This window comes from Streptomyces sp. NPDC002734 (assembly GCF_040295685.1).
Lineage (GTDB): Bacteria > Actinomycetota > Actinomycetes > Streptomycetales > Streptomycetaceae > Streptomyces.
The window spans coordinates 57,152-102,727 of record NZ_JBEOVU010000029.1 but is presented as its reverse complement, the minus strand read 5'-3'; the positions used below and the strand labels follow the sequence as shown (position 1 = coordinate 102,727).

At 75.6% G+C, this 45,576-nt stretch carries 42 protein-coding genes and 1 pseudogene (1 of these 43 running past the window's edge); 15 read left to right on the top strand and 28 right to left on the bottom strand.

The annotated features are described in order from the left end of the window. Nucleotides 1–236 precede the first annotated feature (236 nt). Nucleotides 237–434 (top strand): annotated as a pseudogene (locus tag ABT026_RS23995) (helix-turn-helix domain-containing protein); the annotation flags it as partial. Between the two features lie 72 nt (nt 435–506). Here the strand turns inward: ABT026_RS23995 and ABT026_RS23990 are convergent. Continuing rightward, nucleotides 507–1,097, bottom strand: a complete 591-nt coding sequence (locus tag ABT026_RS23990) for a TetR/AcrR family transcriptional regulator (RefSeq protein ID WP_351117196.1) — start codon at nt 1,095–1,097, stop codon at nt 507–509. Between the two features lie 99 nt (nt 1,098–1,196). On the opposite strand from ABT026_RS23990, the gene ABT026_RS23985 reads away from it, so the two are divergent. Then, nucleotides 1,197–1,643: an anthrone oxygenase family protein gene (locus ABT026_RS23985; RefSeq protein WP_351117195.1), complete on the top strand. Its 447-nt coding sequence runs from the start codon at nt 1,197–1,199 to the stop codon at nt 1,641–1,643. Between the two features lie 174 nt (nt 1,644–1,817). On the opposite strand, the gene ABT026_RS23980 is transcribed toward ABT026_RS23985, so the two are convergent. Then, nucleotides 1,818–2,873 carry a DUF2382 domain-containing protein gene (locus ABT026_RS23980; protein ID WP_351117194.1) on the bottom strand — a complete coding sequence of 352 codons (1,056 nt, stop codon included), beginning with the start codon at nt 2,871–2,873 and terminating at the stop codon, nt 1,818–1,820. Between the two features lie 153 nt (nt 2,874–3,026). Here ABT026_RS23980 and ABT026_RS23975 point away from each other — a divergent pair, with 153 nt between their 5' ends. From ABT026_RS23975 to ABT026_RS23960, 4 genes are all read left to right on the top strand, one after another. Then, on the top strand, nt 3,027–3,962 hold the full coding sequence (locus ABT026_RS23975; protein ID WP_351117193.1) for a polysaccharide pyruvyl transferase family protein: 936 nt from the start codon (nt 3,027–3,029) through the stop codon (nt 3,960–3,962). 178 nt (nt 3,963–4,140) lie between these two features. Continuing rightward, nucleotides 4,141–4,599, top strand: a complete 459-nt coding sequence (locus tag ABT026_RS23970) for a DUF6153 family protein (protein WP_351117192.1) — start codon at nt 4,141–4,143, stop codon at nt 4,597–4,599. 110 nt (nt 4,600–4,709) lie between these two features. Further along, nucleotides 4,710–5,330 (top strand): DUF305 domain-containing protein, encoded by a 621-nt coding sequence (locus tag ABT026_RS23965; protein WP_351117191.1) that lies wholly within the window; start codon nt 4,710–4,712, stop codon nt 5,328–5,330. 177 nt (nt 5,331–5,507) lie between these two features. Continuing rightward, nucleotides 5,508–6,074, top strand: a complete 567-nt coding sequence (locus ABT026_RS23960) for a DUF4396 domain-containing protein (protein ID WP_351117190.1) — start codon at nt 5,508–5,510, stop codon at nt 6,072–6,074. Nucleotides 6,075–6,116: 42 nt separating this feature from the next. Here ABT026_RS23960 and ABT026_RS23955 read toward each other — a convergent pair whose 3' ends face one another. The 13 genes from ABT026_RS23955 to ABT026_RS23895 form a co-directional block, all read right to left on the bottom strand. After that, nucleotides 6,117–6,857: a histidine phosphatase family protein gene (locus tag ABT026_RS23955; protein WP_351117189.1), complete on the bottom strand. Its 741-nt coding sequence runs from the start codon at nt 6,855–6,857 to the stop codon at nt 6,117–6,119. Then, entirely contained in the window at nt 6,854–7,762 is a 909-nt protein-coding gene (locus ABT026_RS23950) for a glycosyltransferase family 2 protein (protein WP_351117188.1), read from the bottom strand. The genes ABT026_RS23955 and ABT026_RS23950 overlap by 4 nt, the downstream gene beginning before the upstream one ends. After that, nucleotides 7,759–8,649, bottom strand: coding sequence for a glycosyltransferase family 2 protein (locus tag ABT026_RS23945; RefSeq protein ID WP_351117187.1), 891 nt, complete (start codon nt 8,647–8,649; stop codon nt 7,759–7,761). Before ABT026_RS23945 ends, ABT026_RS23950 begins: the two co-directional genes overlap by 4 nt. Continuing rightward, a complete protein-coding gene (locus ABT026_RS23940) occupies nt 8,646–9,830 on the bottom strand; it encodes a glycosyltransferase family 9 protein (RefSeq protein ID WP_502968045.1) in 1,185 nt (394 codons plus the stop codon). Before ABT026_RS23940 ends, ABT026_RS23945 begins: the two co-directional genes overlap by 4 nt. Continuing rightward, entirely contained in the window at nt 9,827–11,347 is a 1,521-nt protein-coding gene (gene rfaE2, locus ABT026_RS23935; RefSeq protein WP_351117186.1) for a D-glycero-beta-D-manno-heptose 1-phosphate adenylyltransferase, read from the bottom strand. The genes ABT026_RS23940 and rfaE2 overlap by 4 nt, the downstream gene beginning before the upstream one ends. After that, nucleotides 11,340–12,113 carry a D-sedoheptulose-7-phosphate isomerase gene (locus ABT026_RS23930; protein WP_351117185.1) on the bottom strand — a complete coding sequence of 258 codons (774 nt, stop codon included), beginning with the start codon at nt 12,111–12,113 and terminating at the stop codon, nt 11,340–11,342. The genes rfaE2 and ABT026_RS23930 overlap by 8 nt, the downstream gene beginning before the upstream one ends. Before the next feature lie 5 nt (nt 12,114–12,118). Next, entirely contained in the window at nt 12,119–13,360 is a 1,242-nt protein-coding gene (locus tag ABT026_RS23925) for a glycosyltransferase (protein WP_351117184.1), read from the bottom strand. Further along, nucleotides 13,357–14,307, bottom strand: coding sequence for a glycosyltransferase (locus tag ABT026_RS23920; RefSeq protein WP_351117183.1), 951 nt, complete (start codon nt 14,305–14,307; stop codon nt 13,357–13,359). The genes ABT026_RS23925 and ABT026_RS23920 overlap by 4 nt, the downstream gene beginning before the upstream one ends. Then, complete coding sequence (locus ABT026_RS23915) at nt 14,304–15,308, bottom strand: glycosyltransferase family 9 protein (protein WP_351117182.1); 1,005 nt, start codon at nt 15,306–15,308, stop codon at nt 14,304–14,306. Before ABT026_RS23915 ends, ABT026_RS23920 begins: the two co-directional genes overlap by 4 nt. Continuing rightward, entirely contained in the window at nt 15,305–15,865 is a 561-nt protein-coding gene (locus tag ABT026_RS23910) for a D-glycero-alpha-D-manno-heptose-1,7-bisphosphate 7-phosphatase (protein WP_351117181.1), read from the bottom strand. Before ABT026_RS23910 ends, ABT026_RS23915 begins: the two co-directional genes overlap by 4 nt. Next, nucleotides 15,862–16,920: a glycosyltransferase family 2 protein gene (locus ABT026_RS23905; RefSeq protein WP_351117180.1), complete on the bottom strand. Its 1,059-nt coding sequence runs from the start codon at nt 16,918–16,920 to the stop codon at nt 15,862–15,864. The genes ABT026_RS23910 and ABT026_RS23905 overlap by 4 nt, the downstream gene beginning before the upstream one ends. Continuing rightward, the gene (locus tag ABT026_RS23900; RefSeq protein ID WP_351117179.1) at nt 16,917–18,542 is read right to left on the bottom strand and encodes a carbamoyltransferase family protein; all 1,626 of its coding nucleotides are present in this window, start codon (nt 18,540–18,542) and stop codon (nt 16,917–16,919) included. Before ABT026_RS23900 ends, ABT026_RS23905 begins: the two co-directional genes overlap by 4 nt. 249 nt (nt 18,543–18,791) lie before the next feature. Beyond that, nucleotides 18,792–19,781 carry an NAD-dependent epimerase/dehydratase family protein gene (locus tag ABT026_RS23895; protein ID WP_351117178.1) on the bottom strand — a complete coding sequence of 330 codons (990 nt, stop codon included), beginning with the start codon at nt 19,779–19,781 and terminating at the stop codon, nt 18,792–18,794. 133 nt (nt 19,782–19,914) lie between these two features. Between ABT026_RS23895 and ABT026_RS23890 the strand changes: the two genes are divergently transcribed. Both ABT026_RS23890 and ABT026_RS23885 read left to right on the top strand, forming a co-directional pair. Beyond that, the gene (locus ABT026_RS23890; RefSeq protein WP_351117177.1) at nt 19,915–20,334 is read left to right on the top strand and encodes an SRPBCC family protein; all 420 of its coding nucleotides are present in this window, start codon (nt 19,915–19,917) and stop codon (nt 20,332–20,334) included. Between the two features lie 98 nt (nt 20,335–20,432). Next, entirely contained in the window at nt 20,433–21,815 is a 1,383-nt protein-coding gene (locus ABT026_RS23885) for a chloride channel protein (protein WP_502968044.1), read from the top strand. On the opposite strand, the gene ABT026_RS23880 is transcribed toward ABT026_RS23885, so the two are convergent. Genes ABT026_RS23880 through ABT026_RS23865 form a run of 4 tightly spaced genes read right to left on the bottom strand, consistent with a single transcriptional unit; the run spans nt 21,760 to nt 26,793 of the window. Beyond that, entirely contained in the window at nt 21,760–22,896 is a 1,137-nt protein-coding gene (locus tag ABT026_RS23880) for an XdhC family protein (RefSeq protein WP_351117176.1), read from the bottom strand. The two genes, ABT026_RS23885 and ABT026_RS23880, sit on opposite strands and share 56 nt — an antisense overlap. A 29-nt stretch (nt 22,897–22,925) precedes the next feature. After that, nucleotides 22,926–25,418: a xanthine dehydrogenase subunit D gene (pucD, locus tag ABT026_RS23875; protein ID WP_351117175.1), complete on the bottom strand. Its 2,493-nt coding sequence runs from the start codon at nt 25,416–25,418 to the stop codon at nt 22,926–22,928. Continuing rightward, nucleotides 25,415–25,903 carry a (2Fe-2S)-binding protein gene (locus ABT026_RS23870; protein ID WP_351117199.1) on the bottom strand — a complete coding sequence of 163 codons (489 nt, stop codon included), beginning with the start codon at nt 25,901–25,903 and terminating at the stop codon, nt 25,415–25,417. The genes pucD and ABT026_RS23870 overlap by 4 nt, the downstream gene beginning before the upstream one ends. Further along, the gene (locus ABT026_RS23865; RefSeq protein WP_351117174.1) at nt 25,903–26,793 is read right to left on the bottom strand and encodes an FAD binding domain-containing protein; all 891 of its coding nucleotides are present in this window, start codon (nt 26,791–26,793) and stop codon (nt 25,903–25,905) included. The genes ABT026_RS23870 and ABT026_RS23865 overlap by 1 nt, the downstream gene beginning before the upstream one ends. 263 nt (nt 26,794–27,056) lie before the next feature. On the opposite strand from ABT026_RS23865, the gene ABT026_RS23860 reads away from it, so the two are divergent. The 3 genes from ABT026_RS23860 (at nt 27,057) to ABT026_RS23850 (ending at nt 30,480) form a co-directional block, all read left to right on the top strand. Further along, entirely contained in the window at nt 27,057–28,784 is a 1,728-nt protein-coding gene (locus ABT026_RS23860) for a PucR family transcriptional regulator (protein ID WP_351117173.1), read from the top strand. Between the two features lie 161 nt (nt 28,785–28,945). After that, on the top strand, nt 28,946–29,749 hold the full coding sequence (locus tag ABT026_RS23855) for a hypothetical protein (protein ID WP_351117198.1): 804 nt from the start codon (nt 28,946–28,948) through the stop codon (nt 29,747–29,749). A gap of 53 nt (nt 29,750–29,802) precedes the next feature. Continuing rightward, nucleotides 29,803–30,480, top strand: coding sequence for a Type 1 glutamine amidotransferase-like domain-containing protein (locus ABT026_RS23850; protein WP_351117172.1), 678 nt, complete (start codon nt 29,803–29,805; stop codon nt 30,478–30,480). Between the two features lie 40 nt (nt 30,481–30,520). Here the strand turns inward: ABT026_RS23850 and ABT026_RS23845 are convergent, their stop codons facing one another. Next, nucleotides 30,521–31,345 (bottom strand): GntR family transcriptional regulator, encoded by an 825-nt coding sequence (locus ABT026_RS23845; RefSeq protein ID WP_502968043.1) that lies wholly within the window; start codon nt 31,343–31,345, stop codon nt 30,521–30,523. Between the two features lie 144 nt (nt 31,346–31,489). On the opposite strand from ABT026_RS23845, the gene ABT026_RS23840 reads away from it, so the two are divergent. After that, complete coding sequence (locus ABT026_RS23840) at nt 31,490–32,338, top strand: (2Fe-2S)-binding protein (protein ID WP_351117169.1); 849 nt, start codon at nt 31,490–31,492, stop codon at nt 32,336–32,338. Between the two features lie 251 nt (nt 32,339–32,589). Next, complete coding sequence (locus ABT026_RS23835) at nt 32,590–33,579, top strand: DUF2637 domain-containing protein (protein ID WP_351117168.1); 990 nt, start codon at nt 32,590–32,592, stop codon at nt 33,577–33,579. A gap of 74 nt (nt 33,580–33,653) precedes the next feature. Here the strand turns inward: ABT026_RS23835 and ABT026_RS23830 are convergent, their stop codons facing one another. The 3 genes from ABT026_RS23830 to ABT026_RS23820 all read right to left on the bottom strand — a co-directional run bounded on the left by ABT026_RS23830 (nt 33,654) and on the right by ABT026_RS23820 (nt 37,089). Continuing rightward, nucleotides 33,654–34,211, bottom strand: coding sequence for an ATP-binding protein (locus tag ABT026_RS23830; protein WP_351117167.1), 558 nt, complete (start codon nt 34,209–34,211; stop codon nt 33,654–33,656). Nucleotides 34,212–34,345: 134 nt separating this feature from the next. Next, a complete protein-coding gene (locus tag ABT026_RS23825; protein WP_351117166.1) occupies nt 34,346–36,088 on the bottom strand; it encodes a pyruvate dehydrogenase in 1,743 nt (580 codons plus the stop codon). A 92-nt stretch (nt 36,089–36,180) separates the two neighbouring features. Beyond that, nucleotides 36,181–37,089 (bottom strand): protein phosphatase 2C domain-containing protein, encoded by a 909-nt coding sequence (locus ABT026_RS23820; protein WP_502968042.1) that lies wholly within the window; start codon nt 37,087–37,089, stop codon nt 36,181–36,183. Between the two features lie 1,858 nt (nt 37,090–38,947). On the opposite strand from ABT026_RS23820, the gene ABT026_RS23815 reads away from it, so the two are divergent. Further along, complete coding sequence (locus ABT026_RS23815; protein WP_351117164.1) at nt 38,948–39,442, top strand: DUF456 domain-containing protein; 495 nt, start codon at nt 38,948–38,950, stop codon at nt 39,440–39,442. A gap of 49 nt (nt 39,443–39,491) precedes the next feature. On the opposite strand, the gene ABT026_RS23810 is transcribed toward ABT026_RS23815, so the two are convergent. From ABT026_RS23810 to ABT026_RS23795, 4 genes are all read right to left on the bottom strand, one after another. Beyond that, on the bottom strand, nt 39,492–40,709 hold the full coding sequence (locus ABT026_RS23810) for an SGNH/GDSL hydrolase family protein (protein ID WP_351117163.1): 1,218 nt from the start codon (nt 40,707–40,709) through the stop codon (nt 39,492–39,494). Between the two features lie 216 nt (nt 40,710–40,925). Beyond that, entirely contained in the window at nt 40,926–42,032 is a 1,107-nt protein-coding gene (gene rsgA / locus ABT026_RS23805) for a ribosome small subunit-dependent GTPase A (RefSeq protein ID WP_351117162.1), read from the bottom strand. A 258-nt stretch (nt 42,033–42,290) separates the two neighbouring features. Beyond that, on the bottom strand, nt 42,291–43,046 hold the full coding sequence (locus ABT026_RS23800) for a DUF4389 domain-containing protein (RefSeq protein ID WP_351117161.1): 756 nt from the start codon (nt 43,044–43,046) through the stop codon (nt 42,291–42,293). A gap of 164 nt (nt 43,047–43,210) precedes the next feature. Continuing rightward, on the bottom strand, nt 43,211–44,197 hold the full coding sequence (locus ABT026_RS23795; RefSeq protein WP_351117160.1) for an Acg family FMN-binding oxidoreductase: 987 nt from the start codon (nt 44,195–44,197) through the stop codon (nt 43,211–43,213). A gap of 386 nt (nt 44,198–44,583) precedes the next feature. On the opposite strand from ABT026_RS23795, the gene ABT026_RS23790 reads away from it, so the two are divergent. Further along, nucleotides 44,584–45,459 (top strand): universal stress protein, encoded by an 876-nt coding sequence (locus ABT026_RS23790; RefSeq protein ID WP_351117159.1) that lies wholly within the window; start codon nt 44,584–44,586, stop codon nt 45,457–45,459. Between the two features lie 46 nt (nt 45,460–45,505). On the opposite strand, the gene ABT026_RS23785 is transcribed toward ABT026_RS23790, so the two are convergent. After that, nucleotides 45,506–45,576, bottom strand: the end of a protein-coding gene (locus tag ABT026_RS23785) for a hypothetical protein (protein WP_351117158.1). It continues 493 nt past the right edge of the window; the window shows 71 of its 564 coding nt (coding positions 494–564); its start codon lies beyond the right edge, outside the window; the stop codon is at nt 45,506–45,508.

Genomic DNA, 45,576 nt, shown 5'->3' with positions numbered 1-45,576 from the left:
GGGGGGGGGGGGGGGGCCGGGGGGGGGGGGGGGGCGGGCGGTCCCGCGGGGGCGGGGCCCGGCGGGGGGGGCGGGGGGGGGCGCCCCGGGCCGCCGCCCCCCCCCCCCCGGCGCCCGCCGTGAGCACCGCGTCGGGCCCGGGCGGCGGGCCGTCCGCCGCCCACGCGGGGTCCGCGGCCGCACTCCCGGGCGTCGCCGGCGGTCCGGCCGCGGCGACGGGCGGCGGGGTCGCGCTGCTGGAGGGACTCGCCGCGATGGAGCGGCAGGTCGCCGGGCTGGTCATGGAGGGCGCCACCAACCGGGAGATCGCGGGGCGGCTGTACGTCAGCGTGAAGACGGTGGAGGCGACGCTCACGCGGGTCTACCGCAAACTCGGCATCCGCTCGCGCATCGACATCGTCCGCCTCACCGCCAACCACCCGGCCGGCGGCTGACGCCCCCTCACCCGGAGGCCGGGGGCTCGGTCCACGTCCGCGTCCGCTGCGCGTGCGCGCCGGAACACCCGATCAGGGAGCGGATCGGAGCACGGCGAGCCGGTCCACCAGCAGCTCGATCCTGTGCGCGCTCTCCCCGGGCGGCAGCCGTCCCGCACGGGTGAGGGTCGCCAGCCCGTGCAGGGACGCCCAGAACACCTCGGTGAACAGCGCCGGGTGCACGCCCTCCCCCGCGACCTCGCCGAGGGTCTCCAGCAGGGCGGCGAAGCCGTCCTTCAGCGGTTCGGGGGTGTCCTCGCGCGCGAAGGCCAGGCCGCCGTCGAGCTGGAACATCGCGTCGTATACCGCCGGGTTGCTCTCGGCGAAGCCGAGATAGGCGCGCGCGAGTGCGGTGACCCGGGCGCGCGGGCCGTCCGCGGAGCGGGTCGCGGCCCGCAGCAGGGCCGCCATCTCGGCCGCGCCCGTCAGGGCGACGGCGCCGATGATCTCCCGCTTGCCGCGGAAGTGGCTGTAGAGGACGGGCTGACTGTACTCGATGCGCTCGGCCAGCCGGCGGGTGGTGACCGCCTCCCAGCCCTGCTGCTCGGCGAGTTCGCGGGCGGTGGCCACGATCAGACGCTCGCGGGCCGCCCTCTCGCGCTCCTTGCGTTCCTGTACCGACATGCAGCGAATCCTAGCACCGCTAGACAATCGAGCGTTAGCAGCGCTAGCGTTGCCTCATCATCTAGCGGCGCTAGACGCCGGAGATCCCAGGGGGTTCCCATGTTCAACGCACTCGAGATCGTCACCACCGTGATCGTCGGCGTGATGGTGGGGGTGGAATTCTGCGTCGCTGTCTTCGTCAACCCGATCCTCGACGCCCTCCCCGGGGACAGCGCCCAGCGCGGCCGCAGCCACGGGGCCCGACTGCTGGGCGCCGTGATGCCGTTCTGGTACATCTCGTCGCTGGTCCTCGTCGTGGCCTGGTGGGCCGTCGGACGCGGCGAGGACGGCGCCGGACTCGTCGCCGCCGGGGGCGGACTGCTGCTTCTCAGCGTGCTGATGTCCGTCCTGCTGCTCGTGCCGATCAACAACCGGAGCAAGGAGTGGACGCCCGGCGACCGGCCCGCCGACTGGAAGCAGCAGACGCGGCGCTGGGACCGCCTCCACCTCGTGCGCGTCGCCGTCATCGTCGGCGCCTTCGCCCTGCTGGTCACCGCCCTCGCCTGACGGGGCGGGCCGAGGGAGGGGAAACCCTCGGCCCGCCCCGCAGGGCAGTCCCTCATGTGCGCCGGGCGGGCATCCTCCTAGGCTGACCTTGTCCCCAACGGGCGGCAGACCGGGGGGCGTTGCGGACGACCACGAGCGACCCGCAGCGCCCCCCATCCACGTGTGGAAGGACTGTCACCTTCCTCCCTTCCGGTGCTTGCCGCGGCCGCCCTCGCCGCTGATGCCGCTCGTGTCGACGCCCGACGCGGCATCCGTCCCGGTGGTCTCCATACCTTCCGACTCGATCCGCTCCTTGCGGACGCGGCCGGTGACGGTACGGTTCTGGACCCGCTCCTCGGTGGTGAGCTTGACCCGCTCGACCGGGACCACCTCGGTCTCGATCACGGGCCGCTCGGCGTGGAGCGTCACCTCGAACTCGGCCTCCTTCAGCGGCTCGCCGGAGAGCGCCGAGGAGCGGTTGGCGTCGGTGATCGGCTCACGGACGACGCGGACCTCCTCGTACCGCAGCGGAACGCTCTGCTGCACCTCTTCGGTGTCGACGTACTTGTGCAGCCTGGCGCGGCCGCTCTCCTGACGCTCGACCCGGACGTGCATGCGCTCCTCGGAGCGCGTCATCGCGTTCTCGGCCGTCTCCTTGCCCAGGCCGGCGGCGCCGGAACGCGAACGGGACTCGGCACCGGAGGTGCGCCCCTCGGCGCCGATGCCCCGGCCCTCGGCCGCCGTGCCCTGCGCGTAGGCCCGGCCGGACTCGTCGACGCCCTCGCCCTTGCGGCCGCGTGCGGACGCCTTGCCGGCGATGCCTCCGGCCACACCCCCGGCCGCGCCGGCCGCTCCGGCCGTCCCCTTGTCCATGCCGCCACGACCGGACGTCGCGTCCTTGTCCTGGCCCGTGGACTGCTCCCAGGGTTCGTCCCACTTGACGCCGTAGTACTCGTACAGACGGTGCTCCTCCTCGCGGGAGAGGTGACCGCCGCTGTCGACGACGACGTCGGGGGCGTCCTTGACCTTGTCCTTGGTGTACGGCACCTCGAGGTGGTCCTCCACCAGCGAGGCGTCACGGATCGGGACGAACGTCTCGCTGCTTCCGAAGAGGCCGGTCTTGACGCTCACCCACTCCGGGCGGCCGGTCGCGTCGTCGAGGAAGACGTGCTTGGCCTCGCCGATCTTCGTGCCCGTGCCGTCGTACACCGGATGGTCCAGGACAGCGGGGATCTGGTCTCGGGTGATCATTTCATCACCCTCCTTCCACACTCGGCTCGCCCAACGGGTAGACACGGACAAAAGGCATGAAACGGCCTTTCGGCCGCGAAGTCGTCGGAAATCGCGGTAAACGGCCGTCCTTCGACGCTTGACGCGGGACGGAAGGGGCACCCGCTTCGCACTGTGCGTACGAGCGATGACGGCGCGCACCCGCTTCTTCCGGAGGCGGGGCGGCCGCGACGGATCCTGGTGACCGGGTGGTTCAGCTTCCTGCACGGGGAGGCCACCGCCGGGGACGTGCTGGCCCTGGACCGGGTGCGGGAGGTGCTGGACGGGGCGGACCTGCCGTACGACGTGGCGTGGAGCCCCGGTTTCCGGCCGGAGGAGCTCTCCCTGGACCGGGCCGACCCGCGGGACTACTCCCACCTGGTCTTCGTGTGCGGACCGCTGCACGGGCTCCGGATCGAGCAGCTGCACGAGCGGTACGCGCAGTGCGTGCGGGTGGCGGTGGGGGTGTCGGTGATCGACCCCTCCTCGCCCGCGGTGCAGGGCTTCCACCGGGTGCTGGCGCGGGACGCGTCCGGGGCGGCGGCCCCCGATCTCGCGGCCCGGGCCCCGCTCCCGGATCCGGTGCCTTTGGTCGGGGTGATCCTCACCCACGGCCAGCAGGAGTATGGCGGGCGGCGGCTGCACGAGGCGGTGGCGGAGACGGTCACCGGCTGGCTCGCGGGCGTGGACTGCGCGCGGCTGGACCTGGAGACCCGGCTCGACTCCCGTGACTGGCGCCTGGCCGCCACGCCGGGGCAGCTGGAGTCGCTGCTGCGCAGGCTGGACCTGGTGGTCACCGACCGGCTGCACGGCCTGGTGCTCGGGCTCCGGTCGGGCGTCCCGGTGCTCGCGGTGGACCCCGTGGCGGGCGGCGCGAAGGTCGCCGCGCAGGGGCGGGTGTGGGGGTGGCCCGCGGTGGTGCCGGGCGAGCACGTCTGCGCCGGCGCCCTGGACCGCTGGCTGCACTGGTGCCTCTCCCCCGAGGGCCGTACCGCGGCGGCCGGCATCGCGGGTTCCACCGCCCGTGACCCCGCCGACACCCTGCTCGCGGCCCTCCACCACGAGGCGTGACGCCGCCGGAGCGGGAGGCGGGCGAGGACGTCCGCTCGGCGGCCGGCGCGGCGGGCGAGGACGCTCCCGCCCTCCCGTCCGGTGCGGCGGGTGTCCCGTCCCTCGCGCGTGGCGCCGACGGGGAGCCCGGTCGCGGGTGCGCCGATGGCCGGCGGCCCACGCGTCGTACGATGGGCGCGTGATCACCGGCCTCGGAACGCACCACCGCCCCGCGGGGCGGCTGTTCGCCCTGCTGGTGCTCGCGGTCCTGGCCGGGTTGTTCGGCATGCACGCCCTCGCCCCCGGCGGCGGGCTCGACCTGCCGCACTCCGGGTCGCACGGCACGCACGCGGCCCACGGCATGCGGGCGGCCCACGGCGAGCAGGCGGCCCCTGGCGGGCGGGTCACCCGTTCCCCGGGACAGAGCGTCGATGCCGGATTCCCTCAGGGGCACGGAGGAGGATCCGGCCACCTGAGCCACGCGGACGACACCTGTGCCGCCGCCGGGTCGGTGTCCCCGTACACCCCTCCCCCACTCACCGGCGTCCCCGCCGCCCCCTCGGCCGCCTCCCCGGCCCACCTCTCGGGCGCCCCCGCCTCGGCCCTGCCCGTCCGGGCGCCGCCCGACCTGGCCGAACTGCAGCTCCTGCGGATCTAGACGGTCCCGCACGGCACCCGCGCGCCCCTGCGCGCATACCCCCCGGGGGTCAGGTGCCGCGCTGCCACCCGTCATGCAACAGATCCACACGAACCAGGAGTCGCACCACCATGCCCGACAAGCGTTCCCTCACCCTCCGCGCCGCCGCCCTGCTCGCCACCGGCGCCGCCGCTCTCGCCCTGACCGCCTGCGGCGGGGGCCGGAGCCACGACGCCGCCGGACACGGCGGCCACTCCCCCGCCACCGCGACGGTCTCCCCGGGACAGCCCAACGCCGCCGACGTCGCCTTCGCCACCGGGATGATCCCGCACCACCGGCAGGCGGTGGAGATGGCCGGCCTCGCCCCCGACCGGGCGGCGTCGGCGGAGGTGAAGCGCCTCGCCGCGGAGATCGAGAAGGCCCAGGACCCCGAGATCACCACTCTGTCCGGCTGGCTCGGGTCCTGGGGCGAGGACGTTCCCGCCGAAGGCGCCGCCGGCGGTCACGCCGCACACGGCGGCGGAGGAATGATGTCCGCCGAGGACATGGCGTCCCTTCGCGAGGCCTCCGGTCCGGCGTTCGACGAGGCGTTCCTGCGCATGATGATCGAACATCACGAGGGCGCCGTCGCCATGGCCGGGACGGAGCGCGCGGACGGTTCCTACCCGCCGGCCCGGCGGATGGCCGCGGACATCATCGACGCGCAGTCGTCGGAGATCGCGCGGATGAAGGACCTCCTCGGCCGTAACTGACAGGTACTCGGCCCCTGTTGTCACTCGGCGGGGCGGGCGGTCGCGATACGCGACGCCCGCCCCGCCGGCGTGACACGAACCCGTTTCCCGCCGCCCTGGAATACCCCCAGGGGGTATATGGTTCGGGTGTGCGGGGCCGGGAGACGGGCCCCACCCGACTACGAGGGGAGAACCGTCATGGAGCACACCGGACACCACTCCGGCGACGCCCACGGCCACACGGGGCACGGGGGCCTGGCGGGACACGGGGACCACGGGGGACATCGGCCCGGGCCTGACGCCGGGCACCACCACGCGGCCCGCCCGGGCGCGAGCTGGGCCATGGCGGCGAAGGCGACGCTGCACTGCCTCACCGGCTGCGCGGTGGGTGAGATCCTCGGCATGGTCATCGGCACGGCGCTGGCCTGGGGGAACGTGTCGACCATGGTCCTGGCGATCGGTCTGGCCTTCGTGTTCGGCTACTCCTTCACCCTGTTCGGGGTCCGCAGGGCCGGACTGGAGCTGAGGGCGGCGATCAAGGTGGCGCTGGCCGCCGACACGGTCTCCATCGCCGTGATGGAGCTGGTCGACAACGGCATCGTCGCGCTGACCCCCGGGGCGATGGACGCCCAGCTCTCGGACGGCCTGTTCTGGTCGGCGCTGCTGGGCGGTTTCGCCGTGGCCTTCCTGGTCACCACTCCGGTGAACAAGTGGATGATCGGCCGCGGCAAGGGCCACGCGGTCGTCCACGCCCACCACCACTGACGCGGGACCGACCTCGGGACAGCGGGCCGGGCGGACGGTGCGTCAGGCGGTGTCCGCCGGGTCCAGGTGGGCGGTGTCGCCCCAGCGGGCCGGGCGCAGACGCCGCCCGTCGCCCTCCCAGTGCGACACCGAGGCGTTCGCCACGGGCGGCAGCGATTCGGGCGAGGTGGCCCCGACGCCGGCGAGGACATGGCGCAGGGCGACCAGCACCCCGTCGTGCGCGACCAGCAGGACACGCCGTCCGGGTGCGGCCCGGCCCAGGTCGGTGACGAACTGCCCGACGCGGACACAGACGTCGGTGAAGGCCTCCCCGCCGGGCGGCCGGTAGTACCAGTCCCCCAGCAGCTCCCGGCGGGCCGCCTCCTCCGGCGCCCGGGCGCGCAGCGCGGTCGGAGGGTACAGCTCGAAGACGCCCATCTCCCGGTCCCGCAGCCGGTCGTCCACCAGCACGTCGGGCGACGCGGCACCGCGTTCGGCGGCGCGGGAGGTCATCAGCTCCCACGTCTGCCGGGCTCTGAGGTAGGGGGAACACACGGCCAGCTCCGGGCCGGTTCCGGGGGGCATCCCGGCCAGCCAGGTCCCCAGGGCGAGGGCCTGCGCCACCCCCCGGCCGGTCAGCGGAACGTCCCGGTCGCGACCGGGCACGGGCTCCGTGCAGTGCGACGCCTCCGCCGCGGTGAAGGCCACGTTGGCCGTGCTCTGTCCGTGCCGCACGGCCCACAGACCGGCCAGGGCGCAGGGCGGCGCCGGGCCGCCCCGCGCCCTGGCGCCGCCCGCCGTCATCCCGTGTACTGCCGCGCCCGCGAGGCCCGTTGGGAGGCCTCCAGCAGGACGAGACGGGACTCGACCGCCGCCGGGAGCACCCGCCGCTCCCGCACCACCCACGGCAGCCCGGCCGCCGCCAGGGCGAAGCCGCGCAGCGACGCGGCGTCGCGCGGCACGGTCCGCGCCAGGTGCAGGGTGCGCCGCACCGCCGCGCGTGCCGGACGCCGCAGCCAGGTGAACCACAGGGTGTTGCGGATGCCGTGCGTGCGCCGCAGCGTGGAGTCCCGCGCGACGGACGCCCGGTGGTGGATGGTGAGACGGTCCGCGAAGACCAGCCACCACCCCGCCGCCGCGAGGTCCACGGCGAGCAGTTCCTCCTCGCCGCCGAGCCAGAGCCGCGGCGAGAACCCGCCGGCTGACCGGAACGCGTCGGTGCGCAGCACGGTCGCCGCCGCGAGGAACGAGCCCAGCGCGGGTCCGGGCAGCCAGTCGGGGCCCGGCAGGGGCGAGTCGCGCAGCTCGGCGACGATGGGATCCTCGGCCCCTCCCGGCTCCACGAGGATGCGGGCCGTCACTGCGGCGACGCCCGGGAAGCGGTCCAGCAGGTCGGCGGCGCCGCGCAGCGAGCCGGGCTCCCACCAGGTGTCGTCGTCGCAGAACGCCACGTACGGGGTGGTGACGTGACGGACCGCGAGGTTCCGGCCGACCGCGCCGAGGTTGCGTCCCGGGCTCAGCAGCAGTACCTCGGGGTGGTGGCGCGCGACGGCGGCGGCGGTGCCGTCGGCCGAGCCGTTGTCGGTGACGATCACCCGTGGCCGCTCCGGCAGTTCCGCCAGCCGGTCGAGCGTGTACAGGAGTTCGTCGCGCCGGTTGTGCGTGATGATCACGACGCTGACGCGCGGGTCGGCTCCGGACGGGTTCACGCGCGGGCCCCGTCCAGCAGCCGGGCGGCCCGTTCGACGTGCGGCGGCAGCGGTGCGCGGGCCCGCAGCGCGCCCGGCAGCCGCACCAGCGTGCCGCGCAGCGCGTGCCGGGCGGGGCCGCCTTGCCGTGCCTCGACGGCGAGTTCGCGGGTGCGGGCCAGGGCGAGCGGCAGCGGCCGGCGCAGCCAGGCGGTCAGCACCTCGTTGCGCCGCTGAAGGGCGGTACGGTGCGGGCGGGGCGCGGTGGCGGGGTGGTGGCGGGCGACCACGTCGGGGCAGTACGTCACACCCCAGCCGCGGGCCGCGAGGTCGTAGGCGAGCAGGGTCTCCTCGGCCCCGAAGAAGAGAACCCGGTGGTAGCCGCCGGCTTCCAGGTAGGCGGTGCGGCGGGCGACGGCGGCGCAGCCGAGGAAGCCGAGCACCTGGGTGCCGGGCAGGTCGGGGACCACGCCCAGCGGGGAGCCGGCGAGGACCTCGTTCATGGGGTCGTCGGCGCCCTCGAGGCCGACCAGGGTGCGGGCGGCGAGGAGCCCGAGCCGCGGGTGGGCCTCCATGCGGTGTGCGGCGGCGGTCAGCGCGCCGGGCTCCCACCAGGAGTCGTCGTCGCTGAAGGCCACGTAGGGGGTGTCGAGCAGTCTCACCCCGTGGGTGCGGGCGGTGGCGCCCTGGTTCTCGGCCAGGGCGATGGTCCTGACCTGCGGAAAGTCGCGGTCGATCATCTCCCGGGTGCCGTCGCCGGAGGCGTTGTCGACCACGACGACGGGCGGGTTGTCGGGCAGCGCGAGCAGGCGGCGCAGGGTCCGGGCGAGGCTTGCCCGCCGGTCACGGGTGGCGATCACCACTCCGACGGCGGGACCCGGGTCTTCGTCCGGTGCCGGCGCGGTCATGGCGTTCCGGTGGTCACGGTGGGTCCGGAAGGCGCGGCAGGGCCGGAGGGTGCCGCGGGGCCGGAGGGTGCGGCGGGCCCCGACGGCCCGGCGGATCCCGACGGCCCGGCGGATTCCGAGGGCCCGGCGGATTCCGAGGGCCCGGCGGGTCCGCGACGTGTGCGCGGCCCGGCGCCAGCGGTCGAATCCCGGCCGGCGGTGGGCCGTGCCGCCGCGTCCGCGGTGTCACCGGCCCTCTCCCCCGGCAGCCGTCCGAAGGCGCGGAGGACCTCGTCCACGGTGATCCGCAGCAGGCCCGGGTCGGGGCGGCGGGCGTGCGGGTCGCCGGGCGGGCCCGGGTGCCACAGGACCTGATGCCGGGGCCGGCGGGGCGGTCCCCAGCGGGCGGGCGGGGTGGGCCCGAAGAGGGTGACGGACGGCGTGCCGTGGGCGACGGCGAGGTGGGCGAGGCCGGTGTCACCGCTGACGACGGCCCGGGCGGACGCCACCAGCGCGGACAGCCGGCGCAGCGGCGTCCCGCCGCCGAGCCGGTCTGCGTCGTCCAGCCCTGCGGCGTCGGCGACGGCGGACACCAGGTCCTCCTCCCCCGGTCCCCCGGTGACCACCACGCGGCGCCCCCGCTCCCGCAGCGCGGCGGCCACGGCGGCGAACCGCTCGACCGGCCAGCAGCGGGCCGGCGAGCCGGCGCCGGGGTGCAGGACGACCGCGCCGGGCGCCGGGGAGGCGGCCTGCGGGCGGGGCAGCCGGTGGTCGGCGGGGTCCGCGTGGACGCCGTACCAGGCGAGCAGGCGGCACCAGCGGTCGCGTTCGTGTTCCTCGGCGTACCACGGGGGCCCTTCGACACCGGGGGTGTCCGGGTGGGCGAAGGCGAACAGGCGGGCGGGCCGCAGCGCGGCCAGCAGGCCGTGGCTGAGCGGGCCGTTGCCGTGCAGGTCGACGGCGAGGTCGGGCGGCGGCCCGGCCCAGTCGAGGGCGGCGGGTACGGCCCGGCCCGGCGCGGAGGCGGGCAGCAGACGGTCGACGGCGCCCGACTCGTGTGCCAGGAAGCCGAGTTCGGCCGGCGCGGCCAGGGTGATCTCGGAGTCCGGGTGGGCCCGGCGCAGGCCGCGCAGCGCGGGGATCCCGGCCAGCAGGTCCCCGAGGCCCAGGGCGCGCAGCACCAGCACGCGGTGGCGGGTCACCGGGGATCTCCCGCGTCCCGTGCGGCGGCGGCCCGGGCGGCGAGGCGGGTGGAGGACCGGCCGTCCAGGTAGGGCAGCAGGACGGCCTGGCCGCCCCACTCCTCGAGCAGGGCCGCCTCGGGCAGGTCGGCCCCGGCGTAGTCGCCGCCCTTGACCCACACGTCGGGGCGGAGCCGGGCGAGGAGTTGTTCGGGGGTGTCCTCGTCGAAGACGGCGACCGCGTCGACGCAGGCCAGCGCCTTGAGCACGCGGACCCGGTCGGCGAGCGGGTTGACCGGGCGGCCGTCGCCCTTGCGGCGGCGCACCGAGGTGTCGGAGTTGACGCAGACGACGAGGCAGTCGCCGAGGCGGCGGGCCTCCTCGAGCAGGCCGACGTGGCCGGCGTGCAGCAGGTCGAAGCAGCCGCCCGCGGCGACCACGGTCCCGCCGGCCGCGCGGACCTTCCCGGCCAGGGCGCACGGGTCCTCACTGCCTGCCCCGGCCGGGGACGCGGGGCGCGGGCCCCGGTTCCGGGCGCGCGGACCGGCGCCGTCCGCGGCCCGTCCGGCGGCGCGCTGCGCCGTCCCCGGCCCGGCGCGCCCGGCCGTGCCTCCCGCGTCGGCGGACGGGGCTGCGGCCTCCACGACCGCGTCCGCGGTGTCGAGTCCGATCGCCCCCGCGGCGCCCGCGGCGACGAACTCGGTGGCGGCGGCGACCGCTCCGGCCACCGCCTCCTCGACCAGGGCCCCGTCCGCCAGGAGCCCGGCGGCGGTGGCGGCGAAGCGGTCGCCGGCGCCGCAGGGGTCGCCGGCGTGGGCGGTGGGCGCGGGGAAGAGCAGCGGGTTGTCGCCGTAGGACAGCAGGGCGCCGCGCGCGCCGAGGGTGACCACGACGGCGGCGGCCTGCCAGGCGCGGACGAGGGCGGCGGCCCCGCGGGAGACGGTGCGCAGGTCCTCCCCCGTGCCGCCCTCGGTGAACCCGCGGGCCTCCTTCTCGGCCGGGGTGACCAGCCGGGTCCCGGGGACGGGCGCGGCGCCGCGCGGGTGCGGGTCCCACACCTCGGGCGGCCGCTCGGCGAGGGTGTCGCGCAGCGCCTCAGCGGCTCCGCGGCCGTAGTCGGAGACCAGGACGGCGTGCGCGCGGCGGATCGCCTCCCGGGCCTCCTCGGTGGCGCCGGCCGTCCGGCCGTCGCCCCGGTCGACGCGGGCCACCGGCCGGTGCTGGGCGAGCAGCCGGGTCTTCTCCGGCAGCGGGCCGCTGACGGGCAGCGCGATCACCCGCACGGCCGGTTCCAGCAGCCGCCGCAGCCTGCGGGCCGCGGGGTCGTCGCCGAGCCCGGTGATCAGCGTGACCTGGCGGCCGTCCTGGGCGGCGAGGTACGCGGCGAGGGCGGCGCCTCCGGGGCGCAGCCGTTCGACACAGTCGGCGACCACCGGCACGGGGGCGTCGGGCGCCAGCCGGTCGGCGGTTCCGGCGAGGTCGCGGTCGAGCAGCGCGTCGCCGACGACGACCAGCGGGGCGCTCACCTTCTCACTCATGCCGGCGGCCTCCGCGCGGCAGGTCGTCGGGGGTCCGCCGGATCAGCCCGGCCTGAAGGGCGTGCGGGCCTCCGCCGGCGCCGCGGGCGGACACGGTCCTGCGGTCCGGGGCGGCGTCGGCGGCCCCGGCGGCCGCGGCGGCTCTGGCCGCATCGGCGGCCTCGGTGCGGCGGCGGCCCTTGGCGCCCCAGCCGCGTTCCAGGGCGGCGTCGAACGCCTCGCACACCATGTGCACCGCGACCAGATGGAGTTCCTGGACGGTGGCGGTGGACGGCGCCTCGACGGCGAGCACCTCGTCGGCGGCGGCGGCCAGCGGGTTGGGGGCCGGGCCGGTGAGCGCCCACACGTGGAGACCGGACGCGCGGGCGGCCTCGGCGGCGGCCAGCAGGTTGGCGCTGGCGCCGCTGGTGGAGAGCAGCATCAGGATGTCGTCGTCGCGGCCGTGCGCGCGGACCTGGCGGGCGAACACCTCGTCGATGCCGTAGTCGTTGGCGATGGCGGTGGTGCTGGAGGTGTCGGCGTGCAGGGCGATCGCGGAGAACGGGGGCCGGTCGTCGCGGTAGCGGCCGACGAGTTCGGCGGTGAGGTGCTGCGCCTGGGCGGCGCTGCCTCCGTTGCCGGCGGCGAGCAGCCGTCCGCCGCCGGTGAGGACGGCGGCGAGCAGTTCGCCCCAGCGGTCGACGGTGTGCGGGGCCCGGGCGCGGAACTCGCCGAGGGCCTGGTCGAGGGCGTCGCAGTGACCGCCCGAGGCGGATACCGGTCGCATGTCCATCACGCCACCTCCGAGGAAGAGAGTTCGCGGCCGGCCGCCACCTGGCGGTAGACCTCTTCGACGCCGTCCGCGACGCGCCGCCAGGTGAAGCGGTCCAGCACGCGGGCCCGGCCCGCGGCGCCGTAGGCGCGGCGCAGGGCGTCGTCGTCGAGCAGTTCGCGGGCCGCCAGGGCCAGGGTCCCGGGGTCGTCGGGCGGGACCAGCCGGCCGGTGGTGCGGTCGGCGACGCTGTCGCGGTGTCCGCCGACGTCGGTGGCGAGCACCGGGACGCCGCAGGCCATCGCCTCCAGCGGGACGATGCCGAAGGGTTCGTAGGAGGGGGTGCAGAGCACCAGGTCGGCGCTGCGCATCAGGGCGGGCATCCGGTCGCGGGAGACCGCGCCGAGCATCCGGAGGCGGTCGGCGACGCCGAGCTCCTCGGCGAGGGCGAGCAGCCGGGCCGCCTCGGGGACGGCGTCGGCGAGGTCCGGGGCGTTCTCGGTGCGGCAGGCGAACGGGCCTCCCACCACGAGGAGTTCGGTGTCGGGGATCTCGGCGAGGGCCCGCACCGCCCGGTCGTAGCCCTTGCGGGGCACCAGGCGTCCGCAGGCCAGCAGCCGGCGCCGGTACCGGCGCGCGGGCGCGCCGGTCAGGTCGGGACCGGGCCGGAACTCGGTGGTGTCGACCCCGCAGGGCACCACCGAGACCCGCTCGCCCGGTACGCCCATGGCGGCGAGTTCGGCGACCTCGTCGGAGCAGGTGGCGATCACCCGGTCGCAGTCGCCGCCCAGCCTGCGCTCCAGCGACAGGCGCTGGACGGGGCTGGTGTCCAGGGCGCCCTGGTGCCGGCGCTTGACGGTGCCGAGGGCGTGGAAGGTCTGGACGACGGGGATGCCGTGCGGGCGGGCGCCGTCGCGGGCGGCCAGTCCTGACATCCAGAAGTGGGCGTGCACGGCGTCGGGCCGCTCGCGCGCCCACACCCGGTCCAGGTGTTCGCCGAACTCCGGCATGTGGGCGAGGAGTTCGTCCTTGGGGATGGGCTCGGCCGGCCCGGCGGGCACGTGGTGGACAACGGTGCCGGCAGGCATCCGCACCCGGTCGGGCAGGCCGGGGTCGTCGCGGCGGGTGTGGACGGTGACGTCGTGGCCGCGCCGGGCCAGTTCCTCGGACAGGCGGGCCACGTACACGTTCTGGCCCCCGGCGTCGGGTCCGCCGAGCGCGGCGAGCGGGCTGGCGTGCTCGGACACCATGGCGATCCTCATCGGGTCACCTCCTTCAGCAGCCGTTCCCAGTCGTCGAGGAAACGGGACAGCCCGTAGCGGGCGAGCGCGGCCGCGCGGGCACGTTCGCCGACGGCCCGGGCGTGGTCCGGGACGGCGACGAACTCCCGTACGGCGTCCGTCAGTACGTCGAGGCGGTTGGAGACGACTCCGGCGTCCTCGGGCACCGCCTCGGTCACCTCGGTGGTGGCGAGGGCGACCACCGGCATCCCCAGGTGCATGGCCTCCAGGAGGGAGAGCCCCAGGGAGGTCCAGCGGACGGGGTGCACGTAGACGCGGCGGCGGGCCATCTCGGTGTGCAGGTCGCGCTGGGCGAGTTCGTGGTCGCGGCAGCGTTCGGGGTCGACGCCGAGGGCGTCGGCGAGGCCGTGGGTGCCCATGCCGAAGACGTCGAGCGGGGCGGCGTGCGCGAAGTGCGGGAGCAGGTCGGTGCCGGTGGTCCGGCCGCGGCGCAGCGGTTCGTTGACGACCACGGCGGCGCGCGGGAGTTCGCCGGTCCACAGCGGCCCGGGGTCGACGATGCCGTGTTCGATGACCGTGGTCGGCGTGGAACCGGCGTCCCACATCAGGCGGTTGAAGTGGGTGACGTGGACGAGGGTGACGCCGGGCAGGTCGGCCGCGGGGTGGCGGGTGTCGGGGACGTCGCCGTCGGGGGCGTTGTGCTCGAGGTAGACCATGGGCGGCCGGCGGCCGAGCCACCGGTCCACCAGCTCGATCTCGTGCGGCCGTTGCACGACGACGAGGTCGATCCCCGCGTCCCGCAGGTCCCGCGGCGGCAGTTCGACCACGGAGTCCGGCCAGTCGAAGGTGCGGGCCCGGCCGAGCCCGTCGGGGCCCCTGTCGGGGGTGACGGGCACGACGTAGGTGTGCGGGCCCTGGACGAAGGCGGTCGTCCACGAGCCGTGCACGTGCCAGATCAGGATCCTCATCGGGACACCATCACTTTCTCCACCGCGGCGAGCACGTCGAGCCCGGTCACCGTGTTCAGGCAGGGGTGGCCGGGGAGCGGACAGGTGCGGGCCCTGCTGTCGGCGCAGGGCGCCTCCTGGTCGCCGAGCAGGAGGTGCGGGACGCCCCAGGGGCGCCAGCGTCCTGCGGGCACCACGGGGGCGAAGAGCGAGACCACGGGCGTGCCGACGGCGGCCGCGAGGTGGGCGGGTCCGGTGTTGCCGGTGACCACCGCCCGGGCGCGGGAGAGCACGCCGGCCAGGGTGGGGGCGTCGGTGCGGCCGCCGAGGTCGAGTCCGTGGCGTCCGGCGACGCGGGCGGTCAGCTCGCGCTCGCCGGGCCCGCCGGTGACCAGCACCCGGTGTCCCGCGGCGGCCAGTTCGCGGACCGCCTCGGCGCAGCGCTCGGGGGCCCAGGCGCGGGCCGGGACGCTGGCCCCGGGGTGCAGGACGACGTAGGGCTCGGGTCCGGTGAGCGCGCTGGTCTCCGGGGGCGGCAGGACGGCGAGGCGCCCGTCGTCGTCCTCGGCGGGCGGGAAGCCGGCGGCCTCGGCCAGCCGCAGCGCGGCCTCGGCCTCGTGGTCGTGGCCGGCGCGGTGGTGACGGACGTCGAGCAGGGCGCCCGGGTAGTCCTCGCTGTCGGCGGCGATCCGGCCGACCCCGGCCAGGCGCAGCAGCAGGGCGGTGGGCAGCGGCGACTGGTGGAAGGAGGTGAGGATCAGCGCGGTGTCGGCGCCGAAGGCGGCGATCCGGTCGACGGTCCGCGCGATGTCGGCGCGGTCCACCGGCGGCGGCTCGAGGCCGACCCAGGGGGCGTCCCAGACGATCACCCGGTCCACGCCGGGCAGCAGCCGGGCGGCGCTCTCGCCGCGCGGGCCGCACAGCAGGGCCACCTCGTCGGCACGGCGGGCGACCGCGCGGACGGCGGGCCCGGCGAGCAGCACGTCGCCGAAGCTGTCGAGCCGGGCCACCAGGGCTCTCATGCGGGCCTCCCCGCCTCGACCGTCTGCCCGGCGCAGTCGAGGTAGGCGACCACCAGCCGGACCGCGCTCAGCAGGTCGGGGGCGACCGCGGGGGCGGTCTCGATCTCCTCGACGCGGGTGGCCGCCGTGGGCACCAGGACGGCGCGCGCCCCGGCCCGCCGTGCGGCCTCGACGTCGGCGCCGATGTCGCCGATCACCACGCAGCGTCCGGCGGGGACGCCGAGGCGGGCGGCGGCGGACTCCACCATGCCGGGGGCGGGCTTGCGGCAGAGGCAGTCGTCCTCGGGGCCGTGCGGGCAGATCTCCCACACGTCGAAGGGCCCGAGGAGCTTCTCCACCTGGGCGTTGACGGCGTCGACCTGGGCCCGGGTGAGCAGGCCGCGGGCGATCCCGGACTGGTTGCTGATCACGCCGACGGGCAGGCCCCGTTCCCGCAGCAGGGCGAGTGCCTCGACGGCGCCGGGCATCGGGCGGACCCGGTCCGGGTCGCCGTTGTAGGGGACGTCCTCGACGAGGGTGCCGTCACGGTCGAAGAGGACGGCGGTCGCGGGGCTCACGGGCCGGCCACCTCCTGCCAGGGCCGGGCGTCGCGGTGCCGCCACAGGCCCTCCAGCCGGTGGCGTACCGCGGCGGGCGGGATGAGGACGCTGGTGACCAGCATGGTGACCACCTCGTCGCGGGTGCGCGGCCCGGGCGCGATGCGCGCCCAGGCGAACTCGGCGGTGCCCAGCGCCCAGCCGAGGGCGGACAGCGAGGCGGCCTTCGGGCGTCCGGCGGCGGCGAGCAGGCAGGCCGCCGCGCCGGCCGCGGTGACCGCCAGGTGGCGGCGGATCCGTCCGCGCGGGGCGGCCGCCTGCTTCCACCAGTCGGCGCCGTGCAGCCGCAGCATCAGCGCGTCGTCGGCGTTGCCGCGCTGCTGGCGCAGCGAGACCCAGCGGTCGGCGGGGCGCACCGGATGGCGGGTGGTGCGCCGGCCCCGGCGGATCTGCCAGCCGGCGCCCAGGACGCGCAGCGCCAGGTCGGCGTCCTCGCGGAAGGCGCGGGGGAAGCGTTCGTCGAACCCGCCGACCTGCTTGAGGGCGTCGGCGCGGTAGACCATGTCGGCGGTGATCCACAGGGCCTGGGCGAGCCCGGCGGTGGCGCGCTCCCAGTCGGTGGGGCGGCGCTCGCCGGGCAGCGGCACGGCGATCACGCCCTGGATGCCGCCGGTGTCGGGCTCGGCGGTGGCCAGGTCCTCGGTGATCTGGTCGCACCAGTGGGGGCCGACCTGGACGTCGTCGTCGAGGAACGCGATCCACGGGGCGGCGGCCGCCCGGGCGCCGGTGTTGCGGGCCGCGGCCGGTCCCCGGCCGCCGCCGCGCAGCACGGTCGTGCGGGCCCTGAGGTCGCCGAGGACGGACAGCGGGTGCTCGAGCGCGGTCCGGTCGTCGGCGGCCGCTCCCGGGCGGTCGTCGACCAGGACGATCTCGGCCGGCTTGGGCCCGTGGGCGGCGACCAGGGAGGCGAGGCAGTCGGCGAGGGTGTCGCGGACCAGGGTCGGGATCACCACCGCGTAGCCGGGCCCCTCGGCGGGCCCGGTCCCGGCCCCCGGCGTCTCGGCGGGGCCCGTCATGCGAACATCCCGGCGCGGCGGACGGCGAAGGGGCCGATGGCCAGCAGGTCGACGGGCGCGGAACCGAAGCACTCCAGGGCGTCGCGCGGGTCGTCGACCATGGGCCGGCCGGCCGTGTTGAGGCTGGTGTTGACCACCACCGGCAGGCCGGTGCGCCGTTCGAAGGCGTGCAGCATGCGGGCCACCAGGGGCTCCCGGCGCTCCTCGACGGTCTGGATGCGGGCGGTGCCGTCGACGTGGACGACGGCCGGGATGCGGTCGCGCCAGACCTCGGCGACCTCGTGCACGAACAGCATGTAGGGGCTCGGCAGCTGCCCGGTGAAGATCTCCGCGGCCCGGCCGGCGACGACCATCGGGGCCACCGGGCGGAACTCCTCGCGGCCCTTGACCCTGTTGAGGCGTTCGAGGTTCTCCGCGCGGCCGGGGTGGGCCATCAGGGAGCGGTGGCCGAGCGCGCGGGGGCCGAATTCGCTGCGGCCCTGGAACCAGGCGACGACGCCGTCGCGGGCCAGTTCCTCGGCGACCGTCTCGGCGATGTCCGCGGGCTCCTCGAAGGGGACGGCCGCCTCCTGGAGGATCGCCCGCAGCTCGTCGTCGGACCAGCCGCGGCCGAGGTCGGCGCCGGGCATCGGCTCGGGGTGGTCGCTGAGGTGCAGGGCGCCGCCGAGGGCGGTCCCGGCGTCGCCGGCCGCGGGCTGCACCCAGACGTTCCGGAACGGTCCCATCGCGGCGATCTTCGCGTTGGCCACGCAGTTGAGGGCGACGCCGCCGGCCAGCGTGAGCGACTCGCCGCCGCCGGCGCTGTGCAGCCAGTGGACCAGTTCCAGCATGACCTCCTCCAGCACCGCCTGGGCGCTTGCCGCGAGGTCGGCGTGGTCCTGGGTCCACGGCTCGTGTTTGCCGCGCGGCGGGGCGTAGGCCGCCCAGTCGACGCCGTGGGCGCGGAAGCCGCCGTCGCCGGTGGCGTGGACGTGTTCGCGCAGCTGCTTGTGGAAGCGCGGCTTCCCGTAGGAGGCGAGCGCCATCACCTTGAACTCGTCGCTGCTGCGCAGGAAGCCGAGGTGGGCGGTGAGCTCCTCGTAGACCAGGCCGAGGGAGTGCGGCAGCGCCTGGGTGGCCAGGATGTCCAGCTTGCCCTCGGTGTAGCGGCCGGCCAGGTGGGAGGAGGACTCGCCGCGGCCGTCGAGGACCAGCACGGCGCTGTCCGGGAACGGCGAGGCGGGCCCCGCGGAGGCGGCGTGCGCCACGTGGTGCGGGACGAAGACGACCCGGTCGGGGTCGAGGCCGGGCAGCGCCTCGGCGAGGAACTCCGGTGCGCGGCGGGCGTATTCGAGGCGCAGCGGGTCCCACGGGTCGTCCAGGCCCATCCGGTCCGCCGGGCGGGCCAGCCGGGGGTCGAACGAGTAGGCGACGGCGTCCAGTTCCTCGGGGCGGACGCCGGCGTGCTCCAGGCACCAGCGGGCCGACAGCTCGGGAAGCTCCCAGGCGGAGAAGGGGACCGGGCGCTTGCCGTGCTTGCGCCGGCTGAAGCGTTCCTCCTCGGCCGCGGCGACCGTGCGGCCGTCGACCACCAGGGCGGCGGCGGGGTCGTGGAAGAGGGCGTTGATGCCAAGGATGCGCATGGAGTGCTCCGTCCCGGACGTGGCGTCGGGGTCTGGCGGTCTGAGCGGTCTGAGCGATCTGTGCGGTTCGGGCGCCGGGCCGTCGGGGGCGGGCCCGGTTCGTCCCGCGTCGCACCTGGCGGCGCGGGTGGGCGGGTGCCGAATCGGGGGGCGGCGAAACCCGGGGCGGACCACGGTCACCCGGTTGGCGCGCCCACCGCGCGGACGACCGTCCGCGGTGTGCGCGGCGGCCGCCCGCGTGGGTGGGGCTCAGGCCGCCTGGGCCGTTCCGGCGAACCAGCCGATGGTCTCCCGGAGCCCGTCGCTCCAGCTGGTGCGCGGCTGCCAGCCGAGGCGTTCGTGGGCCAGCGTGGTGTCGGGCCGGCGCCGTCCCGGGTCGTCCACCGGGCGGTCGACGAAACGGATCCGCGAGCCGGAGCCGGTCAGCTCGATCACCCGGCGGGCCAGTTCCAGCATGGTGATCTCCTCGGAGCCGCCGATGTTCATCGGTCCGGTCTCCTCCGACGCGGCCAGGGCGAGCACGCCCTCGACGGTGTCGTCGACGTAGCACAGCGAGCGGGTCTGCCCGCCGTCGCCGGCCACCGTGAGCGGCATGCCGTCCAGCGCCTGGGAGATGAAGGTGGGGACCGCGCGGCCGTCCCCGGTCCGCATCCGCGGGCCGTAGGTGTTGAAGATCCGCACGATCCCCGCGGCGGTGCGGTTCACCTGGCGGTGGGCGGTGGTGAGCGCCTCGGCGAACCGCTTGGACTCGTCGTACACGCTGCGCGGGCCGACGGGGTTGACGTTGCCCCAGTACGCCTCGTGCTGCGGATGTTCGAGGGGGTCGCCGTAGACCTCGGAGGTCGAGGCCAGCAGGAAGCGGGCCTCGTCGACGCCCGCCCGCTCCAGCGCGTGGCGGGTGCCGGTGGAGCCGACCTCCAGGGTCTGCAGCGGCAGCCGGAGGTAGTCGGCGGGCGAGGCCGGGCAGGCGAAGTGCAGCACCAGGTCGAACCGGCCCGGCAGGTCGGCCAGCAGGCCCGGTTCGGTGACGTCGCCCTGGACGAAGCTGAAGCCGCTCCCCTGCTCCAGGTCCAGCACGTTGGCCCTGGAGCCGGTGCAGAGGTTGTCCACGCAGACCACCTCGGTGCCCTCGGACACGAGCCGGGCACAGAGATGAGATCCCACGAAACCGGCGCCGCCGGTGACCAGGGCGCGTCGCCAGGGGCGTCGGGGTCGGCCGAACCAGTTGGGGCGGCTCATACGCCTCTCCTTCCTCTCGCCTGCGGCGGGGGACTGCGGACCGCGAGTACCCGGTTCGGGCGGCGCATGTCGAAGGCTCACCCGGTTGGGCGAATGCCGGGGTCGGGGGGCAGGGGTTCTCTACCATCGGCGGATGGCCGAATTCCTGATCGAGCGCACGGTGCCGCTGCCCCTCGACGAGGCGTGGCGGCGGGTGACGGACTGGCCCCGGCACGGGAAGGCGGTCCCCTTCACCCGGGTGACGGCGGACGACCGGTTCGTGCGGGCCCGGACGGGGGTGGGGCCGGTGGGGTTCCTCGATCTGATGGAGATCGCCGTCTGGGACCCGCCGGCGGCGGGCGCCGGCGGCCGCTGCCGGCTGGAGAAGCGCGGCCGGGTGGTGCTGGGCTGGGCCGAGCTGGAGGTCCGGCCGGGGCCCGGCGGCAGGGCCCACGTGGTGTGGCGCGAGGACGTCCGGCTGCGGTTCCTGCCGGGCCTCTTCGACGGCGTGCTGCGCGCCGTCGGGCGGCACCTGTTCGGCCGCGCCCTCAACCGGCTGCTGCGGTGGGAGTGACGCCGCCCGGGCGCGCGTGAGGTGCGGGGCGCGCGGGCGCCGCGTTGACTGGTCCGGGACCCCTGACGCCAGGCGCCCGCGACCCGCCCGAGGAGAACGTGAGCACTTCCCCGGACTCCACCCCCTCGCCCGCTCCCGCGACGGCCCCGCCCGCCGCCGGCACCGCGGAGACGGCGCTGCGCCGGACCCTGCTGAGCCGGGGCTACCTGCGGCTGCTCCTGCTGTCCGCGCTGCTCGGCGTGCCGGTGGCCCTGGCCTGCTTCTTCTTCGTCGCGCTCCAGCACGAGCTCCAGCACTGGGTGTGGACCTCGCTGCCCCAGGCTCTCGGGCACTCCGCGCCGCCCTGGTGGTGGCCGCTGCCCGCGCTGCTGCTGGCGGGGCTGGTCCTGGCGCCGATCGTGACCCGGCTGCCGGGACGCGGCGGCCACCTGCCGGTGAACGGTCTGGGCGGGCCTCCCGTCGGGCCGGCGGCGCTGCCGGGCGTCGTGCTCGCCGCGCTGCTCACCCTCCCGCTGGGCGTGGTCCTCGGGCCGGAGGCCCCGCTGATGGCGGTCGGCAGCGGACTGGCGCTGCTGGCGCTGCGCCTGCGCAAGGGGGCGGACGATCCGCAGGCCGCGGCGGTGGTGGCCACCACCGGCTCCACCGCGGCGATCTCCACGATCCTCGGCGGGCCGATCGTGGCCGCCGTGCTGGTGGTGGAGGCGGCCGGGGTCGGCGGCGCCCGGCTGGTGGCGCTGCTGCTGCCGTGCCTGACCGCGAGTGCGACGGGTGCGCTGGTCTTCACCGGTTTCGGGCACTGGACGGGACTGTCGATCGGCGCCCTGACCCTGCCGTCGTCGGCCCTGCCCCGGGTGGGTCCGGACGCGGGCGACTTCCTGTGGGGTCTGCCGCTGGCCGCGCTGATCGCGGTGGTGATCACCCTCGCCCGGCGTCTGGGGCGGCGCACCGCGGCCTGGAACGGGAGCTCCGCGGGCGCCCCGACGGCCTGGCGGGTGGTCGCCTGCGCCGTGGCGGTCGGCGTCTGCGTCGCCGCCTACGCGCTCATCACCGGGCGTTCGCCGGCCGAGGCCGCGCTCTCCGGGCAGGCCACGCTCGCCGAGCTCGCCGGCCGTCCGCACGCCTGGCCGGTGGGGGCGCTGCTCGCGCTGGTGCTCTTCAAGGGGCTGGCGTGGGGCATCAGCCTCGGCAGCCTGCGCGGCGGCCCGATCTTCCCGTCGGTCCTGCTGGGCGCGAGCGCGGGCCTCGCCTGCTCCGGGCTGCCGGGGCTCGGCACCACCCCGGCGCTGGCCCTGGGCATCGCGGCGGCGGCGACCGCGGTGACCGGGCTGCCGCTGACCAGTTCCGTGCTGGCGGTGCTGCTCATGGGGCGGGCGGCGCACGACCAGATGCCGCTGATCGTGCTGGCGGCGGTGGTGTCGGTGGTCGTCACCCAGGCGCTGGACCGGACGGCCGGGGATGGATCGGGATCTCCCCGCCCCTGAGGGGCGCGCCGGTGCCTCCCCGGCGGCAGGCGACGATCTCGGCCGCGATGGACAGGGCCGTCTCCTCCGGGGTGCGGGCGCCGAGGTCGAGGCCGATGGGGGACCGCAGGCGGGCGAGGGCCTGTTCGTCCACGCCCTCCTCGCGCAGGCGCGCCAGGCGGTCCAGGTGCGTGCGGCGGGAGCCCATCGCGCCGACGTAGGCGACGTCCAGGCCGAGCGCGGCGGTCAGCAGCGGGACGTCGAACTTGGGGTCGTGGGTGAGGACGCACAGGGCGGTGCGGGAGTCCACGACGGTGTTCTCCAGGTAGCGGTGGGGCCAGTCGACGACCACCTCGTCCGCCTCGGGGAAGCGGCTCACGGTGGCGAAGACGGGGCGGGCGTCGCAGACGGTGACGTGGAAGCCGAGGAACCGGCCCGCGCGCACCAGGGCGGCAGCGAAGTCGACCGCGCCGAAGACGATCATCCGGGGCGGCGTCGCCGAGGTCTCCACCAGCAGCGAGAGCGGTGCCCCGCACCGCGAGCCCTGCTCTCCGATCTCGATGAGGGAGGCGTCGCGCCCGGCGTCCAGCAGGGCCTCGGCCTGCTCGGCGACGGTCCCGTCGAGGTCGCTCCCCCGGCCGAAGCCCCCGGAGACGGCGCCGTCCGCGCCGACGAGCAGGGCGCGGCCGAGCAGGTCGGCGGGGCCTTCCACGATCCGCGCCACGGCGGCCGGCTCGCGTCGCCGCGCCGCCGCGACGGCGGCCGCGTACACCGGGCGCACCGCGTCGCCCACGCGCACCGGCACGACCAGCACCTCGACGGTCCCGCCGCAGGTCAGGCCGACCGCGATCCCGTCGGCGTCCGCGTAGCCGAAGCTCTCGCGCACCGTGCGGCCGTCCTCCAGCGCCCGCAGGCACAGCTCGTGGACGGCGCCCTCGACGCAGCCGCCGGAGACCGACCCGACCGCCTCGCCGTCCCGGTCCACGGCCAGCGCCGCCCCGGGGAGCCGGGGGGCGCTGCCGCCCACGGCGACCACGGTGGCGACGGCGAAGTCGCGGCCCTGGCCGATCCAGCCGTGCAGTTCCTGCGCGATGTCCAGCATGGCCGCACTCCTTTCCGCCGTGCGGACGTCTACCCGTCCGTGAGGTGTTCCGGCCGCACCGGCGCCCGCCGCAGGTCGAGGCCGGTCGCGGCGCGCACCGCGGCCAGGATCGCCGGCGTCGAGGACAGGGTGGGCGCCTCGCCCGCCCCGCGCAGCCCGTAGGGGGCGTTGGCGTCGGCCAGTTCCAGCACCTCCACCGGCATCGGCGGGGTGTCGAGGATGGTGGGGATGAGGTAGTCGGTGAAGGAGGGGTTGCGGACCAGTCCGGTGGCCCGGTCGACCACGATCTCCTCCATCAGCGCCACCCCCAGTCCCTGGGTGCTGCCGCCCTGGATCTGGCCGACCACGGCGAGCGGGTTGACGGCCTTGCCCACGTCCTGGGCGCAGGCCAGCTCCACCACCTTGACCAGTCCGAGTTCCACGTCGACGTCGACCACGGCGCGGTGCGCGGCGAAGGAGTACTGGACGTGGCCGTCACCCTGCCCGGTGTGCCGGTGGAACGGCTCGGTGGGCCGGTGGCGCCACTCGGTCTCCACCTCGACCACCTCGTCGCCGAGGATCTCCGCCAGGGTGGCCAGCGCGGTGCCGTCCTCGGCGACCACCTCGCCGCCCTCCAGCCGCAGCCCGTCCGTCGACCCGTCGGACGCCCAGCCGGGCCGCGTGGCGCCGAACCGTGCCAGGCCGAGCTCGAGCACCTTCTCGCGCACCAGCTCGCAGGCCCGCTTCACGGCGCCGCCGGTGACGTAGGTCTGACGGGACGCGGACGTGGATCCGGCGCTGCCGACCCGGGTGTCGGCCGGGTGGATGGTGACCTGGGAGACGCCCAGCTCGGTGCGCGCTATCTGGGCGTGGACGGTGACGCCGCCCTGGCCGACCTCGGCCATCGCGGTGTGCACCGAGGCGACCGCCTCGCCCCCGGCGGCCTCCAGCCGCACCCGGGCCGTGGAGTAGTCGTCGAAGCCCTCGGAGAAGCCGACGTTCTTGATGCCGACGGCGTACCCGACGCCGCGCACCACGCCTTCGCCGTGGCTGGTGTTGGACAGTCCGCCGGGCAGCGCCCGCACGTCGACCGCGCCCGTCCCGGTCTCCCAGGACCGTTCCTCGGGCAGCGGCAGTTCCTTGACCCTGCGCAGCAGTTCGGCCACCGGCGCGGGCGAGTCGACGACCTGCCCGGTGGGCATCACCGAGCCCTGGGTCATGGCGTTGCGCTGCCGGAAGGCGACCCGGTCCATGCCGACGGCGTCGGCGAGCTTGTCCATCTGCGCCTCGTAGGCGAAGCACGCCTGGACGGCGCCGAAGCCGCGCATCGCGCCGCAGGGCGGGTTGTTGGTGTAGAGGGCGAGCGCCTCGACCTCCACCGCGTCCACCTCGTAGGGCCCGACGCCCAGCGAGGCGGCGTTGCCGACCACGGCCGGGGAGGAGGAGGCGTAGGCGCCGCCGTCGAGCACGATCCGCGCGCGGACGTGGGTGAGCCTGCCGTCCTTGGTGGCGCCGTGTTCGTAGACCAGCCGGGCGGGGTGGCGGTGGACGTGGCCGAAGAAGGACTCGTACCGGTTGAAGACCATCTTCACCGGCCGTCCGGTGCGCAGGGCGAGCAGGCAGGCGTGGATCTGCATGGAGAGGTCCTCGCGCCCGCCGAACGCGCCGCCGACGCCGGCCAGGGTCATCCGCACCTTGTCCTCGGGCAGGCCGAGGACGGGCGCGATCTGCCGGAGGTCGGCGTGCAGCCACTGGGTGGCCACGTACAGGTCGACGCCGCCGTCCTCCGCGGGGACGGCCATGCCCGACTCGGGGCCGAGGAAGGCCTGGTCCTGCATCCCGAACTCGTACTCGCCGCGGACCACGAAGTCGGCGCGGGCGGCGGCCTGTTCGACGTCGCCGCGGACGATCGGCTGGCGGTGCACGACGTTGGGGTGCGGGACGTGCGGGGCGTGGTGGTCGGTGCGGCCCTCGTGGATCAGCACCGCGTCGGGCGCGGTGGCGCTCGCCTCGTCGGTGATCAGCGGGAGTTCGCGGTACTCGACCTTGATCTTCGCCGCGGCGCGGCGGGCGATCTCGGGGTGGTCGGCGGCGACGGCGGCGACCGGCTCGCCGTGGTGGCGGATCCGGCCGTGGGCGAGGACGGGGGTGTCCTGGATCTCCAGCCCGTAGTGCCGCACCTCGGTGGGCAGGTCGTCGTAGGTCAGCACGGCGTGCACGCCGGGGGTGGCCAGCGCCTCGGAGACGTCCACGGAGAGGATCTCGGCGTGGGCCACGGTGGACCGCAGCAGGTGCCCCCACAGCATGTGCTCGTGCCACAGGTCGGAGGAGAAGGCGAACTCCCCGGTGACCTTGAGGATTCCGTCGGGCCGCAGCACCGACTCGCCGACGCCGCCCGCGTTGCCGGCGCGCCGGGCGAAGCGGGTGGGCAGCCCGGCCAGCGGGCCGCGCGGCGCGAGCTCCGAGCGCACCCCCGGAATGACGGGCGCGGGACCCCGGCCGGTGAGGCCGGTCGTGCCGCGCGGGGCGGTGCCGTCGCTCATGCCCGGTCCCCTTCCGGCTCGGCGGAGCGCCGGGCGGCGGCCAGCCGGACCGCGTCCATGATCTTCTCGTAGCCGGTGCAGCGGCACAGGTTGCCCGAGAGCGCCTCGCGGATGTCCGCGTCGGCGGGCTTCGGGTTCCGGTCCAGCAGGTCGTCGGCGGCGACCAGCAGACCGGGGGTGCAGAAGCCGCACTGGACCGCTCCGGCGTCGACGAACGCCCGCTGCACGGTGGACAGTTCGCCCTCCGGCGCGAGGCCTTCGACGGTGACCACCTCGCATCCCTCGGCCTGTCCGGCGGCGACCAGGCAGGCGCAGACCGGCACCCCGTCCAGGCGGACGGTGCAGGAGCCGCACTCGCCCTGCTCGCAGGCGTTCTTGGAGCCGGGCAGCCCGAGCCGCTCGCGCAGCACGTAGAGCAGCGACTCGCCCTCCCAGACGTCGTCGGCCTCCCGGGGGCGGCCGTTGACCGTCATCCGGACGCGCATCATGCGGCTCCCTCCGTGGCGCGGGCGCTCCCGCGGTACTCCTCCCAGGCCCAGCCCAGGGTGCGGCGGGCCAGCACGCCCACCGCGCGGCGGCGGTAGGCGGCGGTGCCGCGGACGTCGTCGATGGGTGAACAGGCGGCGGCGCACAGGTCGGCGAAGTGCCGCGCGGCCGCGGGCGGGACGACGCGCCCGGTCTCCCAGCAGCGTTCCTCCTCCAGCACCCCGCCGAGGAACTCCTCGGCCTCGCGGGCGCGCACGGGGGTGGGGGCGGCGGAGCCGATGCCGGTGCGCACGGAGCGGGTGTGCGGGTGCAGCGCCAGGCCGAAGGCGCACACGGCGATGACCATGGCGTTGCGGGTGCCCACCTTGGCGTACTGCTGCGGGCCGTCCGCCCGCCGTACGCGGACGGCGCGGATCAGCTCGTCGGGGGCGAGCGCGTTGCGCTTGGGCCCCAGGTAGAAGTCGTCGATCGGGATCAGGCGGGTGCCGCGGGCGGAGACGGCCTCGACCTCGGCGCCGGCCGCGAGCAGGGCCGGGTGCGCGTCGCCGGCCGGGGAGGCGGTGCCCAGGTTGCCGCCGACGCCGCCACGGTTGCGGATCTGCGGGGAGGCCACGGTGTGCGAGGCGAGCGCGAGGCCGGGCAGCTCCGGCCGCAGCTCTTCCATGATCCGCGTGTAGGGGACGCCGGCGCCCAGCCGGACGGCGTCCCCGTCCCTCTCCCACTGCGTCAGCTCGGCGATCCGGCCCAGGTCGAGCAGCCGCTCGGGGCGGCGGTGGCCGAAGTTCAGCTCGACCATGAGGTCGGTCCCGCCGGCGAGGGGCACCGCGTCGGGGTACTCGGCCTTCGCCGCGAGCGCCTCCTCCCAGCCGGCCGGTCGTAGGAATTCCATGCCTGGGCCGCTCCTCCTGGACTGGGTCCACGCCCCGTGGCGCGAAGGGGTGGTCCGATACCTGTTGACGCTCGCTCCGGCCAGTACACCGCCCCCTCACCCGGTCGGGTCAGTCGCCGAAGGCACGAAGGAATTCGCTGGCCAGGACTTCCATCTTGTAGATTCGTATGAAAGAGGGGTCCGTGCGAACCGTGCGTTTCCGTACGGGAACACGGCGGGCTCGCCTGCCCCACGACTTCGAGACCTGAACGGCGGCGACTGGAATGCGGCTCCGCGCACTGCTGGACACCCCCGGGCTCGGCCTGCGGCTGCTCGGCGGCGAGGACGAGCTGGACCGCGCGGTGCGCGGCGTCATGACCACGGACCTGAAGGACCCCAGCCGCTACCTCGCAGGTGGGGAGCTCGTCCTGACCGGTCTCGCCTGGCGTCACGAGCCGGCCGACTCGGAACGGTTCGTCCGGATTCTCGCCGATGCGGGCGTCGCCGCCCTCGGGGCCGGGGAGGCCGAGCTGGCGGGCATCCCGGACGACGTGGTCGAGGCGTGCGCCCGGCACCGGCTGCCGCTGTTCGCGGTGGACGAGTCCGTTGCGTTCGCGAGCATCACCGAGCACGTGGTGCGCCAGGTGTCGGGCGAGCGGGCCGGGGACCTGGCGGCGGTCGTGGAGCGCCACCGCCGGATGATGACGGCGGGCCCGGCCGGGGGCGGCCCGGACGTGGTGCTGGAGCTGCTGGGCTCGGACCTCGACCTGCGGGCCTGGGTGCTCTCCCCGGCCGGCCGCCTGATCGCGGGCCCCAAGGACGCCGGCGCCTCGCTCGCCCCGGAGGCCCGCACCCGGCTGGCCGCCGAACACCTGGCCGCCGCGCGCGCCGGACGACGGGCACCCCATCGGGTGACGGCCGCCGGGGTGACGTACTCGCTCTTCCCGGTCCGGACGGCCGCCCGCCCCGAGCGGCCCGGCCAGGCCGTGCGCCGGGAGGCCGCCCCGGCCGGTCCGGCCCTCTCCGACTGGCTGCTCGTCGTCCAGGCCGACGCCGCCGAGTGGCCCGACGCCCGGCTGGACCTGGTGAACGGGGTCACCCAGCTGGTGGCCGTCGAACGCGAGCGCCGCGAGGCGGGGCGCACGGTGCGGCGCAGGCTGGCCCAGGAACTGCTCGAGCTGGTCCAGGCGGGCGCCGCTCCCGGCGAGATCGCGGCCCGCCTGCGGGTGGCCGCCCCGGTGCTGCTGCCGGGCCTGGACGCCGCCCCGGACTGGCAGGTGGTGGTGGCCCGCGTCGAGTGGCAGGGGGCCGAGGACGGCGCCGAGGGCGCCCGCCGGGCGCAGGCGCTGCTGGAGGAGCTGCTGGCCGACCCGTCGGCGGCCGGGCCGGAGCCGTCCGACCGGCTGGCCGTGGCGGTCGCCGGGGAGGAGGCGGTCGCCCTGGTGCCGCTGCCGCCCTCCGGCGACGACGCCCGCGGCGCGGCCGAGGAGACCGGCGCCGCGGACCGGCAGCCGCAGGGTCTGTCGGCCGAGTCGCTGCTGGCCGCGGTCCGCGAGCCGCTGGCGGCCGGGCTGGGCGACGAGGGCCGCGTGACGCTGGGCGTCAGCGCCGCCGTGCACAGCGCGGAGGGACTGCGCGGAGCGCTGGAGGAGGCCCGGCACGCCCGCCGGGTGGCCGCCGCCCGCCCCGGCGCGGTCTGCGCGGCCGGCCACCAGGAGCTGGCCTCGCACGTGCTGCTGCTGCCGTTCGTCCCCGACGACGTGCGGCGCGCCTTCACCGCCCGGCTGCTGGACCCGCTGCGGCAGTACGACGGGCGCCACCGGGCCGAGCTGATCCCGACGCTCGAGGCGTTCCTGGAGGCCGACGGCTCGTGGACGCGGTGCGCCGCCCGCCTCCACCTGCACGTCAACACCCTGCGCTACCGGGTGGGCCGCATCGAGCAGTTGACGGGGCGTGACCTCTCCCGGCTGGAGGACAAGCTCGACTTCTTCCTGGCCCTGCGGATGAGCTGACCTGGGCGGTATCCGGCCCGGGGCACCCGGGGTCCGGCCACTTTGTGAAATGTTTCACCCGACCTCTTGGCCGGAACATCTGAATCGTGCTGAGATTCCGCCACCACCACATCCGGCTCGATGACGGCGTGCTCGGGGAGGGCAACGTGGCGTACACCGCCATGTCCGGTACCGCGACGAACACCGCAACACCCGCAGAAGGCGAGACACCGCAGGAAGCCGTATGGCGGCTGCGCTCGAGGGCGTGCTGGGCGGACGCGGCGGCCCTGCTGCCGGGCGACGGCCCCGAGGACACGCTGCAGCGGGCCGCGCTCCTGGTGGAGCGCTGTCTGTACACCGAACAGGGCTGGGAGGACGCCGAGGACGCGCTGCGCACGGCGGAGGCGGCGGCCCGCACCCCGGAGGAACGCGGGGCCGCGGCCTGCGAACGGGGCTTCCTGGCCTACGCGGCCACCCTGCACGGCGTACGCGACCGGGCGGACGAGGCCCGCGCCGCGCTCGGCCGTGCCGCCGCGCTGATCCCTCCCGCGACGCCCCGGCGGGCACTGCTGGACTTCCGGCGCGGTCTGGTCGCCCAGAACCTCGCCGAGGCCCCGCAGGCGGCCCGCGCCGCCTACCGCAGGGCGCATGCCGGGGCCACCGCGCACCCCGACCCGCTGCTGCTCTCCTTCACCTGGCGGCACCTGGCCACGTTGGCGCTGCGGGACGGCGACGTCGCGGAGGCCCGGCACGGTTTCGCCGAGTCGCTGCGGCTGCGGGAGGAGATCGGCTACCTGGTCGGCACCGCCCCGGCGCTGGTCTCCCTCGCCGCGACGGAGCCGGCGAGCCGGGCCCGCCGCCTGCGCGCCGAGGCGCGCCGCCTGCACCGGCTGCTGGGCGGCGTGCCGACCTGGCTGGCCCCGCAGGTGGAACCGGACGACACCGAGGCGCCCGACGAGCCGGTCGCCACGGACGGCGCCGCCTGACACGCGCTGTCCGACCCCACCCGAAGGCCGCCGGCCCCCACCCGAAGGACGTCATGCGCCACCTCCTCACCTCCGGCGGCGTCAGCAACCGGAGCATCCACGACGCGCTGGTCGGCCTCCTCGGCAAGCCGGTCGCCGAGTCCACCGCCCTGTGCGTCCCCACCGCCTCCTACGGGCACCCCCTGGTCACGCCGTCGAGGGCCTGGGACTTCATCGCCGGCCGGTCGTCCACGCCGATGTGCGACCTCGGCTGGAAGTCGCTGGGGATCCTCGAGCTGACCGCGCTGCCGAGCATGGACCGGGAGCGCTGGGTCTCCTGGGTCCGGGAGGCGGACGCGCTCCTGGTGAACGGCGGCGACGCGCTCTACCTGTGCCACTGGATGCGGCAGTCCGGACTGGCGGACCTCCTGCCGTCGCTGCGCGACACCGTCTGGGTGGGACTGAGCGCCGGGAGCATGGTGATGACCCCCCGCGTCGGCGAGGAGTTCGTCGAGTGGGAGCCGCCCACCGGCGACGACACCACCCTGGGGGTCGTCGACTTCTCGATCTTCCCCCATCTGGAGCACCCGTCGCTGCCGTGGAACACCATGGCCAACGCCCGGCGCTGGGCGGCCCGGATCGGCGGTCCGGCGTACGCGGTCGACGACGACACGGCCTTCGTGGTGGAGGAGGACGGCACGGTCGAGATCGTCTCCGAGGGCCGCTGGGAGCTGCTGACGCCCGGCGCGTGACGCCCGGGGACGGAGTGCGCGGACGGGCGCCGTGCGGGAACTACCCCTCCGCGCCGGCGAAGTGCTCCCCCACCAGCCGGCGGACCACGTCGAGGTCCTGCGCCACCAGGGCGTCCAGCAGCGCACCGTGCTCGGCCGCGTCGGCGAGCAGTTCGGCGTGTCCGCGCGCGCCGGCCGCGCCGCCGGTCCGCGGCCACTGCGAACGGCGGTGCAGGTCCTCGGTGATGCGCACCAGCTCGGCGTTGCCCGCCAGGGAGAGCAGTGCCCGGTGGAAGGCCCGGTCGGCCTCCGCGTAGGTGGCCGCGCAGCCGGACGACGCGGCCAGCACGGTCCGCTCGGCCAGCGGACGCAGTTCGGCCCAGCGCCCGGCCGGCACGGTGCGGGCCAGGCGCAGCACCACCGGGACCTCGATGAGGGCCCGCACCTCCGCCAGCTCGGCCAGTTCGCGGGCCCCGCGCTCGGCGACCCGGAAGCCGCGGTTGGGGACCACCTCGACGGCCCCCTCGAGGGCCAGCTGCTGCATCGCCTCACGCACGGGCGTCGCCGACACGCCGAGCCGCTGCCCGAGGGCGGGGGCGGAGTGCACCTCGCCGGGCGCGAGCTCCCCGGAGACCAGGGCGGCCCGCAGGGCCTGAAGCACCTGCTCGCGCACCGAGGCGCGCCGCACCACGCGTGGCGCGTACGGCTCCCTGGGTCCCGGCAGCGGTCCCGTGGCGGTCGCCGGGCCGTCCTGGGGGTGCTCGCCGCGGGCTCCGGCCCCCGCCCCGCCCTCCGGGGTGCCGCCCGTGGCGTCGGGCCGCGGCCACGCCCCTTCGCCCGCTCTCTCTCGCGGGCGTGCCTGCTCCACGGGGACCTCCTGGGCCATGACTGCGGATTCCGGTTCGGGTTCCGGATCCGGGCTCCCAGCACGATAGGGGGCGGACGCCGGTGTTCCCACCCCCGGCCCGTATGAGTAAGGTAAGGCTTACCTGTCAACGCCTGATCATGCTCACGGGAACGGGAGTCCGTCGTGCCCCTTGCCACCTCGGCCTTTCAGGACGCGTACGACCGGCTCACGGCCGCCTTCCCGCACCTGACCGTGACGGAAGTCGCTCCCGGCGAGGCGCTGCCCACCGAGCACGCCGACCCCGAGCCCGGGTGGGCGTCCTCGGCCGGCTTCACCGAGGACGGCCCGGAGATCGCCGGTCTGATCGCGCGGGACGGGGCGATGGTCGAGCAGTACTACGGCAGGCCCCCGCGGCCCGACGTCGGCGCCTCCCTGGCCCTGCACCGGTACGCCTGGCCGGTCTGCCTCCTCTTCACGGTCCCCGCCTTCCTCTCCCGCCGGGTGCCGCGGCTCACCGTGGACGACGTGGCCGTGCACCTGGAGACGGGGCGGATCGCGGTGCGGCCCCGGACCTTCGCCTGCCTGCCGGACGACCCGGCGGCCGCCCTGCCCGGCGCCCGGGTGGTGCCCGACGAGGACGCCCTGCGCGCCGAGGTGCGGGCCGCTGCGGCCGAGCACCTGGGTCCGGTCCTGGCCGTCTTCGGCCCGCGGATGCGGCGGCGCGGCCGGTCGCTCTGGGGCATGGTGACCGACGAGATGGCCGAGGGCCTGTGGTACGTCGGCAACCTACTGGGCGAGGAGCGGCGGGCCGTGGAGGAGCTGGGCCGGATGCTGCCCGGCGCCACCCTGCCGCTGCCCGGCGCGGCGGGTTTCCGCGAGCTGCCCGGGCCGGGCGGCGCCCCCCTCACCACCCGCGACCGCGTGACCTGCTGCCTGGCCTACACGCTCGCCGAGGACAGCACCTGCGTCACCTGCCCGCGCACCTGCGACACCGAGCGCGTGGCCAAGCTGACGGCTGTGCCCGCGGCCTGACACGGCCTGACATCTGGTCGGATTTGCGCCCGGCGCCGTCAGACGGCCGCCTCACGCACCACCCGTGCGCGGGATTGCTTTTCGAACGCAACTCAGCTTTCACGTACGGCAGTTCGACCCCGAGGCCGCCAACCCGGGGCCGATCGCCACCCCCTCGGTTCCTCTTGCCCCGAAACCCGGTACGCCGGTCTCCGGTTGGGCCAACATGGCCGCCAGCCAGGCCACCCAAGCCCGACGCAAAGGGACACCGGATGAGATTGACCGACGTTTCGCTGAATTGGCTGCTTCCCGGCGCCGTACTGCTCCTCGGTGTGCTGGCCGCAGTGGCGGTGCTCGCGCGCGGCCGGAAGTCGTCGACGGCGGGCCCGGCCTCCTCGGACGACTCCTGGGAGCGCAGTGAGGAGCGCCGCCGCCGCAAGGAGGCGGTGTACGGCACCGCCTCCTACGTCCTGCTGTTCTGCTGCGCCGCGGTGGCCGCCGCGCTCTCCTTCCACGGCCTGGTCGGCTTCGGCCGCCAGAACCTGGGCCTGTCCGGCGGCTGGGAGTATCTGGTGCCGTTCGGCCTCGACGGGGCGGCGATGTTCTGCTCGGTCCTGGCGGTGCGCGAGGCCAGCCACGGCGACGCGGCCCTGGGCTCCCGGATGCTGGTGTGGCTGTTCGCGGGCGCGGCCGCCTGGTTTAACTGGGTGCACGCGCCGCGGGGCCTGGGCCACGCGGGCGCGCCGCAGTTCTTCTCCGGGATGTCGCTGTCCGCGGCGATCCTCTTCGACCGCGCCCTGAAGCAGACCCGCCGCGCCGCACTGCGCGAACAGGGCCTGATCCCGCGCCCGTTGCCGCAGATCCGGGCGGTGCGGTGGCTGCGCGCCCCGCGCGAGACCTACCGCGCCTGGTCGCTGATGCTGCTGGAGGGCGTGCGCAGCCTGGACGAGGCGGTGGAGGAGGTCCGTGAGGACAAGCGGATGCGGGAGCAGTCGCGGCGGCGGGACAGGGAGCAGAAGCGGGTGGAGCGGGCGCACCTCAAGGCGGTGAGCCGCGGGCACGCCCCGGCCGCGCTGACCGAGCGGGCGGCGCCCCAGGTCGAGCTCGAGCGTGCCGACGGCGCCGCCGCCTCGTCGGAGCCCGAACAACTGCCCCTGCGCAGCCGCCCGTCGCTGCCGGCTCCGGAGGAGGACACCATGGCCCTGCGCCAGCTCGACACCCTGGAGCGCAAGCTGAAGGACCTGGAGCAGCAGTTCGGCTGACCCGACGCCGGCCGCCTCGGTCGGGCAGCCGCCGCCACCGGCCGCCTTCGCCGGGCAGCCGACGCCGCCTCCCCTCAGACCCGGACCGGTCCGGCTCCCGTGCGGGCCAGCTCGAACCACACGGACTTGCCGAGGGCGTGACCGCGCACCCCCCAGGCGTCGGCCAGGGTGGCCACCAGCAGGAGGCCTCTGCCGCCGGTGGCCTCGTCGTCGGCGTCCTCTCCCGCCGGGAGCCGCGGGGGCCGGCTGCGGACGAAGTCCCGTACCTCGACCCTCAGCCGCCGCCCGGTGACCGTCACCTTGAGCACCGCTCCGTGGCCGGTGTGCACCAGGGCGTTGGTGACCAGTTCGGTGGTGAGCAGCTCCGCCGTGTCCACCAGTTCCGCGTCCAGCGGGCGGCCCGGCACGTCGCACCGCACCAGCTCCCGTAACGCCCGCCGCGCCCGTGGCACGGCGCCCAGGTCCGCCCGGCGCAGGCGCTGCCTGAGCCGGGGCGGCCGTATGCGGAGGCGTGGCCGGCCGACCGCCTGCCGATCGGCCGCCTGCGGATCCGGTGGCGCGCCTGGTCCGGTGGACGGCTCCGCCGCGTCGGCGACGGTGGAGACGCCCGCCTGTGATGCCTGCCTCTTCATGAGCCCCCGTTCACACCGAGTCGCACGTCCCTTTCTCGAACGCGCTCACGAGATGCATGCCCGCGTCCGGAACGCGGCACTCATCCCGTTCCGGCGGGCGGCCGGGCGGGGGCGGGGCGATCGCCGGGACCGGCTCAGGGACGGGGCACGTTGCGCAGGTTGGAGCGGGCCATCTGCAGCATCCGGCCCACGCCTCCGTCGAGCACCACCTTGGAGGCGGAGAGCGCGAAGCCGGTCACCATGTCCTTCTTGATCTTCGGCGGGATGGACAGCGCGTTCGGGTCGGTCACCACGTCGACCAGGGCGGGGCCCTTGTGCCGGAACGCCGCCTTGAGCGCGCCCGGCAGGTCCTTGGGCTTCTCCACCCGCACGCCGAAGGCTCCGCAGGCCTGGGCGACGGCGGCGAAGTCCGGGTTGGTGTTGGCGGTGCCGTGCGAGGGCAGCCCGGCCACCAGCATCTCCAGCTCGACCATGCCCAGCGAGGAGTTGTTGAAGAGGACCACCTTCACCGGCAGGTCGTACTGGACGAGGGTGAGGAACTCCCCCATCAGCATGGCGAATCCGCCGTCGCCGGACATCGACACGACCTGCCGGTGCCGGTCGGTGAACTGTGCCCCGATCGCCATCGGCAGCGCGTTGGCCATCGAGCCGTGGGAGAAGGAACCGATCACCCGGCGGCGCCCGTTGGGGGTGATGTAGCGCGCCGCCCAGACGTTGCACATGCCGGTGTCGACGGTGAACACGGCGTCGTCGTCGGCCATTTCGTCGAGGACCGAGGCCACGTACTCGGGGTGGATCGGGACGTGCTTCTCCACCTTGCGGGTGTAGGCCTTGACCACGCCCTCCAGCGCGTCGGCGTGCTTCTTGAGCATCTTGTCGAGGAAGCGGCGGTTGGTCTTCTCCTTCACCCGGGGGATCAGGCACTTCAGCGTCTCCTTGACGTCGCCCCACACCGCCAGGTCGAGCCGGGAGCGCCGTCCGAGGTGCTCGGGGCGCACGTCGACCTGGGCGATCTGCACGTCGTCGGGGAGGAAGGCGTTGTACGGGAAGTCGGTGCCGAGGAGGATCAGCAGGTCGCACTCGTGGGTGGCCTCGTAGGCGGCTCCGTAGCCGAGCAGGCCGCTCATGCCGACGTCGTAGGGGTTGTCGTACTGGATCCACTCCTTGCCGCGCAGGGCGTGGCCGACCGGCGACTTGATCAGCTCGGCGAGCCGCATCACCTCCTCGTGCGCGTCCTTGCAGCCGGCGCCGCAGAACAGGGTGACCTTGCCGGCCTTGTCGATCATCTCGACCAGCGCGTCGAGTTCGGCGTCCCCGGGACGGACCGAGGGGCGGCTGGTGACCAGCGCGGTGTCGTAGGCGCCCTCGGGGGCCGGCTCGTCGGCGATGTCGCCGGGCAGGGTGACGACGCTGACGCCGGAGCGCCCCACCGCGTGCTGGATGGCGGTGTTGAGCAGCCGCGGCATCTGCGAGGGGCTGGAGATCATCTCGCTGTAGTGGCTGCAGTCGCGGAACAGCCGGTCGGGGTGGGTCTCCTGGAAGAAGCCGAGCCCGATCTCCGAGGAGGGGATGTGGGAGGCGAGCGCCAGCACGGGGGCCATGGATCGGTGCGCGTCGTACAGGCCGTTGATCAGGTGCAGGTTGCCGGGGCCGCAGGAGCCGGCGCAGGCGGTCAGCTGCCCGGTGACCTGTGCCTCGGCCCCGGCCGCGAAGGCGGCGGCCTCCTCGTGGCGGACGTGCACCCAGTCGATGCCCTTGTGGCGGCGTACGGCGTCGACGACGGGGTTGAGGCTGTCCCCGACCACCCCGTACATCCGCCGTACGCCCGCGCGGGTGAGGATGTCGACGAACTGCTCGGCGACGTTCTGCTTGGCCATGGGTCCGCGTGCCCCTTCGCTGCGTGCTCACGATCCGAGTCCGGACCGCTCGTGTCCCCGTTCTCGGGACCATCAATCCACGTGGGGCCCGATCACGCCTCCCAGACGGCCGCCGCCGTACGGTCGTCGGCGTAACCCTTCACCCGCACCTGTACGTCCGACAGGAAGCCGGCGAGCCCGGGCGGCTCCGGCGCGACCCACCTGCGGCCCAGGTGGGCGAGGAGCGCGGGTTCCCCGGCGAGCGGGTCGGACAGCCCGGCGGCGCACATCAGCAGCCGGTCCCCCGGCCGGGCGACACAGGTGCGGAACCTGAACGGTTCGCGGGGCGGCTCGGGGGCGGGCTCGTAGGGGCTCGGCGGCGTCGTGATGCCGAGGTCCAGGGTCAGCTCGCCGGGCTTCGCGGCGGGACCGGCCGGGCTGGGCTCGAGGTCCTGCCAGTCACCGTCCCGCAGCCGGTACAGTCCGCCGTCGCCGACGCCGAAGAACACGCGGGTACGGCACTCGGGGTCGGCGGGCAGCAGCAGGCAGCGCAACGTCGCCTCGTCGCCGCCGGAGCTCCATCCCTCGACCCGTGCGGTGGCCCGCAGGCGGCCGAGGCTGCGGTCGGTGAGCCGCTGAAGTCCGGCCCGCAGGTCGGCGCGGCGGCCCTCGCGGATGTCCTCGGCGAGGCGGGCGGCGCTGCGGCCGACGGCCTGGGCGATCCAGCGGCACGCCGCGGAGGCGGCCCGCTGTCCGGCGGGGGTGGCGCGGGCGCCGGTGGCCACGGCGACCAGCACCAGCGCGCGGTCGCCCACCCCGAACCGGGCGGTCAGCAGCGCGTCGCGGCGCACCTCGCCCCGGTAGCGGGCCGAGTCCCCGCGCACCGAGGCGACCCGCAGGGTCAGGCCGCCGTGCCGGGCGCCGTCCAGCACGGTGTCGGGGACCAGGTCCTCCAGGGCGGCGGGGTCCGCCATCGGCAGCGACGTGGGCTCCGCGTCGTAGCTCGGCGGCGCGTCCCCCACGTACGCAACGTCCCGGCCCGCCGCGCCGCCGCCTCCGCCTCCGCCGAGGTCCAGCGTCTCCCGGTCGGGCGGTGAGGGGGCGTCCCCGCTCCCGCGGGGCGGTTCCGGCCGTGTGGCGGGCCGGCGTCCGGGTTCGGCGGCGTTCGCGCGAGGCCCCTCGACGGGGGCGGGCGTGCGACGCCCGGGGGGCGCGGTGTCCCCCTGCGCGGGCACGCCGGTTTCGCGGGCCCCCGCGACGCTTCGCGAACCCTCCGCCTTGGCCGGACCGTCCGGGCCCTCGGCGGGGTCCGCCCTTGGCCCTTCACCCGCGTTCTCCGCGGGCCGTGTCCCGGGCCTGTCATCCGTACCGCCCGGGCGGCTGGTCCCTGGGCCGTTGCCCGCACCCTCCACAGGGCCGCTCCAGGGCCCGGCACCCTCACCCTCCGGGCGGCGGATCCCCGGCCCGTTCCCCGCGCCCTCCACAGGGCGCGTCCCGGGCCGGTCGCCCGCACCGTCCGCGGGGGGCGTGACGGGCCGGTCGCCCGGCCCTTCCTGTCGCCCGTGCCCGTGCCCGTGCCCGTGCCGCGACCGGCGCGGTCCGCCGTCCGTCCGCCGGACACGGCCGGGTCACCGGTGCGGGGCAGGGTGCCGTTCCCGGCGGCCCTTCCGGTGCCGAGGCTGCCGTCGTCACCGGAGGCGCTGCCCGCACCCGGTGCCTGCGTTCCGTCGGACCCGCCGGGCCCTGCCTCTGCCCCGCCGCCGGCACCGGTTCCGGCCGATGGCGTCACCCCGGTGCCGAACCAGTCGGCCGCCGCGGGGGCCCGCCGTGGCCCGGCGTCACCCGAATGACGCGCGCCACCCGCGCCGGAGTCGGCCCCGGGTCCCCCGGACGCCCGTCCCAGGTCACCCCGGTCCCCGCGCGGCGACTCCTCCCCCGCGCCCACCTCCCTGCCGTCCCGCACCGTCTCCTCGTCGGCCGGACCGGCCGGAGCGGCCGGACCGTTCAGCGGCGGCCGGGCGGCGGGGCCGGGGTCGCCGGGTCCGCGTGCCGGGTCTGCCGGCCGCTCGAGGTCCGGATCCAGGTCGAGGTCGAGGTCGAAGTCGCGGTCCAGATCCAGGTCCGGGCCGATGCCCGAGGCCGAGTCCTGACCGGTGCCCGGGGGCAAGTCCTGACCGGTGGCCGGCGCCGGGCCAGGACCGGGAGCCGGGCCCGGACCGGGGCGCAGGTCGGCGTCCTGACCGGGGGCCGGGGGCGGACCCGAGCCCGGGGCCGGGGACCTGTCCAGGTCCGCCCGCGGGCCCAGGGGCCGACGCGGGCCCTCCGCGCCGGGGCCCCGTCCGTCCGCACCGAACCACCCGTCGCCGATCGTCGGCTCCGCTCCGCCCCCGGAACCCGCGGGGAAGCCGCCGTCGGGGGTGTCCCACGCCGTTCCGGCGGGCGGCGCGGAAGGGCCCGGCGCACCGGGCTCGGGCCGGGGCGAGGGAACCGCGCGGCCGCCCGCAGGGGCACGGTCGCCCGCGGGGGCACCGCCACCGCCCACCGTCCCGGCCACGGAGGCGAACCTGTCGTCCAGCGAGTCAGGAGCCGCCGTCGGGCCCGTGTCACCGGCGTTCCCGTCGTACAACTGGCCCCACCAGTCGTCCTCGTGCTCGCGCTCGTCCTCGTCCCGGCGGCCGGTGGGCGTCTCCCCCTGTTGGCTCATGCTCCTAATCTTCGACCGCGCCACGCGTCTGAAACCGTGCATCGCGACAATCGGGCGGGACACCGCCCCTAGAACAACTTTTCGGACGACAACCCGAACAACCGGCCGAAATCGTCATGAAACACCCGGCCGTGCCGAACCCTGCGCCCGCTCTCCTCCTCGGGCACCCTGGAGGAATGGGAGCGTGGGAACTCCTGCTGGCCGGGGCGATCATCCTGCTCGGCATGTGCGGAGTACTGACGCCCGGGGTGCCCGGGTCCTGGCTCGTGTGGGCCGGCGTCCTGTGGTGGGCGCTGAACGACCCGCGCCCGACCGCCTGGGCGGTCCTGGTGGGCGCCACCCTCCTGCTCCTGCTCGCCGGGTTGCTGCGCGCTCAGCTCACCCCCCGGCACGCCTCCCGCACCACCGATCTGGCACGCCGGCCGGGGCCGCGCGGCTCCGCCGGTCTCGGCGCGTTCCTCGGCTTCTTCCTGCTGCCCGTGGTCGGCGCCGTGCCGGGTTTCCTGGGCGGCCTGTACGTGCACGAGCGCCTGCACGAGGGCCGCCGCCCCCGCGAGGCGAGGGCGGCGGTGCGCGGCATGATGCGGTCCGGAGGCACCGCGCTGCTGGTGGAGCTCTACGCGACGCTCCTGATCCTCGGCGCCTGGCTCGTCACCGTCCTCGCGCGCTGAGCGCCGCCGGGGCCCGCCGCTCGTTCCCCGCCCCCGGCGGGGGCGGAGGTCAGCCGGTGAGCTGATCGAGGTCGACCGCCCTGGCCAGCGCCTTCATCCCGGCGTCGTTGAAGTGCAGGTGGTCGCCCGGATCGAAGGCGGACCGGATCCGGTCGGGCTGCTTCGGGTCCCGCACCGCCGCGTCGAAGTCGACCACGGCGTCGAACGGGGCCTCCTTGCGGATGAAGCGGTTGATCTGCCGCCGCAGCGCCTCCCGCTGCGGGGTGTAGGCGAAGTGCCCCCGGTACGGCGTGAGGGTGGCCCCGACGACCCGGATGCCCTTGGCGTGCGCCTTCTTCGCCATGGAGCGGTATGCCTTCTTGAACGCCTTGATCCCGTCCTCGCCCGCCGCGTCGGTCATCACGTCGTTGATGCCCTCCAGCACGATCACCGTCCGCACCCCGCTGCGCCGCAGGACGTCGGCGTCGAACCGCTTGAGCGCGCCGGGCCCGGAGCGGTCGTTGAGGATCCGGTTGCCGGAGATCCCCGCGTTCAGCACTCCCAGCCGGTGCCGCGGGGGCAGTGCGGCGATCCGGTCGGCGAGCCGGTCGGGCCAGCGGCTGTTGCTGTCGGGGGTGGTGCCCACCCCGTCGGTCAGGCTGTCCCCGAGCGCCACGAGGCTGCCCGCCGCGCGGGCGGTGCGCACGTCCACCCCGGTGACGTAGTACCAGGAGCGGACCGTCGAGGTGTAGGCGGCGCCGCCCACGTCGGCGGCGTGGTCGGCTCCGTGCGCGAGGAAGTTGGTCTGCTTGGCGATCCGGTGGTAGGTCGCCGGGCCGTCGTCCAGCGGTGTGTACACCGTGACCAGCAGGTCGGAGCCGCCGGGCACGTCGAGCCGCACCGGGTCGCTGACGATCTCCCGCCCGGCCGGCACCACGGCCGTGGGCCTGCCGCCGAAGAGGACCCGCCGCATGGTGCCGGGCACCGCGTCCGGGCGGGGGAAATAGCCCTGCTCCTGGAGCGCGACCGTGACCGAGCCCAGGTGGAGCGGGCGGACGCCGAGCCGGTTGGACAGGCGCACCCGGGTCGCCGTGCCGCCGACGCTGGTGTGCACCACGTTGCGGATGGACGCGCCGGGCAGCGGCACGGCGGTCCCGGAGGCGGCGGCCGCCCAGGTCCCGGTCCATTTCTCCTTCGCCGCCCGGCGGTCGGGCGTCACCGCGTGGACGGGCGCCGTGCCCAGCAGTACCAGGAGCAGCGCCACGATGACCCGTACCGCCTTGAGCATGTGTTCCGTCCTCCGCGATGTTCAGTTGGCCGCGCGTCAGCCGATCCTCGACGAAGCCGACCGTTTCACAACGTAACGCGACCGACACGGAGCGTGTCGGTCGCGTCGCGGAGAACCACCCGGACGAGGGGTGGTGACGGAGGTTTAGCGCGGGGTGGGCGGGGTGGCGGCTGGTCCGTTCGGCCGCCGCCACCTCACCCTCCCGGGTGGCCCGGGTTACCGCGTCCGGCCCCGCTTGGCCTCCATCGCGGCCTTGCCCTCGGCGCCGCGGCGCTTCCACTCGCGCCGCATCTCGGCGCGGGCCCGGGCGTCGGTCTTGGCCACGATGTACTGGTTCTCACGGAGCAGCTTGCGGTAGCTCTCGAGCCGCCGCTCGGGCAGCTCGCCGGAGTCGACCGCGGCCAGCACCGCACAGCCGGGTTCGGCGACGTGCGCGCAGTCGTGGAAGCGGCAGTCGGCGGCCAGTTCCTCGATCTCGGCGAACACCTGCCCGACACCGCGCCCCGCGTCCCAGAGGCCGACGCCGCGCAGGCCCGGCGTGTCGATCAGCACGCCGCCGCCGGGCAGCGCGAACAGGTTGCGGGTGGTCGTGGTGTGCCGGCCCTTGCCGTCCACGTCACGTGCCGCCTGCACGACCATGGCGTCCTCGCCGAGCAGCGTGTTGGCGAGGGTGGACTTGCCCGCGCCGGACTGCCCGAGCAGCACGGTCGTGCCGCCGGAGACGGTCGCGGCGAGCACGTCGACGCCCTCGCCGGTCTCGGCGCTGACGGCCAGCACCGGCACTCCGGGCGCCGTCCCCTCCACGTCGCGCACCAGGTATCCGAGCGTCACGGGGTCGGGGACCAGGTCCGCCTTGGTCAGCACCACCACGGGCTGCGCGCCGGACTCCCAGGCCAGGGCCAGGAACCGTTCGACACGCGCGTACTCGAGCTCGACGGCCAGGGACACGGCGACGACCACGTGGTCCACGTTGGCGGCGAGGATCTGCCCCTCGGACCGCTTCGAGGACGTCGAGCGCACGAACGCGGTCCGCCGCGGCAGGTAGTCGCGCACGTAGCGCGGCTGGCTGCCGACCGGGTCGACCGCGGCCCAGTCGCCGGTGCAGATGACCCTCAGCGGGTCGTGCGGGGTGACGAACGCGGTGTCCGCGCGGATCACGCCCTCGGAGGTGACCAGGTCGCACTGCCCGCGGTCGACCCGGATCACGCGCCCGGGCAGCAGCCCCTGCGCGGCGAACGGGGCGAACTCGGACTCCCAGCTCTCGTCCCAGCCGAAGCGGGTGAGCGGGTGCGACGAGATCGAGGAAGGAGAGGAGAGGTTCAAGGGAAACCCTTCGAAGGGCAGCCCCCGGCACCGCGCGTACGTCGACGCGCGAGAAGAGCGAAAGAGGTTGGTCAGCCGGAGGCCACGGAGGTGAACGGAACGAACTGCTGGATGCGGGCAAGGCCCTTCACAGAGACAGCCATCGGTCACACCTCCTGGAGAATCCCGACTCGAACGAACGGCTCGCGTGCGCGGCGCCCACCGGGCGTCGCACGAACAGGGCACAGCTTAGGGTCGCGGGCGAGCGCGCGCCATCGATTATTCGGCTCCTTCCGACGCCCGTGGCCCGTCCTGTCGCCCGGCGTCCGGTTCGGCGCCACCCTGGTCCAGCCGGAACGGCGGGTAGGCGTCCGTCATCAGCGCCACGTAGGCCGCCACCCGCAGCACCCAGCGGTTGCACCCGACGACCAGGTCGAAGAGGCCTTTCGGGTAGCGGCCGGTGAAGGCCTTGGCGACGATCGCGAAGAACGCCAGGACCGTGATCAGCCCGGCCGACCACGTCCACGGGACACCGCCGCCTCCGCCCCCGTCACCGTGGTCACCGCCGCCGCCGTGGTCACCGCCGCCTCCGTAGCCGCCGCCGGCCAGGAAGCCCACCACGACGTAGTGCGGGATCGCCAGGAGCCACCACTTGACCAGCACCAGCCCGCGCGAGAGACGACCGGGGCGGGCGATGTGCAGTCGCGCCGGGTAGTCGGGCTCCTCGCCCAGGCTGAAGGGCGGATAGCGGTCGGTCCCGAAGGCGCCGGCCGAGTAGTAGTGCACCCGCCAGCTCCACCGCAGGACACCGGCGTTGAACTCGAACAGTGGCCGCGGGTAGTGGGCGGTGAACAGGATCGCGAAGAAGGCGACCACGCTCACCACCAGGAAGGCGATCCACAGGACGAGCAGCACCACGTAGTGCGGGACCAGCAGGAGCCATTTCACCAGCCACAGCCAACGGGACAGCCCCGCGTCCAGCTCCGCCTCCACCCGCACCGGGCGGGTGGAGGCGGCCGTCGTCGGCGCGTCCATACGGATCAGCTCCCAGCGGTTCGGGTCCTGCCGGTTCGGCTTCCTGCGCCATCAGGATGCAGGCCGTCACCCGTCGTCGCCCGGCGAGACGTTCCGACGGGTGGCGGGGGCGGCGCCGGACGGCGGTGGACGCGCGGGCGCGGTCTTCCGCCGGCGGTGCGGCCTCACGGCTCGACGACGAAGATGTCGTCGACCGGGCGGCGTCGCGTCACCGCCCCGGTGGGGCCGTACCCCAGGCGCAGGATCATCTGCACGGCTCCGTGGCCCTGGACCGGGTCGCGCAGCAGCCAGCGCAGCGACCGGCGCTCCAGCGGCTGGGTGGTCAGACCGGTCGCCACCTGGATGGTGGTGGCGGCGAGCAGGACGCGTTCCAGCGCTTGGCCGGCGAGCACCCAGGCCGGAGGGTCGTCGTCGGCCGTGGAGAGGACGGCCAGCTGCGGACGGCGTTCGAAGCGGACGCGGGCCTGCTCCCGGCCGATGCCGTGTCCGAAGTCGCGGCTGTACCATGCCGAGTCGCTGCTCCGCGGGCCGACCGCGGACCAGGGCACGCCGTCGGTGGCCATCTCCGGGGCCGTGCCGACACGCAGCCAGCGGGTCTCGTCGGGGTCGCCGGCGTCTTCGGCGTGGTGCTCGGCCTCCGCGATGAGGTCGACCAGGAAGCGGACGTGCCAGCCCCCCGGGAACAGCAGCCGCGCTCCCTCGGCCTCGGCCTCACGGATAAGGAGCTGCCGGACCTCGTCGGGCAGGGGGTGTTCGTCGAAGGGGAACCGGCTGGTGTGGCGGCGGGACAGCGCCGGGTACAGGCTCGCCAGCGCTCCGGTGGCCGCCGCCGTGCCCTCCGTGCCGGGGCGTATGCGGGCCACGAGCCAGGGGTCCTCCGCCTCGGGCAGCAGGGAGGTGTGCAGGACCAGACCGCTGTGGGCGGCGGCCACCCGCAGGTTGAAGAGCGCGGCACCACAGCTGATGAACTGGGCCCGGTGGTCGGGGTCCGCGTGGGGCATGCCGCGGGCCGGGTCCGCCCTGAGGTCCAGCGTTCCGGTGCCGCGGTGGTGGACGAAGCGCCAGGGCTGGGCGTTGTGCATGGACGGGGCGGTCGCGGCCTCGCGGACGAGGTCGCGAACCGTCGGCAGGGAAAGATGAGACGTCGACATGGCTTCCCTCCTCGCTGCCAGCGTTACTCCACCTGGCCCGCGGCGCCACACCGGGCGGGGCCGGCCCGGTAGGGCGCGAGGAGATCCGTCCCTTCGGGACCGCTGCGACCTCCGCCGTGAACGCCGGGTCGCGCACCGCCCGGGCCGTCCGTCGCCGCTCCGGTTGCGGCACCCTCCGCATGTGGAACGCTGGTGTCGTGGACACGCTCCGACGCGCACCGGCTTCGGGGGCACCGCCGCGGTTCGACACCGTCCGGCGGTAGCGGCGCGAGGCCCACGTCCCGGGGCGCGGCCGCTCGGACACCCGCGGCCGACGGCCGGACCGGGTCGGCGCCGCGCCGGGCCTGGTGCGGTGCGCGGACGTACCCCGGGCAGGGAGAGGCGTCATGAACGACAGGACGGAACGACCTGAGATCGTCGTCGGGATCGACCCGGACGTCGACTTCGAGGGGACGGGCCTGCTCCCCGTGCACTGGGCCGTGGAGGAGGCGGAGCGACGCGGGACCGGCCTGCGGCTGGTGGTCGCCGTGCCGCCCCCGCACGACACCCAGCACGTCGACGACAGCGCCCGCTTCCAGACGCAGGCGATCGCGGGCCGCAACGCCCTGGACGGCGCGGCGGACCGGGTGCGCGAGCACGGCCCGGGGATCCAGGTGGCCACGGCATTGCTCGAAGGACAACCGGCCCAGGTCATGGCGAGTCTCTCCGCCCGGGCCGCGATGGTGGTGCTGGGCTCCCGCCACCTCAGCCGGACGGAGGAGTTCCTGAGCGCCGGCTCGCTCGTGGTCCCGGTCACCGCACAGGCCCGGTGCCCGGTGGCGGTGGTCGGCGGCGCCGAGCACGACTCCCAGGCGGTGCCCTACCTGGTGGTGGGCGTCGACGGGAGCGAGGCGTCCCGGGCCGCACTGGCCTTCGCCGCCGAGGAGGCGCACCTGCGGGGCTGCGCCCTGCGCACGGTGGCGGTCTGGCAGCCACCGGTCTTCACCAGGCGCCCCGACCCGGCCGCACTCCACACCGCCGAGTCCGAGTTGCTCCAGGAGCTGACCGCGCCCGTGACCGAGCGGTATCCCGACGTGCCGCTGACGCACGACGTGGCCTCGGGCTCACCGGTCGAAGTGCTGGCCGAGGCCGCGGAGCACGCGCTCGCGGTGGTCGTCGGCCGCCGGGGCCGTGGCGGCTATTCCGGCATGCGGGTGGGCTCGGTGGTGCACGGACTCCTGCACCGGGCCCACTGCCCGGTCGTCACGGTGCCCGAGCCGTGACCGTGCGGACCCGGCGGACGAGGCGACGACCGCGGAGGGAACCGCCTCAGCAGGCGTCGTACTTCCAGTCACCCCGTTCCTTCAGCCACGGCTGGTCGTGACCGAAGTCAGGGACGC

What these genes read in the sequence shown, in the direction of transcription:
- ABT026_RS23990 (WP_351117196.1), bottom strand. Translation starts at nt 1,097, where the DNA reads ATGTCGGTACAGGAACGCAAGGAGCGCGAGAGGGCGGCCCGCGAGCGT.
- ABT026_RS23985 (WP_351117195.1), top strand. Translation starts at nt 1,197, where the DNA reads ATGTTCAACGCACTCGAGATCGTCACCACCGTGATCGTCGGCGTGATG.
- ABT026_RS23980 (WP_351117194.1), bottom strand. Translation starts at nt 2,873, where the DNA reads ATGATCACCCGAGACCAGATCCCCGCTGTCCTGGACCATCCGGTGTAC.
- ABT026_RS23965 (WP_351117191.1), top strand. Translation starts at nt 4,710, where the DNA reads ATGCCCGACAAGCGTTCCCTCACCCTCCGCGCCGCCGCCCTGCTCGCC.
- ABT026_RS23960 (WP_351117190.1), top strand. Translation starts at nt 5,508, where the DNA reads ATGGAGCACACCGGACACCACTCCGGCGACGCCCACGGCCACACGGGG.
- ABT026_RS23955 (WP_351117189.1), bottom strand. Translation starts at nt 6,857, where the DNA reads ATGACGGCGGGCGGCGCCAGGGCGCGGGGCGGCCCGGCGCCGCCCTGC.
- ABT026_RS23945 (WP_351117187.1), bottom strand. Translation starts at nt 8,649, where the DNA reads ATGACCGCGCCGGCACCGGACGAAGACCCGGGTCCCGCCGTCGGAGTG.
- rfaE2 (WP_351117186.1), bottom strand. Translation starts at nt 11,347, where the DNA reads ATGAGTGAGAAGGTGAGCGCCCCGCTGGTCGTCGTCGGCGACGCGCTG.
- ABT026_RS23930 (WP_351117185.1), bottom strand. Translation starts at nt 12,113, where the DNA reads ATGCGACCGGTATCCGCCTCGGGCGGTCACTGCGACGCCCTCGACCAG.
- ABT026_RS23925 (WP_351117184.1), bottom strand. Translation starts at nt 13,360, where the DNA reads ATGAGGATCGCCATGGTGTCCGAGCACGCCAGCCCGCTCGCCGCGCTC.
- ABT026_RS23920 (WP_351117183.1), bottom strand. Translation starts at nt 14,307, where the DNA reads ATGAGGATCCTGATCTGGCACGTGCACGGCTCGTGGACGACCGCCTTC.
- ABT026_RS23915 (WP_351117182.1), bottom strand. Translation starts at nt 15,308, where the DNA reads ATGAGAGCCCTGGTGGCCCGGCTCGACAGCTTCGGCGACGTGCTGCTC.
- ABT026_RS23905 (WP_351117180.1), bottom strand. Translation starts at nt 16,920, where the DNA reads ATGACGGGCCCCGCCGAGACGCCGGGGGCCGGGACCGGGCCCGCCGAG.
- ABT026_RS23900 (WP_351117179.1), bottom strand. Translation starts at nt 18,542, where the DNA reads ATGCGCATCCTTGGCATCAACGCCCTCTTCCACGACCCCGCCGCCGCC.
- ABT026_RS23895 (WP_351117178.1), bottom strand. Translation starts at nt 19,781, where the DNA reads ATGAGCCGCCCCAACTGGTTCGGCCGACCCCGACGCCCCTGGCGACGC.
- ABT026_RS23890 (WP_351117177.1), top strand. Translation starts at nt 19,915, where the DNA reads ATGGCCGAATTCCTGATCGAGCGCACGGTGCCGCTGCCCCTCGACGAG.
- ABT026_RS23880 (WP_351117176.1), bottom strand. Translation starts at nt 22,896, where the DNA reads ATGCTGGACATCGCGCAGGAACTGCACGGCTGGATCGGCCAGGGCCGC.
- pucD (WP_351117175.1), bottom strand. Translation starts at nt 25,418, where the DNA reads ATGAGCGACGGCACCGCCCCGCGCGGCACGACCGGCCTCACCGGCCGG.
- ABT026_RS23870 (WP_351117199.1), bottom strand. Translation starts at nt 25,903, where the DNA reads ATGCGCGTCCGGATGACGGTCAACGGCCGCCCCCGGGAGGCCGACGAC.
- ABT026_RS23865 (WP_351117174.1), bottom strand. Translation starts at nt 26,793, where the DNA reads ATGGAATTCCTACGACCGGCCGGCTGGGAGGAGGCGCTCGCGGCGAAG.
- ABT026_RS23860 (WP_351117173.1), top strand. Translation starts at nt 27,057, where the DNA reads ATGCGGCTCCGCGCACTGCTGGACACCCCCGGGCTCGGCCTGCGGCTG.
- ABT026_RS23855 (WP_351117198.1), top strand. Translation starts at nt 28,946, where the DNA reads ATGTCCGGTACCGCGACGAACACCGCAACACCCGCAGAAGGCGAGACA.
- ABT026_RS23850 (WP_351117172.1), top strand. Translation starts at nt 29,803, where the DNA reads ATGCGCCACCTCCTCACCTCCGGCGGCGTCAGCAACCGGAGCATCCAC.
- ABT026_RS23845 (WP_502968043.1), bottom strand. Translation starts at nt 31,345, where the DNA reads ATGGCCCAGGAGGTCCCCGTGGAGCAGGCACGCCCGCGAGAGAGAGCG.
- ABT026_RS23835 (WP_351117168.1), top strand. Translation starts at nt 32,590, where the DNA reads ATGAGATTGACCGACGTTTCGCTGAATTGGCTGCTTCCCGGCGCCGTA.
- ABT026_RS23830 (WP_351117167.1), bottom strand. Translation starts at nt 34,211, where the DNA reads ATGAAGAGGCAGGCATCACAGGCGGGCGTCTCCACCGTCGCCGACGCG.
- ABT026_RS23825 (WP_351117166.1), bottom strand. Translation starts at nt 36,088, where the DNA reads ATGGCCAAGCAGAACGTCGCCGAGCAGTTCGTCGACATCCTCACCCGC.
- ABT026_RS23815 (WP_351117164.1), top strand. Translation starts at nt 38,948, where the DNA reads ATGGGAGCGTGGGAACTCCTGCTGGCCGGGGCGATCATCCTGCTCGGC.
- ABT026_RS23810 (WP_351117163.1), bottom strand. Translation starts at nt 40,709, where the DNA reads ATGCTCAAGGCGGTACGGGTCATCGTGGCGCTGCTCCTGGTACTGCTG.
- ABT026_RS23800 (WP_351117161.1), bottom strand. Translation starts at nt 43,046, where the DNA reads ATGGACGCGCCGACGACGGCCGCCTCCACCCGCCCGGTGCGGGTGGAG.
- ABT026_RS23795 (WP_351117160.1), bottom strand. Translation starts at nt 44,197, where the DNA reads ATGTCGACGTCTCATCTTTCCCTGCCGACGGTTCGCGACCTCGTCCGC.
- ABT026_RS23790 (WP_351117159.1), top strand. Translation starts at nt 44,584, where the DNA reads ATGAACGACAGGACGGAACGACCTGAGATCGTCGTCGGGATCGACCCG.